Origin of the sequence: Nonomuraea sp. NPDC049152 (assembly GCF_040648355.1) — a bacterium.
Lineage (GTDB): Bacteria > Actinomycetota > Actinomycetes > Streptosporangiales > Streptosporangiaceae > Nonomuraea.
Genome location: NZ_JBEZDO010000048.1, coordinates 1 through 55,173, shown reverse-complemented (window position 1 = coordinate 55,173; position 55,173 = coordinate 1). Strand labels below are relative to the sequence as shown.

48 protein-coding genes and 6 pseudogenes are annotated in these 55,173 nt (G+C 68.3%); 30 read left to right on the top strand and 24 right to left on the bottom strand.

From position 1 onward, the window contains the following. From AB0B45_RS47905 to AB0B45_RS47895, 3 genes and pseudogenes are all read left to right on the top strand, one after another. A pseudogene (locus AB0B45_RS47905) lies at positions 1–603 on the top strand (hypothetical protein); the annotation flags it as partial. After that, positions 590–745, top strand: coding sequence for a hypothetical protein (locus AB0B45_RS47900; RefSeq protein ID WP_358145107.1), 156 nt, complete (start codon positions 590–592; stop codon positions 743–745). The pseudogene AB0B45_RS47905 and the gene AB0B45_RS47900, both read left to right, overlap by 14 nt. A gap of 60 nt (positions 746–805) precedes the next feature. Next, entirely contained in the window at positions 806–3,613 is a 2,808-nt protein-coding gene (locus tag AB0B45_RS47895; RefSeq protein ID WP_358145105.1) for a BTAD domain-containing putative transcriptional regulator, read from the top strand. A gap of 3 nt (positions 3,614–3,616) precedes the next feature. Here the strand turns inward: AB0B45_RS47895 and AB0B45_RS47890 are convergent, their stop codons facing one another. From AB0B45_RS47890 to AB0B45_RS47875, 4 genes are all read right to left on the bottom strand, one after another. Further along, positions 3,617–4,135: a hypothetical protein gene (locus AB0B45_RS47890; RefSeq protein ID WP_358145103.1), complete on the bottom strand. Its 519-nt coding sequence runs from the start codon at positions 4,133–4,135 to the stop codon at positions 3,617–3,619. Between the two features lie 427 nt (positions 4,136–4,562). After that, positions 4,563–4,973, bottom strand: coding sequence for a glycosyl hydrolase family 28-related protein (locus tag AB0B45_RS47885; RefSeq protein WP_358145101.1), 411 nt, complete (start codon positions 4,971–4,973; stop codon positions 4,563–4,565). Positions 4,974–4,999: 26 nt separating this feature from the next. Then, positions 5,000–6,352 carry an endo-1,4-beta-xylanase gene (locus tag AB0B45_RS47880; protein WP_358145099.1) on the bottom strand — a complete coding sequence of 451 codons (1,353 nt, stop codon included), beginning with the start codon at positions 6,350–6,352 and terminating at the stop codon, positions 5,000–5,002. 701 nt (positions 6,353–7,053) lie between these two features. After that, entirely contained in the window at positions 7,054–8,262 is a 1,209-nt protein-coding gene (locus AB0B45_RS47875) for a hypothetical protein (protein WP_358145097.1), read from the bottom strand. Between the two features lie 406 nt (positions 8,263–8,668). On the opposite strand from AB0B45_RS47875, the gene AB0B45_RS47870 reads away from it, so the two are divergent. The 4 genes from AB0B45_RS47870 (at position 8,669) to AB0B45_RS47855 (ending at position 11,697) form a co-directional block, all read left to right on the top strand. Beyond that, positions 8,669–9,097 (top strand): hypothetical protein, encoded by a 429-nt coding sequence (locus AB0B45_RS47870; RefSeq protein ID WP_358145094.1) that lies wholly within the window; start codon positions 8,669–8,671, stop codon positions 9,095–9,097. After that, positions 9,094–9,435 carry a hypothetical protein gene (locus tag AB0B45_RS47865; RefSeq protein WP_358145092.1) on the top strand — a complete coding sequence of 114 codons (342 nt, stop codon included), beginning with the start codon at positions 9,094–9,096 and terminating at the stop codon, positions 9,433–9,435. The genes AB0B45_RS47870 and AB0B45_RS47865 overlap by 4 nt, the downstream gene beginning before the upstream one ends. A 347-nt stretch (positions 9,436–9,782) precedes the next feature. Beyond that, on the top strand, positions 9,783–10,784 hold the full coding sequence (locus AB0B45_RS47860) for an alpha/beta hydrolase (RefSeq protein ID WP_358145114.1): 1,002 nt from the start codon (positions 9,783–9,785) through the stop codon (positions 10,782–10,784). Positions 10,785–11,049: 265 nt separating this feature from the next. Continuing rightward, complete coding sequence (locus AB0B45_RS47855; protein ID WP_192776956.1) at positions 11,050–11,697, top strand: nucleoside monophosphate kinase; 648 nt, start codon at positions 11,050–11,052, stop codon at positions 11,695–11,697. A gap of 340 nt (positions 11,698–12,037) precedes the next feature. Here AB0B45_RS47855 and AB0B45_RS47850 read toward each other — a convergent pair whose 3' ends face one another. Both AB0B45_RS47850 and AB0B45_RS47845 read right to left on the bottom strand, forming a co-directional pair. Next, on the bottom strand, positions 12,038–12,442 hold the full coding sequence (locus AB0B45_RS47850; protein WP_346143552.1) for a hypothetical protein: 405 nt from the start codon (positions 12,440–12,442) through the stop codon (positions 12,038–12,040). 21 nt (positions 12,443–12,463) lie between these two features. Further along, entirely contained in the window at positions 12,464–13,561 is a 1,098-nt protein-coding gene (locus tag AB0B45_RS47845; protein ID WP_358145090.1) for a DUF6745 domain-containing protein, read from the bottom strand. Positions 13,562–13,752: 191 nt separating this feature from the next. Between AB0B45_RS47845 and AB0B45_RS47840 the strand changes: the two genes are divergently transcribed. From AB0B45_RS47840 to AB0B45_RS47830, 3 genes are all read left to right on the top strand, one after another. Then, positions 13,753–14,670, top strand: coding sequence for a hypothetical protein (locus AB0B45_RS47840; RefSeq protein WP_358145088.1), 918 nt, complete (start codon positions 13,753–13,755; stop codon positions 14,668–14,670). After that, positions 14,667–16,565, top strand: coding sequence for a hypothetical protein (locus AB0B45_RS47835; RefSeq protein WP_358145086.1), 1,899 nt, complete (start codon positions 14,667–14,669; stop codon positions 16,563–16,565). Before AB0B45_RS47840 ends, AB0B45_RS47835 begins: the two co-directional genes overlap by 4 nt. Before the next feature lie 775 nt (positions 16,566–17,340). Further along, positions 17,341–17,571 (top strand): integrase core domain-containing protein, encoded by a 231-nt coding sequence (locus AB0B45_RS47830; protein WP_358145112.1) that lies wholly within the window; start codon positions 17,341–17,343, stop codon positions 17,569–17,571. A 101-nt stretch (positions 17,572–17,672) separates the two neighbouring features. Here AB0B45_RS47830 and AB0B45_RS47825 read toward each other — a convergent pair whose 3' ends face one another. Further along, positions 17,673–18,020 (bottom strand): GRAM domain-containing protein, encoded by a 348-nt coding sequence (locus tag AB0B45_RS47825; RefSeq protein ID WP_358145084.1) that lies wholly within the window; start codon positions 18,018–18,020, stop codon positions 17,673–17,675. A gap of 646 nt (positions 18,021–18,666) precedes the next feature. Then, positions 18,667–19,638 (bottom strand): GNAT family N-acetyltransferase, encoded by a 972-nt coding sequence (locus AB0B45_RS47820; protein ID WP_358145082.1) that lies wholly within the window; start codon positions 19,636–19,638, stop codon positions 18,667–18,669. A gap of 48 nt (positions 19,639–19,686) precedes the next feature. On the opposite strand from AB0B45_RS47820, the gene AB0B45_RS47815 reads away from it, so the two are divergent. After that, entirely contained in the window at positions 19,687–20,286 is a 600-nt protein-coding gene (locus tag AB0B45_RS47815; protein ID WP_358145080.1) for a TetR/AcrR family transcriptional regulator, read from the top strand. Between the two features lie 243 nt (positions 20,287–20,529). Here the strand turns inward: AB0B45_RS47815 and AB0B45_RS47810 are convergent, their stop codons facing one another. Beyond that, positions 20,530–21,090: a cysteine hydrolase gene (locus AB0B45_RS47810; RefSeq protein WP_358145078.1), complete on the bottom strand. Its 561-nt coding sequence runs from the start codon at positions 21,088–21,090 to the stop codon at positions 20,530–20,532. Between the two features lie 1,146 nt (positions 21,091–22,236). Beyond that, positions 22,237–22,473: pseudogene (locus AB0B45_RS47805) on the bottom strand (lipocalin-like domain-containing protein); the annotation flags it as partial. Here AB0B45_RS47805 and AB0B45_RS47800 point away from each other — a divergent pair. Further along, a complete protein-coding gene (locus tag AB0B45_RS47800; protein WP_358145110.1) occupies positions 22,405–22,785 on the top strand; it encodes a helix-turn-helix transcriptional regulator in 381 nt (126 codons plus the stop codon). The pseudogene AB0B45_RS47805 and the gene AB0B45_RS47800 sit on opposite strands and share 69 nt — an antisense overlap. Positions 22,786–23,328: 543 nt before the next feature. Here the strand turns inward: AB0B45_RS47800 and AB0B45_RS47795 are convergent. Continuing rightward, complete coding sequence (locus AB0B45_RS47795; RefSeq protein WP_358145076.1) at positions 23,329–23,970, bottom strand: histidine phosphatase family protein; 642 nt, start codon at positions 23,968–23,970, stop codon at positions 23,329–23,331. Positions 23,971–24,434: 464 nt separating this feature from the next. Between AB0B45_RS47795 and AB0B45_RS47790 the strand changes: the two genes are divergently transcribed. The 3 genes from AB0B45_RS47790 (at position 24,435) to AB0B45_RS47780 (ending at position 26,634) form a co-directional block, all read left to right on the top strand. After that, positions 24,435–25,082 carry a hypothetical protein gene (locus AB0B45_RS47790; RefSeq protein WP_358145075.1) on the top strand — a complete coding sequence of 216 codons (648 nt, stop codon included), beginning with the start codon at positions 24,435–24,437 and terminating at the stop codon, positions 25,080–25,082. A gap of 164 nt (positions 25,083–25,246) precedes the next feature. Beyond that, positions 25,247–25,426: a hypothetical protein gene (locus AB0B45_RS47785; protein ID WP_358145073.1), complete on the top strand. Its 180-nt coding sequence runs from the start codon at positions 25,247–25,249 to the stop codon at positions 25,424–25,426. A gap of 347 nt (positions 25,427–25,773) precedes the next feature. Beyond that, a complete protein-coding gene (locus AB0B45_RS47780) occupies positions 25,774–26,634 on the top strand; it encodes a PrsW family intramembrane metalloprotease (RefSeq protein WP_358145071.1) in 861 nt (286 codons plus the stop codon). On the opposite strand, the gene AB0B45_RS47775 is transcribed toward AB0B45_RS47780, so the two are convergent. The 4 genes and pseudogenes from AB0B45_RS47775 to AB0B45_RS47760 form a co-directional block, all read right to left on the bottom strand. After that, on the bottom strand, positions 26,631–26,939 hold the full coding sequence (locus tag AB0B45_RS47775) for a hypothetical protein (protein ID WP_358145069.1): 309 nt from the start codon (positions 26,937–26,939) through the stop codon (positions 26,631–26,633). The two genes, AB0B45_RS47780 and AB0B45_RS47775, sit on opposite strands and share 4 nt — an antisense overlap. 210 nt (positions 26,940–27,149) lie before the next feature. Next, positions 27,150–27,701: a hypothetical protein gene (locus AB0B45_RS47770; RefSeq protein ID WP_358145067.1), complete on the bottom strand. Its 552-nt coding sequence runs from the start codon at positions 27,699–27,701 to the stop codon at positions 27,150–27,152. 211 nt (positions 27,702–27,912) lie between these two features. After that, positions 27,913–28,164 (bottom strand): annotated as a pseudogene (locus AB0B45_RS47765) (transposase); the annotation flags it as partial. 395 nt (positions 28,165–28,559) lie between these two features. Continuing rightward, on the bottom strand, positions 28,560–31,202 hold the full coding sequence (locus AB0B45_RS47760; protein ID WP_358145065.1) for an alpha/beta fold hydrolase: 2,643 nt from the start codon (positions 31,200–31,202) through the stop codon (positions 28,560–28,562). 118 nt (positions 31,203–31,320) lie between these two features. Between AB0B45_RS47760 and AB0B45_RS47755 the strand changes: the two genes are divergently transcribed. The 6 genes and pseudogenes from AB0B45_RS47755 to AB0B45_RS47730 form a co-directional block, all read left to right on the top strand. Further along, on the top strand, positions 31,321–31,998 hold the full coding sequence (locus AB0B45_RS47755; protein WP_358145064.1) for a DUF998 domain-containing protein: 678 nt from the start codon (positions 31,321–31,323) through the stop codon (positions 31,996–31,998). A gap of 3 nt (positions 31,999–32,001) precedes the next feature. After that, complete coding sequence (locus tag AB0B45_RS47750) at positions 32,002–32,451, top strand: YdeI/OmpD-associated family protein (protein WP_358145062.1); 450 nt, start codon at positions 32,002–32,004, stop codon at positions 32,449–32,451. Positions 32,452–32,513: 62 nt separating this feature from the next. Next, a complete protein-coding gene (locus AB0B45_RS47745; protein WP_358145060.1) occupies positions 32,514–33,296 on the top strand; it encodes an alpha/beta hydrolase in 783 nt (260 codons plus the stop codon). Beyond that, positions 33,293–33,844 (top strand): dihydrofolate reductase family protein, encoded by a 552-nt coding sequence (locus AB0B45_RS47740; protein WP_358145058.1) that lies wholly within the window; start codon positions 33,293–33,295, stop codon positions 33,842–33,844. Before AB0B45_RS47745 ends, AB0B45_RS47740 begins: the two co-directional genes overlap by 4 nt. Positions 33,845–33,865: 21 nt before the next feature. Beyond that, positions 33,866–34,015 (top strand): annotated as a pseudogene (locus AB0B45_RS47735) (VOC family protein); the annotation flags it as partial. A 154-nt stretch (positions 34,016–34,169) separates the two neighbouring features. Continuing rightward, positions 34,170–34,398 (top strand): annotated as a pseudogene (locus AB0B45_RS47730) (FGGY-family carbohydrate kinase); the annotation flags it as partial. A 78-nt stretch (positions 34,399–34,476) separates the two neighbouring features. Here the strand turns inward: AB0B45_RS47730 and AB0B45_RS47725 are convergent. Together AB0B45_RS47725 and AB0B45_RS47720 are read right to left on the bottom strand one after the other, a co-directional pair. Next, positions 34,477–35,481, bottom strand: a complete 1,005-nt coding sequence (locus tag AB0B45_RS47725; protein WP_358145108.1) for an aldo/keto reductase — start codon at positions 35,479–35,481, stop codon at positions 34,477–34,479. Continuing rightward, positions 35,481–35,912, bottom strand: coding sequence for a PPOX class F420-dependent oxidoreductase (locus AB0B45_RS47720; protein ID WP_358145056.1), 432 nt, complete (start codon positions 35,910–35,912; stop codon positions 35,481–35,483). Before AB0B45_RS47720 ends, AB0B45_RS47725 begins: the two co-directional genes overlap by 1 nt. Before the next feature lie 101 nt (positions 35,913–36,013). Here AB0B45_RS47720 and AB0B45_RS47715 point away from each other — a divergent pair, with 101 nt between their 5' ends. Then, complete coding sequence (locus AB0B45_RS47715; RefSeq protein WP_358145054.1) at positions 36,014–36,862, top strand: helix-turn-helix transcriptional regulator; 849 nt, start codon at positions 36,014–36,016, stop codon at positions 36,860–36,862. A 330-nt stretch (positions 36,863–37,192) separates the two neighbouring features. On the opposite strand, the gene AB0B45_RS47710 is transcribed toward AB0B45_RS47715, so the two are convergent. From AB0B45_RS47710 to AB0B45_RS47700, 3 genes are all read right to left on the bottom strand, one after another. After that, on the bottom strand, positions 37,193–41,356 hold the full coding sequence (locus AB0B45_RS47710) for a TIR domain-containing protein (protein WP_358145052.1): 4,164 nt from the start codon (positions 41,354–41,356) through the stop codon (positions 37,193–37,195). Positions 41,357–41,681: 325 nt separating this feature from the next. After that, the gene (locus tag AB0B45_RS47705) at positions 41,682–42,182 is read right to left on the bottom strand and encodes a hypothetical protein (RefSeq protein ID WP_358145050.1); all 501 of its coding nucleotides are present in this window, start codon (positions 42,180–42,182) and stop codon (positions 41,682–41,684) included. 127 nt (positions 42,183–42,309) lie between these two features. Continuing rightward, positions 42,310–42,684 carry a hypothetical protein gene (locus AB0B45_RS47700; protein WP_358145048.1) on the bottom strand — a complete coding sequence of 125 codons (375 nt, stop codon included), beginning with the start codon at positions 42,682–42,684 and terminating at the stop codon, positions 42,310–42,312. A gap of 801 nt (positions 42,685–43,485) precedes the next feature. Between AB0B45_RS47700 and AB0B45_RS47695 the strand changes: the two genes are divergently transcribed. Continuing rightward, positions 43,486–44,907 carry a hypothetical protein gene (locus AB0B45_RS47695; RefSeq protein WP_358145046.1) on the top strand — a complete coding sequence of 474 codons (1,422 nt, stop codon included), beginning with the start codon at positions 43,486–43,488 and terminating at the stop codon, positions 44,905–44,907. A 169-nt stretch (positions 44,908–45,076) separates the two neighbouring features. Here the strand turns inward: AB0B45_RS47695 and AB0B45_RS47690 are convergent, their stop codons facing one another. Next, positions 45,077–46,621: a serine hydrolase domain-containing protein gene (locus AB0B45_RS47690; protein WP_358145044.1), complete on the bottom strand. Its 1,545-nt coding sequence runs from the start codon at positions 46,619–46,621 to the stop codon at positions 45,077–45,079. Positions 46,622–46,906: 285 nt separating this feature from the next. On the opposite strand from AB0B45_RS47690, the gene AB0B45_RS47685 reads away from it, so the two are divergent. The 6 genes and pseudogenes from AB0B45_RS47685 (at position 46,907) to AB0B45_RS47660 (ending at position 51,455) form a co-directional block, all read left to right on the top strand. Continuing rightward, a complete protein-coding gene (locus AB0B45_RS47685; RefSeq protein ID WP_358145042.1) occupies positions 46,907–47,311 on the top strand; it encodes a hypothetical protein in 405 nt (134 codons plus the stop codon). After that, positions 47,308–48,447 carry a winged helix DNA-binding domain-containing protein gene (locus tag AB0B45_RS47680; RefSeq protein WP_358145040.1) on the top strand — a complete coding sequence of 380 codons (1,140 nt, stop codon included), beginning with the start codon at positions 47,308–47,310 and terminating at the stop codon, positions 48,445–48,447. The genes AB0B45_RS47685 and AB0B45_RS47680 overlap by 4 nt, the downstream gene beginning before the upstream one ends. A gap of 333 nt (positions 48,448–48,780) precedes the next feature. After that, positions 48,781–49,572, top strand: a complete 792-nt coding sequence (locus AB0B45_RS47675; RefSeq protein WP_358145038.1) for a phosphotransferase — start codon at positions 48,781–48,783, stop codon at positions 49,570–49,572. A gap of 390 nt (positions 49,573–49,962) precedes the next feature. Then, positions 49,963–50,640 carry a sugar ABC transporter permease gene (locus AB0B45_RS47670; RefSeq protein ID WP_358145037.1) on the top strand — a complete coding sequence of 226 codons (678 nt, stop codon included), beginning with the start codon at positions 49,963–49,965 and terminating at the stop codon, positions 50,638–50,640. Continuing rightward, positions 50,630–51,142, top strand: a pseudogene (locus tag AB0B45_RS47665) (carbohydrate ABC transporter permease); the annotation flags it as partial. The gene AB0B45_RS47670 and the pseudogene AB0B45_RS47665, both read left to right, overlap by 11 nt. 70 nt (positions 51,143–51,212) lie before the next feature. Beyond that, the gene (locus AB0B45_RS47660; protein WP_358145117.1) at positions 51,213–51,455 is read left to right on the top strand and encodes a hypothetical protein; all 243 of its coding nucleotides are present in this window, start codon (positions 51,213–51,215) and stop codon (positions 51,453–51,455) included. Here the strand turns inward: AB0B45_RS47660 and AB0B45_RS47655 are convergent, their stop codons facing one another. Then, on the bottom strand, positions 51,456–51,653 hold the full coding sequence (locus AB0B45_RS47655) for a hypothetical protein (protein ID WP_358145116.1): 198 nt from the start codon (positions 51,651–51,653) through the stop codon (positions 51,456–51,458). Between AB0B45_RS47655 and AB0B45_RS47650 the strand changes: the two genes are divergently transcribed. After that, the gene (locus tag AB0B45_RS47650; protein WP_358145035.1) at positions 51,652–52,404 is read left to right on the top strand and encodes an alpha/beta fold hydrolase; all 753 of its coding nucleotides are present in this window, start codon (positions 51,652–51,654) and stop codon (positions 52,402–52,404) included. The genes AB0B45_RS47655 and AB0B45_RS47650 overlap by 2 nt on opposite strands. Positions 52,405–52,583: 179 nt before the next feature. On the opposite strand, the gene AB0B45_RS47645 is transcribed toward AB0B45_RS47650, so the two are convergent. After that, a complete protein-coding gene (locus AB0B45_RS47645; protein ID WP_358145033.1) occupies positions 52,584–54,587 on the bottom strand; it encodes an RNA polymerase sigma factor in 2,004 nt (667 codons plus the stop codon). After that, the gene (locus tag AB0B45_RS47640) at positions 54,584–54,901 is read right to left on the bottom strand and encodes a YciI family protein (protein WP_358145030.1); all 318 of its coding nucleotides are present in this window, start codon (positions 54,899–54,901) and stop codon (positions 54,584–54,586) included. Before AB0B45_RS47640 ends, AB0B45_RS47645 begins: the two co-directional genes overlap by 4 nt. Positions 54,902–55,173: the final 272 nt, after the last annotated feature.

The window sequence follows — 55,173 nt, the reverse complement described above, 5'->3', positions numbered from 1 at the left end:
GCCGTCCACGACGCGACCACCGGGGACCTGCGCGCGCTTCTCATGGACGGGCACCACCTCACCGACGTCCGCACCGCCGCGGCGGGAGCGGTGGCCAACCGCCTGCTGACCCGGCGGGACGCCGCCACCATGGCGGTCCTCGGCACGGGGACCCAGGCGCGGCTGCAGGTTCTGGCCGCGCGGGCGGTACGCCCGATCGAGCACGTGGTCGTCTGGGGGCGGCGCGCGGACGCGGCGCTGGCGCTGCGTGCGGCGCTCCTGGAGGTCGACCCGCCGCTCACGGTGTCGGTGGCGGACCACCCCCGCGACGCCGTACGGCAGGCCGACGTGATCGTCACCGCGACCGGCAGCCGCCGGCCCATCCTGGAGGGCTCCTGGCTACGGCCTGGACAGCACGTCACCGCCGTCGGCGCCGACGACGGCACCAAGGCCGAACTCGACCCGGCCTGCTTCCACCGCGCCGACGTGCTGGCCGTTGACAGTAAGGAGAGCACCCCGCTGCACGCCGCGGACGTGCTCCGCGCCGAGGCTGGGGAGCACGCCGACTTCCGCCTCGTCACCTGCCGTGAAGATCTATCGGTAGGTAACTGTGACCGCTCATAAGCTCACCGCCGACGAGGTGGCGCAGCTGAACTTCTCGCAGATCGTCGGATTCGTGAATGAGCCCAACATGTGTTCAGGGGGCGCGGCGACGCTCCGCCGCATCATGCGGGAGGTGCCGGGGCTGCACCCGGAAGATCTGTAGCCTTCTGGCAGCACATGGCAGATAGGTGGCAGAGCGAAATCAGCCCCAGATACCGGACAGGTGCGCGTCAAGGGGGAGTACGGGATGGAGATCCGGCTGCTGGGGCCGCTGGAGGTGCGCGACGCAGGTGGCACGCTCGTCCCCGTCACCTCCGTCAAGCAACGCGTGGTGCTCGCCGCGCTGGCCCTTCGGGTCCCGCACGTGGTGTCGGTGGAGGAGCTGGTCGACTGCCTGTGGGAGGACCGGCCCCCGGAGACCGCACGGGAGACCGTGCGCAGCCATGTCACGCGGTTGCGTAAGGCGCTGTCGGCGATCCGGCCCACTCCCTTGGTGACCCGTGCGCCGGGCTACGTCCTCGATGTCCCGACGGACGCCATCGACCTGCACCAGGCGCAGGCGCTGCGCGCGGAGGCGACGCGAGCGGCCGGTCTGGGGGACATGGCCGCAGCCGCCGCCCTGTTGACCGACGCGCTGGCCCGGTGGCGCGGTCCGTTGCTCGCGGACGTCGACTCCGCATTGCTGCGCTCGCTGCACGTCAGGGCGTGGGAGGACGTCTGGGTGCAGATGATGGAGGCGCGGATCGACGCCGATCTGGCGCTCGGGCGGCAGGACGCGCTGCTGGGGGAACTGCGCTCCCTGGTGGCCGCCCACCCTCTGCGGGAACGGTTCCGTGGTCAGCTGATGGTCGCCCTCGAGGCGTCAGGACAGCGCGCGGAGGCCCTGAGGGAGTACGGCGAAGCCTGGCGCACGCTGGTCGACGAGCTGGGCGTCGAGCCTGGGGCGTACCTGCGTGAGATCCACCAGCGGATCCTCGCCGCGGACGCCGCCCGGCCCGAGCCGCCCCAGGAGCCGGCGCCCGTGGCCGTTCCCGCACTGCTGCCCCTTGACCTGTACGGTTTCACCGGCAGGGCCGAGGAGCTGCACCGGCTGGACGCCCTCATGGACATGGCCGGCGAGCAGCCCACCACCGTCGTGGTCACCGCCGTGTCAGGCACCGCGGGAGTGGGCAAGACGGCTTTGGCGGTGCACTGGGCCCACCAAGTCCGCGATCGTTTCACCGACGGGCAGCTCTATGTGAACCTTCGCGGCTTCGACCCCAGCGGGTCGCCCATGGCGCCGACGGAGGCGTTGCGCGGCTTCCTCGACGCCCTGGGCATGCCCGCGGACCGTCTCCCGGCCGGGTTCCAGGAACAGGTCGGCCTGTACCGCAGCCTGCTCGCCGGGCGTAGGATGCTCGTCCTGCTGGACAACGCCCGTGACGCCGAGCAGGTCCGCCCGCTGCTGCCGGGCGCACCCGGTTGCCTGGTGGTGGTGACCAGCCGCAACCGGCTGCCTGGCCTGGTGGTCACCGAGGGCGCGCACTCGCTGCCACTGGACCTGCTGCCGGTCGCAGAGGCCCGCCGGCTGCTGGCCGGTCGGTTAGGCCTCGAGCGGGTCGAAGCCGAACCTGACGCGGTGGAGGAGATCATCGCCAGGTGCGCGGGGCTCCCGCTGGCGCTGGCCGTGGTGGCCGCCCGCGCCGCCACGCACCCGGACCTCCCGTTGGCTGCCCTCGCCGCCGAACTGCGCGAAGCCGACGGGGGGCTGGACGCGTTCGACGCCGGCGACCCGGCCACGCAGGTGCGGGCGGTGTTCTCGTGGTCCCACCACGCCCTCGGTGCCGAGGCGGCGCAGCTGTTCCGGTCGCTCGGCCTGCATCCAGGCCCCGACCTCGGCGTAGGCGCGGCGGCGAGCCTCGGAGGCGTCCCGGTCACACGGGTACGGCCGCTGCTGGCCGAACTGGTCCGCGCCCACCTGATCACCCAGCACACCCCGGGCCGCTACGCCCTGCACGACCTGCTGCGCACCCACGCCACCGAACTCGCGCACGCCCACGATCGCGACGAGGAACGTCTGGCCGCGCTGCACCGGATGCTCGATCACTACCTGCACACCGCCCACGCCGCCACCCGGCTGCTCAACCCGCACCGCGAGCCCATCTCCCTGGACACTGCCCCGCCGGCGGATGGCGGCGAGAACGTCGCCGACCCCGAGCAGGCGCTGGCCTGGTTCACCGCCGAGCACGCCGTCCTGCTCGCCGCGATCCCCTATGCCTTCGCCGCCGGGTTCGACGCGCATGCCTGGCAGATCGCCTGGTCCCTCACCGACTTCCTGGACCGCCAGGGCCGCTGGCAGGAGCAGGTCACCATCCAGGAGATCGCCCTGAAGGCGGCCTGCCGAGCCGGTGACACGGCCGGGCAGGCCCATACTCACCGCAACCTCGGCTGGGCCCACGCCCGGCTCGACCACCTCTATGACGCGCACGCCCACTTCCTGCTCGCCGTCAATCTGTACGGCGAGCTCGGCGACCACATCGGCCAGGCCCACACCCACGGCAACATCTCAGGTGTGCTCGAACGGCAGGGGCGCTACCAGGACGCGCTCGCCCACGCCCAACGCGCCCTCGAATTGTTCAAAGCCGTCGGCCACCGGACCGGCCAGGCCAGGGCGCTCAACGCGGTCGGCTGGCGCCATGCCCTGCTCGGCCACTACGACAAGGCCCTCGACCACTGCCATCAGGCACTCACCTTGCACCGGGAGAGCGGCGATCGCTACGGGCAGGCCAACACGTGGGACAGCACCGGGTACGCCCATCACCAGCTTGGCCAGCACGAGCGGGCCATCACCTGCTACCAGCACGCCCTCGACCTGTTCCGCGAGGTCGGCCACCGCTATCACGAAGCCGATACGCTCACCAGGCTCGGCACCGCCCAGCTCGAGGCTGGGCGGGCCGACGTCGCACGCCGTACCTGGCAGCGGGCTCTGGACATCTTCGACGAGCTCGGCCACCCGGACGCCGACCGGATCAGGGCCAAGCTCGCGAGGTGAGCCCTAGACCCACCACATCGTCAGCGCCTCCATCGGTAGCGACCGGCCGGTGGTCCCGATCATGTACATCTTGCTGTAGCCGGTGCGGTAGGTACCCGTGTCGTACTGGTCTGTCCACCCGATGTTTCTGGAGTGCGCCTTGCCCTTGATGTAGCTCCCATTACCGTTGCGGTAGTAGAACAGAATCGCCTCCATCGGGGCGTTCATCCCCGTGGTGCCGATCTGGACTGTCTTGCTCGGCTTGGCGCACTGGAAGGTGCTGTCCCATCCGTAGTGGGAGCGGTAGGCCTTGACGCACAACTCGCCTGCGTTGACCTTGAACCGGACCGACTCCAGGTTGAGCGACCTCCCAATCGTGCCGCCGACGGCCCCGTCGCACTGCCAGCCCATCCAGCCGACGTTCTGCACATGAGCCTCGTAGCAGACCTGGTCGGCTGCGGCCCGCGCCGGGCCGGTCGCGGCGAACGTGGCCGTGACCGCCGAGCCAACGGCGACGAGCGTGCGAATCGTGTTCTTCAGCATGTGCCCCTTCTTCTCTCGTCCGTGCGCCTGACGGGTAGGACCGGCAGCGACGCGCCCGCCAGCCTGCCGATCGCACGTGACAAACGGATGGCAGATCGCAGACAGGTCCCGGCAATGGTGGGGACTGCCCGGGCTGAGATGCAGAGGAGAGCGGAGTGCCTGTAGCGCGTCAAACACCTTTGCTACCGCATCGAGCTGCGGTCTGGCCCAGCCTTCCCGCGGCGACACGATCACGCCGTGTGCCTCTTCGCCTGCTCTATCCACTTACGGTCCGCGTGTTCGGCTGGCTGATGCTGCTGGGCCGTAGCCAGGCTCGGAAGGACATGCAGGAGCTGAACTGCGAGTCGGTGGTGTACAGGTCGAAACCGCTCGCTCGCTTCGGTCTTGGATCCGCAGCGGAACGTCGCCACATTGGTGAAGCGCACGTTCATCGGGAACGCGGTGCCGTGGCCAGCCGGATGCCGGGAATTTGCGCGGCGGTGAACGACGAGACGGCGTTGATCGTGGTCTGGTTCGAACCACCCGCCGAGTACCAGGAAGACCCGCTGCCCTGCAGCTCGACGCCGTCGGGGATCTCCAGCGGGGCTGATATCTGGTATTTCCCGTTCGGGAAGAAGACCACGTCGCCCGGCGCCGCAGCCTTCAGCGCGTTCTGAATGGCGGCGGTATCGTCGGTACGCCCGTCACCGGTCGCGCCATACTCCGGTGCGGTGACATCCAGCCAGCCCAGCGCCGTCCCTGATCCCGCGGCTGAAGCCGTACCGGTGCCGGCAACGGAGATGACGCCAAGGCCCGCACCGGCCGCAGCCGCTCTCAACAGATTTCGGCGAGTTCTCACCAGAATTCTCCTATTGACGATCAGAGTTACAGATGTCCGGGTGCGTCTGGCAGGCGCCAGGCCGGAGCGGCGGAGCATGACGCCTGCTCGATGGCGGCTCCCGCGGCGGTGCTGCCGTCCTTGACGGCGACGCACTTGTAGGTGCGGACGGACATCAGCTGGTGCCCCTGGTTCAGCGGGCGCAACTCGAAGCGCTGGTCGGCGCTGTCGGCCGCGCAGGCGCGCCGTACCAGCGTGTTGCCCGCGCCGATGGTGAGGCACTGGCCGCTGGGAGAGTCGGCGATCTGGTACACCTTGGGCGCCATGCGCCGGAACAGCAGCCGCTGGTCCGCGCCCCCGCTGCAGGCGGCCTGGGTGAGCTGTGTCGTCAGGCATTTGCCGGAGTGGCCGGCGGTGGAGGCCGAGGTGAAGTCGCGATCAACCAGTACGGCCTGCATCTGGGCGTAGGCGGGCTTCTTGGCCAGGTCGGTATCAAGCGGGTGGGCCGCACCCCAGCCGGGCACCACGGACGGCACCCAGGAGTAGCGGTCGGTGACGCTCCACACGGTCAGCGACACGCACCGGCTGACAGCCACGCACGCGGCGGTGGTCCGGCGGTAGATCTCGGCTTGGGCGGCGAGTTTGCGTTCGTCCACCGGCATCTTGATCCGCACGTCCAGCTCGGTGACGGCCACGTCGACGCCGAGTCCGGCGAACAGCTCCAGGGTGCTCTTGAGCTGCGTCGGCAGGATCGTCTCCGGCGTCGGGTCCTTGATCAGGGAGTGGGTCTGGAACCCGACACCGTCGATCGGCACGCCCTGCGCGCGCAGGTCGCGCACGAGGTTGTAGAGGCCGGCCCGCTTGGGGTTGCTCCACTCGGCGTTGTAGTCGTTGATGTACAGCTTGGCGGAGGGGTCGGCGGCCCTGGCCCAACGGAACGCGTCGGCGATGTAGCCCGGACCAAGACGCTTGAACCAGATGGTCTGCTTCAGGGAGCCGTCCTCGGCGAGAGCCTCGTTGACGACGTCCCAGACCGCCACGCGTCCGGCGTAGCGCGTGACCGTGGTCTCGACGTGCTGTCGAAGCGCGGCGCGCAGCTCCTCGTCGGTGAGCGAGCCGTTGCTGATCCAGGTGGGCAGGGCGCCGTGCCAGACCAGGGTGTGACCGCGGACCATCTGGTTGTTCTGCTGGGCGAAGGCGACGACGGCGTCGGCCTTCTCCCAGGTGTGCACGCCGGGTTCGGGTTCGAGATTGACCCACTTCATGGCGGTCTCGGGGGTGACGCTGTTGAACTCGTACCGAAGCTTGTCGCGATAGCCGTTGTCCATCGCGAGGCCGCGGTCGTGCACGGCCGCCCCGATACGCAGGTTACGCGCCGCGGCCAGGGTGCGCAGGGTCACCTCAGCCGCGGTAACGGGGGCGGCGCAAACGAGAGCCGTCGCCGCGGCGAGGGCCAGCGCGACGAGGCCGCACGTGGCCCTGGCAAGAACATTCACCCATCCGGCCTGGACCAGGCGCCTATGATCGTTGGGATCGAGTGGCACGGTGTCTATGTATCGCATTTCGTTGTGATCTCTCGGTGATGTCTGGATGTCCAAGGCGCGAGCCGAGGCCGCGCAATAGTTGACCGTGTCGAGGCCGGGCCAGTCGCGCGTCGCCGTAACGAAGTCCGGGGAAAACAAGCCACTCCGTGCCCGAGTCCTGGGTGGCGCTGCTGATGGTCCCAAGGGCGCGGACCGCCGAGTTGCCGTTCCCCAGATTGAACCGGGGCCGCCGCTGTCGCCGCCCAGCAGGCTGTACCCAGCTCGCTTCGCCGAGATCAGGTCGTTGTTGCATGCTATTGACCGTCTTCCGCTGGCCGTCCATGCACTTGACGTAGCCCCGGAGGAGCGCCTCCACACTGTTCCCGGCGCGCATCGCGACCTCCGGGACCAGGCGGCACGGCCTCCTCTCTCTTCGACGCGGCCCTGCCACAACCTCCCTCGACTCAGGCGACCCGCTCGCCATCGCACGGGAGGACGCCCGCGAACGCGAGCTGCTCCAGATGATCGCCCCCACACCAGGCTGGTACGGGGGTTCTCAGGGCTACTTGCGGAGATATTCACCTGATGACGTTGATCCCGAAATCGACAGCGGCGGTGTAGAAGTCCTGGAACAGCAGACGGTTGCTGTTGGCGCCGGAGATGATGCCCTTGGCGATTACCGACGAACCCGTCCCGTCGCCCCAGAAGACCGAGAAGACCGGGCCGCCGCTGTCACCTTGCTGCGATCCGGGGTACCCGTCGGCTTGCACGGCCTCGAACTGGTCGGTGTAGCACTCGCGGGTGCCGTAGACGTCGGTGGCGCAGTAGCTGTAACTGCCGCCGGAGAGCACCTTGTAGTTACAAACCGCGCCGCTGCGGGCACCGGAGTGGCATAGGTACTCGCCGGGATAGACCGCCTCCCATCCTCTGACTTGCTTGTCGAAGCCCGAGTTGGTGTTGATCGGGTTGGGTCCCATTCCACCGCCATCGTAGATGCGCCCCTGCTCGTTCCCCCGGACGTTGCCCCTGACGAGCAGCAGGTCGTGGGAGACGTGCTCGGCGTATCCGGTGCCGATCCAATCGCCCGCGCCGTCGTACCAGCTCTCGCCAGCCCGGCCGCAGTGCCCGGCGGTGAGGATGCCGTCCACCGAGTCGACGGTCACGGCGAATCCGGCGGTGCAGATCGCGCGACAGGACCAGGAGCCGGTGGAGCACCGGACGGTGTCGCCGCCCACGATCTGGGCGCCGCCCCACCAGGGTTCTGTGTCATTATCGCGGGAGGTGAAACGCGGGCTCTCGGACTGCTCGATAGTCACCGGGACGCTCACAGCGAACGTCTTCGGTGTTGCGCTCCTGGCCGCCGGGCTCACGCCCACGGTCAGCCCGGAGCCGTCCGTGCGAACCGTCACAAAGGTGATCTCGGTGTCGGCGCGCATCTGCTCGCGAATCGGCGCCGCTGCGGCCTTTAACTCGGCCTGGGAGTACGGCGCGGCGGCAACGCGTACCGCCGCCGCTCGCCTGGCTTCCGCAATGGCGGCCCTCGGTGCCCGCCCCTTCCACCACACCTGCACGAAGCCGTCCTCAAGCGAGAGCCCCGCGAAACCGGTGTCGCCCCGCCCCGCGCGGGCGACCGCCATCACCTTCTCCGCCGCCCGCTTGAGTGGCTCCTGCGCCCGCATCTTGGCCTGCAGTTCGGGCGGGATGGAACTGAACGGCGCCGGCTCGGCGACGGTTCCTCGCCGACTTGGCTCCGGCCCGGAGCCAGCGGCCGCGGATTGCACTGTCACGAACGGCAGGGCCAGTAAGACCGCAGCGACAATTGATCGTTTCCTCATCTATCTCCGATTCCTTTCGCTGGTGGCGGTCCGCGCAGTTTTCAGACCTGTATCGCGTCGTGCGGTCCGCCGGGCTGTAGCGTGCCGCCTGGGCATGGCAGATGGATGGCAGCCCGCTGGCAGCTGTTCGTACGGGGGAACAGGAATGGAGATTCGGCTGCTGGGTTCGCTGGAAGCGCGTGATCGACAGGGTGTGCATCCCGGTGACCTCCGCCGAGCAGCGCGTGGTCCTCGCCGCGCTGGCTGTTCCTCCGGATTGCGGGTGCCGAATATCCATCCGCGCAGGTCGTAGGCATGATGGGCGATCTCGGGCCGGCGGGTGTCCCGAGCGCTCCGGTGAGCGGCATGATGATCGGTTGTGGTGCTGCGCTTGGCCTACCTCATGGTGATGAATGCCTTCTCGCTCCTGCGCCTACTGTCCAGGAGCGATCACGACAAAGACATCGAGATTTTGGTTCTGCGGCACCAGCTGACGGTGCTGCAACAGCAGGTGACCAGGCCCGTGTTCACGCCGGATGACCGGTTCATGCTCGCTGGGCTGCTCCATCGCCTGCCGATGGACCAGCTGCGGCACCTCATGTTGCTGTTGCTGCCGGAAACTATCCTGCGGTGGCGTCGTGATCTGCTGCGGCGCCGTCACGCCGTGGCCGGCGCATCGCGGCGGCGTGGACGGCCGCGCACGGTCCGCTCCATCCGCGTCCTGGTGTTGCGCAGCGATCAACGAGTACCGCCGAGCCGCATAGTCGGCCGGAGAAACACCAGCTCAGTCCCTACGCGCGAGTTTTGACGCGGTACAGGGCCCGCCAGGTCGGCCAGGACCTGCAGAAGACTGCCTCCGACCTGGCCCGGATCGCCGCCCGGCCGCAGGACGCCTGTACTGTGCCGTGGGGCGTGTGCCCCGAGCACGGCAACACCCTGACCGCCAGCGGCGGCACCACCCGCTGCACCGCCGCGGGGTGCGGCCGCGCCTGGGGTTACAACCGCGACACCGCGCCGTGCGCCGAGCCCGCCACCCACCGCCTGGTCGACGCCGAAGGGACGGAGGCGCTGATCTGTGACGGGCACGCGATCGATGCCCGTAACCGGCTGGTCGGCGGCCGTATCGAACCTGTGCCAGATCGATGACGTCGAAGTGGCCGGTCCCGGTGAGCGTGACGCCGGCCTGGTTGTCCCGGTTGTTGGCCCAGATCAGTCTCGCGGGCTGAGGCACAGGCTCTCCAAGAGGTAGTCGAGAAGGCCGTGCGGCATGATGATCGTCCGTGCTCTTTCGCCTTGCCCGACCCCGCCTCTGGAGATGTGGCGGCTGGGCGTGTGCGTTCTCAACCGGATCACCTCGGCCGACGGCTCGCGCTGCGCACGTCCTCCTCCTCGTGGAGTACGTCAGCCAACGGCTCTTGGGATCCTGATCCCAGACCGAGTTCGATCGCCTGGACGAGGATTCATTGCGATCGCGTACCTACATTCATGACGTGATGGTTGAGGAAATCCACGGCGGCCGGGCGAAGCCCGGTCGAGGGCGACGATGGTGGCGGGTGCTGCGCAGGATCACCGGCTGGTGTACTGTCCTGATCGCGTTGATGGCTGGTGCGGGATTCGGCTATGAGTCAATCGCCGGGCAGCACGACGGGGAACGCTTCCGCGCGCCTGGGAGGTTGGTGCGCGTGGGCGCCCAGCAGCTCCACCTGAACTGCTCTGGAACCGGCAGTCCCACAGTCGTGCTGGAGGCGGGACTGGCCGAGTCCAGCGCGAGTTGGGAGGTGATCCAGCGCGAGCTTTCCGGCGGCCACCGTGTATGTGCCTATGACCGGGCGGGATACGCCTGGAGCCAGGACGGCCCACCGCCGCGTACGGCGGCGCAGGCGGCCGGGGAATTGCACGCCCTCCTCACCGCAGCAGGAGAAGCTGGGCCGTATGTCCTGGCCGGGCACTCCTACGGGGGCAGTATTGTACGGGTCTTCGCCGATCGCCAGCCGGATCTGACCGCCGGTCTCGTGCTGATCGACGTCACCGATGAGAACGCCGTCCAAGCCCTGCATATGTCCCGACCACTGCTCGCCGCGCAGTTCACCGTCAATGGGCTCCTGGCACGGGTGGGGCTGCTGCGACTGTTCAGCGATGCCCTGGTGCCCCCCGATGCCACCACCGCGGCTCGCGCCCAGGCACTTGTCGTCTACGGTTCCAGGAGCATGGAGGCCGCACGGGCCGAGGCTTGGGCTGCCTTGGACAGTGCCGCCCAGGTCCGAGGGACGGTCCGGCCGGGAGCGTGGGGCAACCTGCCGGTGGTGGTCATCATCCCTGCTTACCAGCCCGCGGCCGCCGTTGAGCAAGCCAGGCGCCTTGCCGCGCTGTCCAGTCGCGGCCAGTTCCTGATCGCCGCGACCAGCGAGCACTACGTGCAGCACGCCCAGCCCGACCTCGTCATCGATGCCGTCCGCGACGTCATCGCCGATGGCACGCGGTCCAGATCGCGGTAGGCACGCCCCCGACGCAATGGGATCGGTGCGGTGCTCGGGGTCGTGCAGGTAGCAGGCGCAGTCGGTCTCCTGCCCGTCGCACACCTCTCCGGTGGGGTCGATGACGCGGTGCGTGGGGGGGCTCGGCGCACGGGGCGATGTCGCGGCTATAGCCCCGCGTGCGGCCGCACCCCGGCGCACGGCAGCGGGTGGTGCCCCGGTCGCCAAGTGGCGGCAGGCCGGGTTGCCCCTCCGGTCAGTGCCCGGCCATGTGTCAGAGTGCAGCATGCGCAAGTACGTCATCATGGGCGTCCAGGGCAGCGGCAAGGGAACCCAGAGCACTCTGCTCGCCCGCGACCTCGATCTGGCACACATCAGCGTCGGCGACATCTTCCGATGGCACGTGCAAAGCCACACCAAGCTCGGGGCTCAGGCCCGGCGCGTGATGGCCGCCGGGGAGCTCGTCGGCGACGACCTGGTGGAGAAGGTCGTGCGTGACCGGCTGGAACAGCACGACTGGAACTACGGGTTCATCATCGACGGTTTCCCGCGCAACCGCCGCCAGGCCGAGTTCTTCCTGGAGAGCTACGACATCGACGGCGTCGTGCACCTCGACCTGCCCGAGGAGGAGGTACGGCGGCGCGTCCTGGCCCGCCGCCTGTGTGCCCGCTGCGGCATGGACTACAACCTCATCGCCCATCGCCCCAAGGAGAGCGACCGGTGCGACGTGTGCGGCGGCGAGCTCGTGCCCCGGGAGGACGACACACCCGAGGCACTCGCCAGCCGGCTGCGCGACTACCACGACAAGACGAACCCAGTCCTGGACCTGTTCCGCCGCAAGGAGTACGTCGTCACCGTCGACGCCAGGCCCGAGAAAGTCTCGGTGCAGCGCGAGATCCGCGCGCGTCTGGGGCTTCCGCCGTACGAGCCGTGATCACGCGCCCGCACACCTGGCCGGCCTGTTCGGCCACGGCGGCGCCGCCGGCTCCTTCGCCCATCCGCTCTCCCACACGATCGGCTGGGCCGACCCGCAGGCCGCCACCACAGGCTGGCCCGCATAACGGCCGACCGCATGCCTTGGACAGCGTCACCTGCAGGGCGTCTCCGCTCGAAGGAGCACCCAAGGGCGTGTAGGCGGTGTCGAGGTTGCCGTCGACGGTGGCCGCCACGTCGCCCGCGGGCGTACCGCTCGCGGTGAGCCTCGTCTCGTCCTCGTCGAGGGTGTCCACCGCGAACTCGCGGACGACCAGCCGCGGGTTGGCCCGCCCCCGGCCTCAATCGGCGACGAGCCGGACCTGGTCCGCCTGCTCGCGCTGGCGACGCAGCTCGTAGGTGCCGGGCGCGATACCGGTGAACGCGTGTTCGGGGTGCGCGAGGTAGGCGGTAGCGCCCTCCTCGACGGTCAGCACGCCAAGCACCAGCGCGCGGCCGGACTGGTCAGGGCTGAAGAACGCCGCGCCGGTCGCGACCAGGAGGTGGGTGTTGGCCTGGGCCTGGCCGCGGACGACCGGGACGCCGGAGGTGGGGATCGGGGTACGGGCCGGCTCCCTGGTGACCGGCACGACGGCGACATCGCCCTGGAACTGCAGGCCGGACAGGATGGGGATCTCGGCCTGCCGGTCGAGGTGCTCGTCGACGGTGACGCCGAAGGTGGCGATGGCCTGCTCGATGGTGGGCATCTTCTCGGGGCTCCTCAAAGGTCAGGATCGGCGCTGTGCCTGGGCGTACTGGGCGGGGGTGAGGCCGTAGGTCCAGGCGGCGGCCTCGATGGGGTCGGTGCAGTCGGCGGGGACGGTGAGGCCGAAGCGGCGGCGGGTGCCGTCCCGCTCGACGGTGCCGTTGGTGCACAGCAGGACGCGCACGCTCGTGGGGTAGACGCCCGGGGGGACGTCGTGCAGGGTGAGCGTCTGGCCGGGGTTGCCGGGGTCGGGCGCGGCGGGCCCGATCTGGGCGAGGCGGGCCTCGATGACGAAGCGGTCCCAGCCGCGGCGTTCGATGGCACAGCGGCGGATCTCGGCGTTCGGCTCGCGGATGATCTCGTCGGCGGTCAGGGTGTCGTCGATGACGGCCCGGGGGACGTGGGTGCCGTGCCAGAAGTACAGCCCGAACCCGTCGACCCAGGCGACGGCGGGTCCGTCGGGGCAGTGGAGCCGGCGCCTGGCCAGGTCGCCCTCGCCGACCTGCTCCCGGCGCAGCTCGTCCGGGGGCGGGCAGAGCAGGACGAAGTCGCGGAACGGCCACCACCACCAGGCGGCGGGCGCGGACCGGTGGCCCGCCAGGCAGGCCCGCCACAGCAGGCGGATCGCGCCGCGGATCGTGTCCTGCCGCACGCCGCCCACCGCCGCGTCCACCGCCGATCGCACGACCGCGTCCGCGGCCTCGGTGACCGCGGCCCGGGTGCCGGTGAGCGTGCCGCGCGGCGCGGGGTCCGCCGTCGCGGCGATCTCGGCGTGCTGGGCGGTCGCCGCCGCCCCGTGCACCGGATCGCCCGCCACGCCGTCCGCCGCGGCCTGGACGGCGTCGCGTACCACCCGCCCGATCGTCTCGCCGGCCGTGCCGTCCACGGCGCGGTGGACCGAGTCGAGGATGCGGCCGTTGCGGTGGCCGGTGGCCAGGCAGGCGGCGATCGGTGCGGCGAACGCGCCGACGAGCGGCGAGGGCACCCACACGACCCGCTCCGGGAACGGGACCCCGATCTGCCGGTAGCAGGCGCGGGCGGCCAGCTCGAACGCCTGCCTCCCCTCGGCGGGGACGTCCTGCTCGTCGGTCGCGGGACGGGCCGAAGCCGGTGCGCTCACAGTGGAGACCTCCCATGCCGGCGGCCTGGCTCCGCCTCAGGACGCCGCGATGTATACCGTGCCGCGCGGAGCTGTCCACGCCCGCGATCATGCGTCCGATGGGCCGAAACGCCTGCGGGCAAGGTCATTTCGGCGATAGTTTAACGGGGCTTTGTCTTGACATGTCAATGATGATCCGTACATTCGTTCGAATGGAAGTCATGGTCATCGAGGAAGCATTGCGGGCTCGTCCCGACGACTTCGCCGCGTGGCACGCGTACAGCGACCGGCTGCTGCGGCAGGGCGACGCCAGAGGCATGCTGATCCGCCTTGAGCAGCGCCTGGCACGCACTCGCCCCGCCGATCGGCCGGCCGTGGAGCGCGAGATCGCCGACCTCGTCGCGGAGCACGAGGACCGATGGGACGACGGGCTGCCGGGCAGGGCGCGGGTGCGGTCGCGCCGGTACGGCTTCGCCACGGAGGTGGCCGTCGAGTGGTCGGACGATGTCCGCGAGGTCGTCGAGCAGGTGCTGCGCGCCCCGTTCGTCACCACGCTGAGGATCACCTCGAACGCGGCGGCTGAAGAGGACTGGGACGACGAGGACGGGGACGACGACGAGGAGTGGTACCTGGCCGTGGACCGCGGCGAGCTGCGCCCGGGCCGCCTGGACCTGCGAGCCCTCGCCGGGCTGGACCTCGGGCGGCTCACCGAGCTCGACCTGTCCTACCTGAGCGTCGGCTTCGACGGCGCCGAACTCCTCGCCGCCCTGTTCGCGTCGGACCGGTTGCGGGCACTCGACCTGCGGTACTGCCGCATCGCCGACACCGGCCTGGCGGCGCTCGCGGCCTGCCCGCACCTGGGCGGGCTGCGCCGCCTGCACCTGCAGCGCAACAGGGTGACCGCCGAGGGCGTGCGGTCGCTGCACAGGTTCACAGAGCTGACTGAGCTCGACCTGCGCTACAACGACCTCGGAGAGGCGGGCGGGCAGGCGCTGCTCGCCGCCCCGTTCGCCGGATCCCTCACCCGGCTGTGGCTGTACGACTCTGATGTGGGCCAGGACGGCGTGCGGAAACTGGCGCAGGCCGCGAATCTTCCGCCGGGGCTGCGGAGCATGTGGAGGTGCGTGTGAGCATCGAACTTCGGGACCGGTTCTTCGCCCTGTCGGCCGGGGACGCCCCCGCCGAGGAGGTCGCCCGGTATCGGGCGGAGGTGGACGCGACCGACGCCGGACCGGCTGCGACGGTGGACGGGCTGGAGGTCTGCTGGCATCCATCGGCGCGGTTCAAGGCCGTGCGCTTCATCGACGCCGAGCTCATCGACGAGCAGGTTCGGGAGCTGTTCGCCCGGCCCAGCGCGGACGCGCCGTACCTGGCTGCCGTGTTCGCGGATCCGCACGAGCTGTCGTTTCGCACGTTCGAGAACATCGTCCCGCTGGACCGCCTCCTCGAGGCCGTGCCGCTGGAGATGGAGCTGACCGGGCGGACGGAGCACGCCGAAGGGGTGGTCTCGTTCTCACTGCGCCTGCCGGAGCAGGCCCGCGACCGGCTGGCGCGGCTGGACGGCATGAACCTGTACGTGCCGCCGCTGAACGCCGCCTCCCGGGGCGGCGAACGGTTCATCTTCCACTCGGCGCTGCTGGCCGAGGCGTTGACCGCGGCGGTGGCCGACGCGCTGCCGCCGTCCGTGGCGGAGGGGTTCTCGCACGTGAACCCGGTGTTCCGGTGCAACGGGTTCGAGCCCGGTGACGCAAATTTCCACCTGCATCGGGACACGCCGTACTACGACGCGACGCGCCGGCACATCTCCCGCTACACGCTGCTGCTGTACCTGACCGGCGGCACGGGCTCGCCGGCGCTGGACCTGGTCGGCGGCGCCGCGCTCGGCGAGATCGGCGCCTTCACGTGTGTGATCTTCGATCAGCGGTACGAGCACGAGGGCGCCCCCTACCGCGACGGCCGCAAGGTGTTCCTGCGTACCGAGCTGATCTTCACCGCCGGCGAGGTCACCGAGGCGCCGGAGATCGGCGCGCTGTTCAGCAAGGCGTGCTACCTGACCGGCGAGAGTGTGTTCGCGCCCGAGCTGGCCCGGCACGCCGACGCGTACTACAACCAGGTGGCCGCCGCCCACTGGGACGGCTGGGGCGAGAGCCTCGCCCGCGAGACCTTCGTGCACAAGGAGTTCCGCGGGGTGCACTTCGTGACCAACGGCTACGACTTCTGGTTCCCCAGGACCGACGCGCTGCAGCCAGCGGAGTGCGCGGCCATCACCCTGCTCGACTACTTCAACTGCAAGCTCGGCGACACCGCGTTCCGCGCGCTGTGCCGGACGGAGGTGATCGAGGCCGAGGATGCCGGCTGGATCCCGGAGTTCCTGCGGGACAAGCACGGCCACTCGGTCATGACGCGGGTGGACAAGTCCGCGTTCTTTCCCGAGCCGGAGCGGCCCCACGGCGCGATCTGCTGCCCGTTCCACACCTCCGGGCAGTTCGACCCCACGCGCTTCGACGAGGTCGTCAAGCTCTACACCGACGCCCAGTCCTTCGCCCAGGCGCACATCCTGCCCGCACCGATCCTCATGCTCGGCGAGGACGTGGCCCTCGACCCGGACCGGTTCGTCATCCAGGACGGCCTCATCCACGTGCTCGGCAAGAACGCCCTCACTCCGGTAAACTTCGCCGCCTGCTGGAACGACGAATCCATCCCCGAGGACTACGTGGTCGTCGCGGCCAAGGTCGGCGTGGAGCAGTTCCTCGTACCACCGATCATCTACAACGAGTCCGCCGGCTGCCGCCACCTCAGGTTCGACTTCTTCCGCAACTCCTGGATGGTCGGCCACCAGCGGGCCACCATCCCCGTTCCCAGGATCACCGAGCTGAGCTGGGCCGATCCCGAGGACAGCCAGGCCTGGCGGCGCGAGGTGGACGACTCCCTCATCGACGACGAGCACCCGCTGGAGCCCAGCGACCTGTGGGACGACGAGGAGGACGACTGGGACGACGAGGACGAGGACGAGGACCAGGAGTGAACGGCCGGGCTCCGGCGGCAAGGACGGTGACTTTCAGACGGACGACGTCAGAGCGATGGCCGAAATCTGTCGCGCCGTCTCAGCCGTGATCGTCCCGTTCTCGACCGCCGAGGTCGTGCACCTGGCGCGGCTACTGCCAACAGCCGGTCGCCTGCGGCTGTTCGTGACGCCGGGCACGTTGCTGCGCTGGCATGCCGATCTGGTGCGGCGCCGGTGGACGTTCAGACGCCATAAACAAGGCCGACCTGCCACACGTCCCTCCGTGCGATCGTTGGTCGTTCGGATTGCCCGGGAGAACCCGCTATGGGGGTATCGACGGATCGCCGGGGAACTCGCAGGGCTGGGACACCGGGTCGCTGCCTCCACCGTGTGGCTCATCCTGAGGAGCCGGCATCGACCCCGCGCCGCGCCGCACGGGGCCGACCTGGAGGGAGCTCCTGCGCGCACAAGCCTCCGGCATCCTGGCGTGCGACTTCTTCCACTGCGACACCGTGCTGCTCAAAACGCCTGTACTGCCTGGTCGTCATGGAGATGTCCACTCGGAGAGTGCATGTCCTCGGCGTCACCGATCATCCCACCGGGCAGTGGGTCGCTCAGCAGGCCAGGAACCTGATGATTGAACTCGAGGATCGGGTCGAGGGCTTCCGTTTCCTCATTCGCGATCGGGATGCGAAGTTCACCGCGGCGTTAGACGAGGCTTTCACCAGCACGGGCATTCGGGTCCTGAAGACACCGCCTCGGGCTCCGCGCGGGAACGCCTGCGTTCGAGCGGTGGATCGGCGGCCTGCGCCGGGAGGTCCTCGATCGGGTGCTGATGGTCAGCGCTCGACATCTGCGGTCGGTACTGGCCGCGTACGAGGCTCATTTCAACGAGCACCGCCCCCACCGATCCTTGGGCCAGGCCGCTCCGCTACGAGCCTTGCCCGACCCGGTTGAGGCCGATATCAAGGTCATCCGCCGTGATCGCCTCGGCGGGCTGATCCACGAGTATGCGCAGGTCGCTTAGGGTGGCCGAGTTTCCGGCACCCACACGATAGCCGACGGGCTTGCTTGCCGGCTACGCTTGCCCAGGCGTGCCTCCCAGGAGGCGCGCCTGCGGAAAGGACATCAGCCTTTCGCCTTCGCGATTGAATTCATCCATTCTCGACGCCTGTTCACGACGAATCGAATCCGTTCATCGCTTCGCAACACGACTTCCATGCCGTTCGGCACGATGGCGAGTGTGTTGACCGGTGTCATCGAGGCGATCTCCTCGAGCGGCCATGCCCAAACACCCGCTTGAATGTTCACGGAGTGCGAACGGAAGACCAGCCATTTACTGGTCAACCAGAGACGGCCACCCACAGCCTCTATGCCGCGCCACAGATTTGCGGCACCTTTGCGAAGTACGGCCTCGTCGGGCGTAGCGACAATATCCGTGTTCTGGAACACCTTGACTAGTTCTCGTTCATCCATACGGTGTCGCTCCCTCTATTTGTCTAATAGGTCGTCTACCGATGCCCGCTCGTCCTCCGCACATTTACCCCGATCTCGCAGCTCAGCCACCCAGCCATGCTCGCCTCTCAATAAGGGCGGCACCAGCAGACGGGGTCGATTGAAAGCATTCACGCACGCATGCAGGAGTGCCGCAGGCAGGGTGAGGGCGAATATGATCCACCCAGCTGCCTCCATCCATGTAATCTCGAAAGAGAGTCCCAAGACGAGAAAGAACGGACCCGCTGTCAAAAAATTGCACGACAACACGTGAGGGAGGAAGCTCCGTGGATGTACATCCATCCGAAGTATATTCAGCTCTGGCACCCACCAAGATCGAAGGATGCCGGTACGCCATAAATGAGGCAAGCGGAGAATGTCCCACGCCGCCATGAGCCACATTCCTAGCAGCGCAGAAAACAGCCACGCCTTGCCCCAGTCCAAGCTAGCTCCCAGAGTCACCCTGAGCGTTTCATGACATGTGAACGAAGGGTTGGCGAATCAAGTTCCAGAAGCCGCGTGGATCATGCTTGTTTCGGCCCTCTAGGTAGTAGTAGTGCTTTGTTAGGTCGGCAGGACGGCGAGGGCCGCTGGCAGCTGGCCCAACGACGCTCATAAGCGCGGCAGGTCATCGCACGTCATCCCAGGCCATCGAGCTCATCCTCCAGCCGGCGGGCGTCCGTACGAACTGGGTGGTCTTGCGGCCGGAGCCCTCGAACCACTCTCCGTTGAGGAAACCGGACTTGCGGTACTCGCTGAAGCGGTGCGCGATCGACCCGAAGATCTCGGTCCGCTCGGCCACCTCCCATTCGGTGAACTCGGTCAACGTCCCGTCGGTCAGGATCTTCTCCCGAGGCTCGATGAACGCCTCGAGGTCGTAGATCACGGGCTCGGCCCCGACGTTCTTGATGATCGTTCCTTCTGGAATGAACACCTCACGGATGACGTCGAGGTTCGGCCGACGCCGGCCGGTGTTGGTGAACGCGCCGAGGAAGGCGCGCGTCAGCTGGTCGAGCTCGGGCTTGACGTCGGCGCCCGTTCTATCCGGTTGGACGGATTGCGGCCATTCGGTGGCGAGCACGGACCAGACCTGCTTGTCGTGCCGGAGCCCGTCGGCGCCCGGGACGGATTGCCGCAACGTGCCGTCGAGGCTCATACCCAGTCTCTTGGCCACGTTGATGCTGCGCACGTTGCCGGACAGGGTGCGCCACTCGACGCGGCTCAACCCGCGCACCCGGAAAGCCCAGTCGATCATCGTACGGACCACCTGGGTGATCAGCCCATGTCCCTCCGCGGCGGGCTCGAGCCAGCAGCCGATCTCGCATACCCCGAGGGCGGGGTCGAAGTCGACGAACATGGTGCCGCCGACGAGGGCGCCGTCGAGCCAGATGCCGTACAGGCGCTGCCGGTCGGCGGCCTGGCCGTCGGCGTAGCGCTGGAGCACCACCCGCGCGGCGTCGAGATCGCCCGCGACGAAGCTCGTGCCCACCCAGGGGGCGATGTGCGTGCGGGCACGGTCCAGGTGGGCGAAGAACTCTTCGGCATGATGCGGCTCGAGCGCACGCAGCTCGGCATTGCCACGCAGCGGGGTGGCGAACATGGAACCCCCATTCACATAACGGATGTTTTGCGAACGTATCCTGTCGTCATGCCACGCCACAAGGGAGATCACGACGCCCGCCGCCGCGACGTGTCAGCGGCCGTGTGGCGTGTGCTGGCCACGTCCGGGTTCGGCGGCCTGACCCTGCGCGCGGTCGCCACCGAGATGGGCGCGACGACCGGACTGCTCACGCACTACTTTCCGAACAAGAAGGACTTGGTCGCACATGCGTTGACGTTGCTGGACGAGCACCGTGCGGCACGGCCGAGACGTACCGCGCCCGAAGGGCTCGCCGCCCTGCGCGCGGTGCTCATGGACACCCTGCCGACCACACCGCAGGCCATAGCGGACAACCGGATCTGGGTCAGCTCGTGGGACGCCGCGCTGGCGGACCCGGACCTCGCGGCCGGGCACGCGGCCCGCTACGCGCGATCACGCGAGCGAATCCGCCACCATGTGCAGGCGGCGCAGCGCCTGGGGGAGCTGCCACCGTCTGATCCAGACGAGATCGGGGCGGCGATCCAGTCCTTCGCGCTCGGCCTCATCGTGCAGGCGCTGTTCGACGCGGAGGAATTCCCGCCCCAGCGGCAGATCCGCCTCCTCGACGACTACCTGGCCACGCTCGCCACCACAGCCGGGGATCTGTAAGCCACATGTGTCGCGGACTACTTCGGCCTCATGTCACGGACAGACGGGCAACTTGCGTCTGGGGGGCGTCAGTACGTGACGTAGGAGAGAGGCGCAACGATGAGCACAGGGCACGGAACACACCGCGTTCTGATCCTGGGGGCGGGTTGCGCGGGGATGGCCGCGGCGATCCAGCTGATGTCCCGTGACATCGGACCTTGAGCTCTTGTCATCGAAGGCTGAGTGGTCAAGGGCGCCGGCTGGTCACAGGCGGGCGATCCACTCGTGGCCCGTGAGGACGTCAGCCCCCCTGGCCGGGAAGACGCGGTTGATCAGGAAGTCGTGCACGTCCGGTTCGCCATCGGCGCAGGCGTCGCTGAGCACGGTCACGCGGTAGTCGCGGTCAGCGGCGTCGTAGAGCGTAGCGGCGACCATCGCCCCGGTCGCAACACCGGTCAACACGATCGAGTCGATGCCCTGGGCGCGCAAGAGCCGATCGAGGTCGGTCGCCGCGAACGCGCTGGCGCGGCGTTTGAGGACGACGGCCTCGCCCGGCAACGGCTCGATGCGCGGGTGTACGAGCGTCTCGGGGGATTCTTCGTGGAACAGCGTCCCCGCCCCGAGCAGGCCGCTGATGAGCTGGTTTCCCCCTCCCACATCAAGTCCTGAGGACCGGAGCGCGAAACGTATGAAGATCACCGGAATTCCGGACGCCCTGGCCGCGGGCAGAACCCTTTCCATGACGGGAAGCACGCCGGCGGCGAAGGGGTAGTTGTCGACGATGCCCGCCTGCAGGTCGCCGACGATGAGCGCGGTGGTGGTCATACGGATTCCCGTCTGTACGGCGCGCCATCGGCCATCCTCCACGGTCGTAGCCTTGGCGTTGTTGTGGTTGATCTAGAACGACGATAGCGGGACAGATTCGCGTATGGACCATAGGCCGCGTCGCAGGCAGCTTGGGTCTTTGGTCGCACTATCAGGCTCTTTGTCCACCGCACCGGCCCTGACTCGCTCCAACCTCGATGGCACGAGCTCAAGGTTCGGTGTCACAGGACAGCTGAGTGCCGCGTCGCAAGTCAAACTGTGACGGTCCTCACTGTGGCTGGCGGAGAACACGGTCGTGATCCTCCGGTCGGCTGGTGGGTGCTTGTCCGAGGAGGCTGAGGGACAATGGGGGTAACCTGCTGCGGCTTTCTGGGCGGTTGCGGTCTGGGCTTGGGTCTTGGCCAGCCGGTAGGAGTGGGTGCCGGTCTCGACGATGTTGCCGCCGTAGGTCAGGCGATCGACGATGGCCGCGCAGAGTCGAGGTTCGGTGAAGGTCATCGAACATCAAGGCGCCCAGGATCAGTGGGCTGCCCGGAGGCCGGCGCGGCCCAGAGTGCGGTAGGAGTCGAGGTGCGCGGAACTCATGTCCCCCAGCTTCCTCCGGAAAGGCGGTACGGCGCTCGGGCTCACGGCGTTGCAGTGCCTGACCGGTCGGCCGAAACTCGGCCTGGCCCCGTTCCATATCCGCCCTCCCGGGCGCGGAGTGGCTCGGCGTCCAGTAGGACGAAGAGAATCGTGCAGGGCTTGTCGGAGCGGTTGTCCCAGGCGTGGCTGGTGCCTCGCTGGACCAGCACGTCGCCGGCACGCATGAGAGTCTCGCCACTGTCGAAGACGCTGTAGACCTGCCGTCGATGACGTAGGCGTAGTCGAGTGATTCGGTGCGATGGATGTACGCGGCCGCGCCTGATTCGCGCGGCGGGAACTCGACCACGCGTAGCACGCTGCCCCGGGCCGGGGGCGCCAGCGACACCCCGGGTCCGACCGGGTCAAGGTAGGGGTCCGCGTTGCTGGGGCGTCCCTCGTGCAGCCAGAGGTTGGTCACGGTGGCGTTGGCGGTGATCTCGACGTGCGGACATTCGCGGTCTTCGGCGACGGTGGATCGTTCGTCGCGGTCATGGCCGGTGACGATTCTTCGAAATGTCCGCATTATCGGACCTCCGTCCCTTTCCGCTGCCAGAGAATGTAACTTCCGAGCGATTCGCCGCCGATCTTCATCGGCGGAGTGTCGAGTTTCAGCGTGTCCTCGCCCTCGAAGACGCATGTTCTGGTGAGGTCGGTACCGACGAAATTCGGGAATGTCGCGATCTGTACGTGATGGACAACCGTCGCGGTTGGCTCGTCGACCTCGTAGGTACCGGCGTACGAGATGATCGAGCGGTACGCTTCGGCCCGTTCCTCTTGCGTGCCGCCGTCGAGCGACCCGTCGGCGAAGGACGCTCGCTCGGCGAGATCGCGGAGGCAGCCGGGTGCAGCGCGCGGACGATCAGCAGCGCGTTCCGGGAGAAACTCGGGACATCTCCGATGGGTTACGTCCGCAACCTCCGGCTAGACCGGATACGCCACGACATACTGTCGACCGATGACCGGATCGGAGAAATAGCGTATCGCTGGGGCATAACCCATCTTGGCCGATTCGCAGGCGAGTACCGTTCGCGGTTCGGCGAGCTTCCGTCGACCACCGCCGCCCGGAGGTAGTTCCCACAGTCCTGGGGCAGTCCGTGGGCGAATCGCGATCCGTCCTGACTGCCCGACGCATCCCTGTGGGCTCCGGCTGATGTCGAGCGCCATCCGGCAGTCCTTGAGACCGAAGGTTCGGGCGATGGCGTCGATCAGCTCGACGTGATCCTCCAACCAGCGAAGAGGCCATCAACGGGCACCGGGCCTTCATCGCCCGCCGCCGAGCCTTGCGGCCCAGCGAGGAATACCGCACCCCGACCGACGAGGAATGGGACGAGTCCCTCGGTCATTTTGAGCGCCGCAAGCTCGCACTCGGCGATTGCGGCAGGGCATACGGGTCGAGTCGCATCCATGAGCACAGCTGCTTAACCGAACTGATCTTGAAGGAGGGTTCAAGGTCATCGAGAACCTGTTAGGTGACTGAACGTGGCCGCAACAGTCTTTGATGGCCCGCCGCTCGGCGTGTCGCGGCTCTTGCGGATTTCGCGCAGCATCATGGGACGGAGTCTGCTCAGCGATGGCACGTCACCTCGTTAGCCGTCGAAGCGGGCAAGGTAGAGGTCAGCCAGCTTCGGCGGAGTCGAGATGGCGGGTGTCACCGAGGTTGACGACCGTGCGGTTGTGGAAGTAGTCGTCTTCGCGCAGCGTGGTGATGCTGCCGGATGGCACCCGGAAACTGGCATGACCGACCGCCTTGATCGGCATCTTGATCCAGGACGTCACGACGAATGTCAGGGAGCCACCGTGCGTCACGATGATCTGGTGTTTGCAGGGGCTCTGCAAGATCTCGTCCATGGCCGCGTAGATGCGCTGTGCCCACGCCGCCTTGGTCTCAGCACCCTCCACGCCCTCGTCGTGTTCCAGCCGCTCCCCGGCAGCCGGCGGCGGGATGAATCGCTGGTCCAGCCATTCCTGTGGCCTTCCCCCCGCTTCTCCGTAGGATTTCTCCCGCAGTCTGCGGTCCAGGATTGGTTTCACGCCGAACAGCTCGGTAACCTTCTCGGCCGTTTGCCGGGTGCGTTGCAGATCCGATGAGAACAGCTCCACATCGGCGCCGTCCGGGATCTGGGCCCGCAGCGCCTGGGCAATGGAGGCCGCCGCGCTGAGGCCGGCTGGCGTCAGCTGCGAATCATGCCAGCCGCCGACGACCCTCTCGACGTGGTGCGTCGCCTCCGGATGGGTGACGACGTAAATGGTGCGCATGAGTGAGCTCTTCCTGTAGGGGGCTGTTCTTGAGTGATCTTAAGAGTGCTCCCCGAGCTCTCTGAATTTCGGCGATCACGGCTCTGTCGCCGACCGTGGTCACGGGATGTCCGCGGCGATGGTGCAATCCGACAACGTGGGCGAAGTACGGCATCCCCAGGTGGATGGTGATGAGCCGCGGGCCGCGAGGTCGTCGAGCTGAGCGAGTTTCTGTCGTGTGACCGGCGAGGCTGATTTGCAGTCCCTCGACCTCGCCGAGCCAGCCTTCTCGATCGGTCTCGGCGGTGCGGGCGATCAGGTTGTCGCGAATCTCTTCCAGGCGTCCTGGCTGTTTTGGGTCCGGCCGTAGAAGTGAGCATCTATTACAAGGCCAACCGAACTGATCGTGGTTGTCCGATCCGTTTCCCGGTTGCAGGTTGGCAACTCTGCGTGGCGACAGTTCTTGGGCTGGTGTTCTTCTCGGCGTGTCACGTGCTGCTTCCGGTCGAGCGACCGACGGACCGGCGGATGTCGGGCATGCCGAGGCTGGCGGTCGTGCGAGCGGCTGCCTCTCGCATGGCCTGGAGCTTCTGGTCAGCGGTGGCGAGGGTGGTCTCGATGGCGGCGACTTCACCGAGCCAGCCTTGATCCTTGGCCTCGGCGAGACGGTCGATGAGGTTGGCGTGGATCTCTTCGAGTCGGGGCTTCTGAGCTGGGTCAACGCGAAGGAGGGGGCATCTGACGCAGGCGTTTTCATGCACGCAAGGGGTTCCGAAGTCGCGGCCGCATACTCCGAGCGCGACCTTTCTCAGCTCGAAAACGCGTTCAATGAGAAAACCCCCACGAAATGTCTCAAGGCTGACGAAGCTGAAGCGACCGAGTCCGAGACGAGCGTGCGGGTCCGGGTGGTGCTTCGCGACGTCTGCCCGAGACGTGAGCGCACGCTGCTGGAGAAGTGGCGGGAGGAGTTGTGGCCGCGTGCTTACATCGGTACCGGCGGGGTCGTTTTTGTGCCCGTCACGCTCGACCGGCCCTTGGGGCGCAGGAAGGTCGTCGACGAGGCGGGTCGCGAGATCCGGGTCTGCCTGATCATGGGCTCGCGATTGAAGACCATGCAACAGTGCCTGAAGTAGCGTGTGGGTGCCGAATACCTGTCATGTCATGTGACCTGCTGGTATTCGTGGATGAGTCCGCCGACTCGGTCGCGCCGGAGAATGCATAACTGGGTGTTCGGTGGTGATGGAGCCGCGCGGGCACTGGCTTCTGGCGATCGTTGTTGAAGCGTCCGGTGGGGTCGATGCCCGTTGTGGTGGTCGATGTATTCGGTGAGGACGGCATGGGCGTGGTGTTTGCCTCCTGGGGCAACTCGGATACCGCCGACATCACCGTCACCAACGTCTCCGGCCTGACCACCCTCCTGGAAACCGCCGCTGGTGAGGTGCCCAGCAGGTTCCGGACAGTCGGCTACATAAGCTGACAGAGAGTCTGGAAGAGGTAAGTACGTGACGAGGCGTCGTAGGCAGTTCTCGCCCGTCGTCCTCCTCCTGATGCGGCGCGTTTCAGGGCATGGGAAGGGGGTGATCGCGGCAAAATGATCGCTCGTAGGTCTATCGCCTGGCCTACCTGACCGTCTTAACCGTTTGCATCCGAACCTAGGCGCCCAGCAAGATCAAGTATGACGGTGACGCGCGATGTGCACGCCTGTTACGGGCAGGACAGCATTCGTAGCCGGCTGCGCGAAGGGCGTAGCCGGCTGGAGTTCTGGCGAACTCGGGGCCTGTGACGCCTTCCCGCCCCCGCTCAGTCAGGGGGCTCATCGTCGTCATGGGGATCTGTGGGCTCTGCGCTCTGCTCGCCCTGGGCTACCAGCTGAGTTGGCTGGTAGCCCAGAACGACAGAACCCCCGCCGGGTTCGCGCTGGGCCTGGCATTGGCGGTCGTCTTGGCCTATGCGCCGGTACTCGTCCTGTTTATCGCCGCCGTCGCTCTGGACCGGCGAAGGCTCAAACCGTGGCCGTATCTGGCCTTCGTGTTCGGGTGGGGTGCGGGGATCGCTGCCTTCTTCGCTGTCGCTTCGCAGAGTTGGGCTGCTGCCGATCTCCAGCTGTATTTCGGACTGGAGGCGACGACCGCAGAAATGGTGACCAGTGTGGTGCTGGCACCACCGACGGAGGAGGTCTTCAAGGCGACTGCGCTCCTCGCGCTGCTGTGGCAGGGCAGGCGTGTGATCGCTTCGCTGACCGACGGCATCGTCTACGCGGCCGTGGCGGGCCTGGGGTTCGGCGCCACGGAGAACGCCCTCTACTACCTCATACCGATCATCCGGGATGGAGCGGAGGAAGGGCTGGCCTTCGCCGCGGTGCGCGGCCCGGTGATGCTGTTGATGCATCCGCTCTGGAGCTCGGTGATCGGGCTGGGTGTCGCCTGCACGCTCGCCGCTCGTGGCAGGGCGAGGTACCTGGCCATGGCGGTGGGCTATGCGGGAGCCGCCCTCCTGCACTGGCACTGGAACTACACGGTCGACAGTGCGCCCGTATCGCCAGCCGGGGCTGAGGTATGGAGCAGGATGGCAACCTGGATGGTCGGGATGGGGAGGGTCTATCTCCTGGAGTTGCTGGTCTTCGGTGCACTGATCGCCGTGACCGTGCGGGAACGGCGGCGGCCGGCCGCCACGATCAGCCGCTAGAAGGGACCCGCAGCGCGGGCCGCGCCCTCACTTGAGGACTTGTCCTTCCCGCTTGTTCTGCTTCTGTGGCGTGTCAGGTGTCCGAGCAGCCATGCCTGCAACAGCCCGCCGCCCAGGAGGATCAGCCAGTACAGGAAGGGCACCATCCATCGGCTGTCGATGGGAAAACCCTCCAGCGGTACAAGCCCGAGCAGCCACCAGATCGCCGCGCTCAGGGGCAGTCCCACGAGGGCCGGCGGCCAGAGCGCGACGCTGTCCTTGCCACAGACAAGAGAGCTTAGGACGACGACAGACGAGATGATCACTACGCGGGCATACATCTATGCGATCCAGGATGCCCCCAGCATGCTGTTTCCAAGGTCGCGAACCGATCGTGACATCGCCCCTCCTTTCGTGTCTTGCTGAATCCGTCCACTCGCCCCGCCTCGAAGGAGACGCCGTGAGGTACCGCACTGATTTACGGTGCCACTGGCTATATGGGCGGGGTCTGGCCAGGCGGGCAGTGGCGCCAGCCGCTATGCAGCGAGTTGGTAGAGCGCCGCCGCGGCGATGAAGGCGAAGAGGAGAAGGCCGGCGCCCGCTGTGACCTGCACGCCACGCTGAGGCGAGTTCGGCCGGATACCTCGTGCAAAGAGCACGACCGCGCTCAGGAGGAAGGCTCCGGCTGTCACCGCGAACCACAGCTTCGCACTAGAGGGCAGTGGCGCGCTGATGGTGACCTGTAGAGCATCGACGAGCAGGAGCGAGAAGACCCAGGCGGCCGGGATCGCGCCTACCATCAGCCAGTTCGACCGGACTGCCGTACCCATAAGTGCCCTGACGGCGACGCAGGCGCCCACACCGAGCGCCAGCGATAGGGCCAGCGAACCGAGGTAGTCGGCCAGGTTGTCGGTGATCGGGACGATCCGCTGCCAGGAGACCAGGTCGTCGCTCACCCAGTTGGCGCTCACCCACCCGGCATACCAGGCAGGCAGCAAGGACAGAGCTCCCAGGATCACCCCGACGATGACGGCGGCAATGGTGCGAACGATTCTGCTGTCGGGTTCGGGCATATCGAAGTCCTTCACGTGATCGCCCCCCGAGGAGGCCGACACAGGGTACGGGCGGCGACCACCGCGCCGAGACCACATGCAGGTGGTGCGGCGCGGCGGTTGGCACGGGATGTTGGGATTGTCAGTTGACGTAACGGTATGTGCGGTAGGAGCGGGTGACCGGAAGCAGGCAGTGCAGGCCCTTCATCTGATGCGTGAAGACGCGAGTGAAGGGCTTGCTGCCCGAGCGGAACTCGCTCAGCACACTGGCATCAAAGCCGGGATCGTTCAGGCTCAGGCCGAGGGTGTACTTCCAGGTCAGGTCGGTGGCGACCGCCTCGGCCGCCTGCCGGTCGGTGAGGTCGCCCACCCGCTGCAACACCGTGATCAACGCCAGCCGGCCCGGCGACCAGCCCGGCCTGCCCTCCTTGCCGAAGGCGCCTGCGAACGGCTCATCGGCGAACACCTCGCCTAACTCATCGCGCACCCGGACCGGCAACGGCACCTGCCGCCTACCCCGGTAGATCGCCTGGATCGCGGCAGCGACCTCGGGTGTCGGCTCCGGCCACGGCCTGGGCCGCGTCGACATCACTGCCTCCATCTACCCCGCAGCCGGGACGGAGAGCGACGCCTGCTGCCACAGCGGGAATGATCTAGGACAAGCGCCATCACCGCACGAGTTAACCAGCAGGGTCGTACAGGCGTACTTCTTGCGCCACCGTAGGCCTTGGCCACGCACACGCCGGCTGTAGTACCGGCGCCGCCTCGAAGAGCCGGGCGGCAGCAGTTTCGAGCACGGCCGCCAGGCGCACCGCGTTGATCAGGGTGGCGTCGGCGTGTGCGGCGCGGTGGGCGTCATGGCCGGCGTGTCGGGCGTTCCGTCGTGGGCGGGTCTCAGAGGAGGAACTGCTCCAGCAGTGGCGCCAGGACGTCGGGTGCCATGTCGTGTGGTGCGTCCACGCTGTGGCGCCGTCCATGAGTCAGCAGGTCGGTGACCGTTTGTGCGGCGTCCCGTCGCCAGGCGGCGCTGTGCGTGCCGTCGATGACCAAGGTGGGGACGGTGATGGCGGCGGTCCAGTGCACGGGCAGGGAGAAGTCGCCCATCACGGCTATGTCATAGGCCAGGGTGTGGGCCATGGCTTCGAGGTTTCGCCACTGGGGAGCCGAGCGCATCGCGGCGATGACCTCGGCTGGCATCTCCACAGCGGTGGTCAGGAAGAGTTCGACCGCGTCGCCTCGGCGATCTGCCCGCACGAGCTTGTCGAGCTGTGCGCTGAAGTCCAGGGGTATGGCTGTGCGGGCGCCGTCGAGGATGAAGGGCGGCTCGATCAACACCAGCCCGGTGATCGGCACGCCGCGCGCAGCCGCGTCGGCGACAAGGACGGCGCCTGAGGAGACGCCGAGGGCGAACGCGGCCTCGCCGGCCTGGCCGAGGACGGCTGTCAGGTCCTCGATCTCCCGGACGACCGTGTACGGCCTGGCGTCCCCGCTCCCGCCGCGGCCGCGCCGATCATAGGTGATCACGGTGAACCGCGGAGCTAGCCGTACGGCCAGCGGGGTGAAGTCCGTCCGCTCGTTCAGTGCGCCGCCGACCAGGATGAGTGGTGGGCCTTGGCCCCATCGCTCGACGGCAATAATCGTGCCGTCGAGCGAGGTGACGGTGGCCTTCGATCCGCCATGCGGGGTGCTCGTCGCCGGGCGCGGCTCACGGTAGAGGTCGCTGGCCTGGATGAGCAGGCCGCCGTGCCCGTAAAGCCGTGGCTCGTTACGGTGTGTCAGTTCCTCGTAATAGGCGACGTACTGCCTGCGGGTCTCCTCGAACTCGCCCGAGTCGAGCAGGCGGTCCAGGCAGAAGGCCCGTACGGTTTCCAGGAGCCGGTACCGCGAGCCGGTCGTCCCGGTCAGCGGCGAGACCAGGGAACGGTCGACGAGGCGGGTGAGCAGGTCGGCGACGTCGCCGGGGCAGATCGCCTCCGCCGCCTGCAGGCTCCACGCGTCGGGGTGGATGGCCAGTCGGCGCAGCACGGTTCGTTCTGGCTCGGTGAGCAGGTCCCAGCTCCATTCGATCATGGCCTGCAACGTCCGCTGCCGGTCCGGCGCGCCGCGACGGCCGGTGGCAAGCACCCGGAAACGATCGTCGAGACGCGTGGCGAGATCGTGGATCTCCAGGGCGCGGACGCGGGTCGCCGCCAGTTCAAGCGCGAGGGGCAGGCCGTCGAGTCTCCGGCAGATCTCCACCACGGCCGGGGTGTTGGCGGGAGTGAGCTGGAAGTCGGGCTTGGCAGCGGTGGCCCTGGCCACGAACAGCTGGATGGCGCTGGATCGCGCCACGGCGCCGGAGTCAGTGGCCGAGGACGGCAGGCCGAGCGGCGGCACCGGCCACACCTGCTCGCCGAGAATGCCAAGGGGTTCGCGGCTGGTGGCCAGGATCCGCAGATGCGGAGCGGCCCGCAGCAGCTTGTCGGCCACTGCGGCCACCTGCTCTACCACGTGCTCGCAGTTGTCCAGGACCAGCATGCGCTTGCCGTCGGGCTGGGTGAGGTTCCGGATCGCCTGGAGGAGGTCCTGCTCACCGGCGGAGGCGTCGAGGGCGGCCAATTCCACCAGCCAGGCGTCGTTTAGATCCCGGGCGACCTCCAGGGCCAGGCTGGTCTTGCCCACGCCACCCGGCCCGGTGAGCGTCACGAGCCTGCCGCTGCGCAGGCGGGCCCGAACATGCTCCACTGCCGCGGCCCGGCCGATCAACTCGGTCATGGCGGCGGGCAGATTCGTCTGAGCCGACGCTTCGGCCGGTACTGCGGCCAGCGCGGGATCCTGGCTGAGAATCGCCTGGTGGAGGCTGACGAGGTCGGCGGCGGGGTCCAGGCCCAGCTCGTCGGCCAGGCGGGTGCGGAGGTCATGGTAGGTGTCCAGCGCCTGGCTGTGCCGTCCTGACCGATACAACACGCGCATGTAGACCGCGCGCAGGCGCTGCCGTAGCGGATGTCCGGCCACGACCTCGGCGAGCTCGGCCGACAGCAGGTGGTGCTCACCCAGCTCCAGGCGGGCCTCGGCGTGCTCCTCGATGACGACCATCCGTTCCTCTTCGAGCCTGTCGATGGCCGCGCGGGCGAAGGGCGCCTCGGATACGTCGGCGAAGGCCGGGCCCCGCCACAGCGCCAGCGCGTCGGCGAGAAGCGACCCGCGGGTACGCGGCTCGGCGACTGTCCGCGCACGCTGGGCCAGCCCCCGGAACCGGCCCACGTCCACCGCGTCGGCGGCTACTCCCAGCACGTAGCCCGGCGGCTGGGTCACCACCAGGTCCCGGCCTCCCGGCTCCGCCTCCTCCAGCGCCCGCCGTAACTGGGAGACGCGGGTCTGCAGGGTGCTGGTGGGATTGACCGGAAGGTCATCGCCCCACAGATCGTCGATCAGGGCGCTGATCGACACCGGGCGGCCCTCTCCCAGGAGCAGACCGGCCAGCAGGGCACGGACCTTCGTGTCGGGAACCCGAACCAGGACACCGTCATCTGTCCAGACGGCAAGCGGACCAAGCACGCCGAATCGCATGCCTCAGGCTAGTGGTTCAAGGTCACCGGAAGTAGTTCTGAAGCCGTTCTGAAGCCTCCGCCGACAAGCTGTGGACATCAGCAAGAGAGACGGAAGGAACCCCGAGATGACCGCCATCACCGCAACCGCCCGCCGCACCGACTGTTCGCCTCAGGCCCGGATCACCAAGTCCCTGCTGGGCTGGGGGGTGCTCGCAGGTCCGCTGTATGTGGTCGTGACCGGCGTGCAGTCACTGACCCGCGACGGGTTCGACCTCACCCGGCACCCGGCCAGCCTGCTGGCCAACGGCGGCTTCGGCTGGGTCCAGATCGCCAACCTCATCCTGGCCGGTCTGATGACCGTCGCCGCCGCGGTCGGAATGCGGCGGGCAGTGCGGGCAGGCAGGGGCCGCGTCTGGGGGCCGCGGCTGGTCGCCCTGTACGGCGCGGGCCTGATCTTCGGCGGGATCTTCCGTGCCGACCCGGCTTTCGGATTCCCGGTCGGAACGCCCGACGGGCCCGGGCCGGTCAGCTGGCACAGTCTGCTGCACTTCGTCTGCGGCGGGATCGGATTCCTCGGATTGATCGGCGCCTGCCTGGTGTTCGCCCGCGCCTACGCCGCCCTCGGTCGCCGTGGATGGGCGATCTACAGCGGGGCTACCGGGATCGTCTTCTTCGCCGCCTTCGCCGGGATCGCCTCCGGCCCCGGGAACGCCGTCATCAACCTCGCCTTCACCGCGGCTGTGGTGCTCGGCTGGGCCTGGATCTGCGCCACCTCCGCCCACCTGATGCGACAGGCGGCCTAGGTCATGCGATTCCACACCATCGTCCTGAGCAACGGCAAGACCGCCACCGGGATCGAAGTGCCGGCCGAGATCATCGAAGCCCTCGGCTCCGGCCGGCGGCCGAAAGTCCGCGTCACCATCGCCGGCCACACCTTCCGCAGCTCGGTGGCACCGATGAACGGCACCCATATGCTCGGCCTGAGCGCCGACGTCCGGCAGCAGACCGGCGTGGCGGCCGGCGACACCATCGAGATCGACCTGCAGGTCGACACCGAACCGCGCGAGGTCACCGTTCCGGCTGACTTCGCAGCGGCCCTCGACCGCGAACCGGAAGCCAGGAACAACTTCGACCGGCTGTCCTACAGCAACCGCCGCGCCCACGTCTTTTCGATCGAGGGCGCCAAGACCGACGCCACCCGCCAGCGGCGCATCGACAAATCCGTCTCCACGCTGGCCGCCGGGAACATCCGCTAACCAGCCCAATCCCACCCGCATGGCCCCGTCCAGCACTGCCAAACGAATCGGAAGAGATCATCATGAGCTTCGTCACCTCCCAGGACGGCACTCGCATCGCCTACGACAGCATCGGTTCAGGCCCGGCGGTCATCGTGATCGGCGGCGGGCCAGTCGACCGGACAGCCGAGTCGCCGCTGGCCACACTGCTGTCCGAACACTTCACCGTCTACAGCTACGACCGGCGCGGCCGCGGTGAGACCGTAGACACCGCTCCGTACTCGGTCGACCGCGAGTTCGACGACCTCCAGGCCCTGATCACCCAGGCCGGCGGGTCCGCGATGGTCTACGGCACCTCCGGCGGCGGAATGATCGCGATCCAGGCCGCCGCCCGCGGCCTGCCCATCACCAAGCTGGCCCTATGGGAGGTCCCTTACATCCTGCCCGGTACACGCGAGCCCGTCCCCGCCGACTACCGCGACCAGCAATACGCCCTACGCGCAGAAGGCCGCTTCGGCGACATGATGGAACTATTCATGGTCAAGGCCGTGCTCATGCCCGCCGAGTTCGTCGAAGGCATGAAGGCCGCTCCGTTCTGGGAGGCGATGGCGGCCGGGGCGAGCTGCCTGGCCTACGACGCCGACGTCGCCGCAGACTTCGCCCTGCCCTGCGAGGTGCTGAAGTCAATCACCATCCCCACCGTCGTCATAGACGGCGCGACGACCCCCTGGATCACCGCCGCGGCCGAGGCGATCGCCGATGCCCTGCCCGACGCCCACCGCACCACGCTGCACGGCCAACCCCACAACGTCGACGCGGCGGCCATCGCCCCCGCCGTCGCCAAGTTCTTCGGAGCGAACCGATGAGGAAGATCGTCGCGCAGCTCTTCGTGTCCGTCGACGGTGTCATGCAGGCGCCTGAGAACTGGCACCTTCCCTACTACGATGAGCGGATGGCCGAAGTGGTCGCCGAGCAGTTCCACCAGTCCGACATCCTGCTTCTGGGCAGGACCACCTACCAGGTGTTCGCCGGCTCCTGGCCAGAACACGGCAGCGAAGTGCCGCTCGCGGACCGGATCAACACGATGCCCAAACTGGTCGCCTCCACCACCCTGAACACCGTGGCGTGGCAGAACAGCACCCTGATCAGCGGCACCGTCGCCGACGAGCTCACCAAGCTCAAGCAGCAACCCGGCCGCAACATCACCATCGCCGGCAGCCCCACCTTGGTTCGCTCACTGCTGCATGACGACGTCCTGGACGAACTCCAACTGCTGGTTCACCCGGTGGTTCTCGGCCACGGCCGGCGCCTTTTCGAGGAGGACGACTTGAACAAGTCACTACGCCTGGCCGGCTCTGAGGTCTTCAAGACCGGTGTCGTCCACCTGACCTATCAGCCGGCGGTTCCCCAGTAGAGAACATCCCTCGTAGCCGGTATCCCGCAACGGGATACCGGCTACGACAGCGTCATCATGTTGTTCGACGCCAAGCCAGGCTGGCCGTCTACCCCCGCTCACCTCCGAGTTTATGTCGATGACGTTGCTGCGGCCGTCGAGCGAGCCGTCACCGCTGGCGCGCGTGTGGTGACCCGCCCGACCATGCTGGCGTTCGGCGAGCGTGTCGCCCGTTTGAGGCGGCGGACCGTGGCCGCACCGATGCCCGAGCAGCCGCCGGTCACCAGAGCGACCCGCCTGGCTAGCGGTCTGCAGGCGGGCATCCGGCGCAGCTTGGCCCGGCGCGCCCCGGTTCCTGCCGCCGGGCGACATACCCGCCAGGATCGCCGCCGAATGCCGCCGCACCGGCCAGGAGCCGCCCGCCGATCGCGCCGCCGTCGTTCGCTGCGTGCTGGAGAGCCTGGCGCCGGCCCATCGGGCCGCGCTGCGCCGGGCCGCCGAGCTGTCCGGCCACCGGGTCGAGGTGGTTACTGGTGGGCGGCGGCTCCAAGAACGCGCTGCTGTGCCAGTTCACCGCCGTCGGCCATGACGCCTGGGCTGAGGCTTCCGCTCTGCCGAACTCCCATAGGTCTTGAGCGGAGAGCAGCGCCCTCCTAGATCGCGAGCCGATCCCTGCCTTCCAGCCTTTCTCCCCCGTCGCCGAACAACCAGACGCGCGATCCGGTGTTGATGTCGGTCGGGTAGCCCGGGTCGAACTCCACCGCCGCATCCAACCGAGCGACGGCGTCCGCAGGCAGGGTGACGTCGAGGGCGCCCAGGTTGTCCTGGAGTTGCTCCACGTTGCGCGCGCCGATGATCGGGTGCACCGCGCGGGATCGGGTGCGCGTCCAGGCGATCGCGACCTGCGACGCGGTCACGCCCAGCTCCGCGGCGACCTCCCGTACGGCACGCGCGGCCTGATGGTCGCGCGGGGTGAGAGACGCGGAGTTGATCCTGGTGCCGGTCGGGATGCTCCCCGAGTCGGTGTACTTGCCCGAGAGCACGCCGCCCGCGAGGGCCCCATAGGTGGCCACGCTCATTCCGTAGGCTTCGGCCATGGGCAGCAACTCCCGCTCGATGTCGCGCTTGAGCAGGCTGTACGGCACCTGCAAGCCGGCGAACGACGTCCAGTCGCGCCACTCGGCCAGGGTGTTCGCCCGGGAGACGATCCACGCGGGCAGGTTGGACGCACCCACGTAGAGGATCTTCCCGGCGCGGACGGCGTCGTCCAGCGCCCGCATGGTCTCCCCGATGGGCGTGTCCTGGTCCCAGGTGTGCACCCAGAACAGATCGATGTAGTCGGTGCGCAGCCGTCGCAGGCTGGCTTCGAGGGACAGCGTGAGGTTCTTGCGGTGGCTGCCGCCCGCGTTCGGGTCCTTGGCGTCCCGGGACAGCGTGTACTTGGTGGCCAGCACGAACTGATCCCTGCGGTGCTGGAGGAGCTCGCCGAGGACCTCCTCGCTGTCGCGGTACGCCGAGGCGGTGTCGATGACGTTGCCGCCGGCGCCGCCGTACAGGTCGATCATCTTGCGGGCCTCGTCGAGCCCGTCGAAGGTCATCGCGCCCAGGAACAGCTCCGAGACGCGCAGCCCGGTCGGGCCGAGCAGCCGGTACCGCATCACGCCACGTCCCTGGCGGACAGCTCGAAGGCGTCGGTGTCGATCCCGCGCGACAGGATCCGCCGCGGGTGGATGCGGATCCACGCCGAGTCGAACGGCATGTTCGCGCCGATGCGCTTGCCGATCTCCTCGCCTCCGGTGGAGTGTGTTTCCGCACGCCCGCGGATCTCGATGCCGCGCGGTGTCCACGGGTCGACAGAGGCCAGGTCGTCCACGGCGAACGCCACGTCAGGGTGGCGCTCGGCGTCGCGGAACTTCTTGCTGCCGGCCATGTTGGTGCCAGCGTGGCCGCCGATCACGATGGTCTGGGTTTCCTGGTCGAGGAAGACCCCCACCGGGACGATGTGCGGCCGGCCGCCGGGGCCGACCGTGGCCAGCCTGCCGAGCAGCTGGCTGTTCAGATATTCGATCTCTTTGGCGGAAAAGGTCATGGATTCAGTCTGTGCAGCCGTGCTTCCGCAGGGAAGGCCGGGGCAAGGCTAGCCCTGCCAGGGCCACGATCCGCCTGCGACGCCGCCCGTACACTCGGCATGTGAGCGACATCGAGCTGGGGGCCTTCCTCCGCAACCGCCGGGAGGCCGTCACCCCGAGCCAGGTGGGGCTGCCCACCAGCCCGCGTCGCCGCACGCCCGGCCTACGGCGAGCCGAGCTGGCCACCATCTCCGGGATCAGCGTCGACTACCTGACGCGGCTGGAGCAGGGGCGCGACCGGCACCCGTCACCGCAGGTTCTGGCCGCGCTCGCCGACGCCCTGCGACTGTCCGTCCCCGAGCGGCTCCAGCTTCGCAACGTGGCCAAGATGGCCTCCGGCGCCGACATCCTGTGCCCCGGCGGGCTGCCGCCCGAGCGGGAGGTGCGCTCCACCATGCGGACGCTGCTGGACCGGCTCGAACCCACTCCCGCTGTGCTGCTCAACCGGCTCGGCGAGACGCTCGTCCACACTGCCGCCTACGAGCGCCTCGCCGGACCCGTCGGCCTCCTGGACGGCCAGCCGCCGAACCGGGTCCGGTTCGTGTTCACCGACGAGCGGGCGCGGACCGCGTACCCCGACTGGGACCGCATCGCCGACGAGCAGCTCGCCGCGCTCAAGGCCGAGTCATCACGCAACGACCCGCACCTCGTTCACCTGGTCGACGAGCTGACTGTCATGGCCGGCGCTCCCTTCGCCGAGCGACTGCGAACCATCCAGCGCCTGCCCCACCGCACCGGCGTCGAACGCCTCGTCCATCCCGAGGTGGGCGAGCTGCGGCTGGCCTACGAGAGCCTCGACGCCGAGGGTCAGCGCCTCATCATCTATCTCCCCGCCGAGGAAGCCACCTCCGCCGCGCTGGACCGCCTCAACCGCCGCCGGCCCGGCGCCCTGCAGGCGGTGCGAGGCTAAGGCTTGTCCGATAAATGATCATGCTGGGTGCGGATGGATGATCGCTCATGGTGCGTCGTGGCGAGCTGACCGATAAGGATGGGGAGCGGATCGAACCGCTCCTTCCTGCTACCGATGGCCGCGGCCGTCCGTGGGTCATCTGACGTAACCATCTCGGCGGGCTGATCCACGAATACGCGCAGGTCGCATAGGGCGGCCGAGTTCTTGGCGCCCATAGGCCCGCGGCGGCATCGTCGGGCTCAGCATCGCCACCAGTGTCCTGGACATCGATCGCACACTGGTCGCGCCCTTTCAGGGGCTTCTCATTTGTCCTTTGGCCTGCGTCCCCAGCTACTGGGCGGGGGCGCAGGTGTCCTGGTACGGCAGGTCGCGGAGATAGCGGAGCCACTGGTCGCGGTCCAGGGGGCCGGCTATGGTGCAGGCGCGTTGTGCCGCGTGGCTTCGGAGCTGGTTGAGGCCGGTCAGGTTCCACAGGATGACGTCGTTGCCGCTGCTGCTGCCGGTGGCCAGGGTCGTGCCGTCCGGAGAGAACGTCACGTGATCCACGAATAGGTCGTGGCCGTTCAAGGGCTGGCCGAGGCGGCGGGGCTGGGTTCGGTCGGTGAGATCCCACAGGATGATGGTGTTGCCGACGTCGGCGCTGGCCAGGGTGTGCCCGTCGGAGGAGAAGGCCACCGCCATCACCTCTCCGGTGTGACCGGTGAGGGGCTGGCCGAGGCGGCGCGGGTGGGCCAAATCTGCGACGTCCCAGAGGGTCACGGTGTTGTCGAAGGCGTTCCCGGTGGCGAGGAGGTGCCCGTCGCGGGAGAAGGCGACCGTTCTGTTGCCCCTCAGGGCGCTGCCGAGGCGGCGGGGCCGATCGGGGTGGGTCACGTCCCACAGGATGACGGTGTTGTTGGACTGGTCGGCCGGGGTGATGGAGCCGCCGGTGGCCAAGGTGTGCCCGTCGGGGGAGAACGCGATGGAGGAGAACTCGACCCCATAAGGAAGGGCGGACTCCGGCGTGGCGGAGGCGGAAGGAGCCGTGAGGGGGCGTCCGATCCGGTGCGGCCGGGCTGGGTCGGTGACGTCCCAGAGGATCAGGCCGTCACCGCTGATGCCGGCGAGGACGCGTCCGCTGGGGGAGAAGGCGGTGCCCTTCAGCGAGCCGGTATGGCCGGTCAACGAAGACCCGAGGCGACGGGGGGTGTCAGGGGCGGTGACGTCCCAGAGCAAGACCGTCTTGTCCAACGTGCTGGTGGAGGCGAGGGTGCGCCCGTCGGGGGAGAACGTCAGCGAGTTGACCGAGCCCTCGCGGTCGGTGCGCAACTCGCCCAACGGGGCCGGCCGTGCGGGGTCGGCGAGATCCCACAGAACCACCTTGTGCTCATCCCCCGCGCTGCCGTACATGGAGGCGCTGGTGGCCAGGACGCGCCCGTTCGGGGAGAACGCCGCCACGCCGCCCCCTGTCAGCGCTTCGCCCTGCGGGCGAGGCCGGGCTGGGTCGAGGAGATCCCACACGATCGCGGTGGTGTCCCGGCTCCCGGTGAGCAGGGTGTTCCCGTCCGGGGCGAAGGCGGCGGCGTGCACGGCGCCACCATGGCCGGCGAGCGTCCCGACGCGGCTGGGCTTGGCACGGTCGGAGAGGTCCCACAAGATCACCGCCGCGTCCTCGCTGCCGGTGGCCAGGGTGCGTCCGTCCCGGGCGAACGCCACGGAACGCACCAGGTCGCTGTGGCCGGTCAGCGGTTCGCCGAGGGTACGAGGTCGCGCCGGATCGGCGAGGTCCCACAGGTGGACGGCGCCTTTCGAGTCTCCCGCCGCCAGGACATCGTGAGCGGGTGAGAACGCCATCGCATACACACCGGTCGTGTCGGGCGGCGTCGTGAGCGGCCCGCCGACCCGGTCGGGTGCCGCCGGCTTGCTCACGTCCCATAGAAGGATCCTTTTGTCTATGTAACTGCCGGCGGCCAGGGTGCGCCCGTTGGGGGAGAACGACAGGTCGCTGACCGGCTTGTCCAGGGCGGAGTTTGGGCGTCGGAGGAATCGGGGCTTCGCCGGCTCGGTGACGTCCCAGAGGGCGATCGTGCCGTCTCTGCCGCCGACGGCCAGGGTGCGCCCGTCCGGCGAGACGGCGAGCGCGTACACCGGCTGATCCTGTTCGGTCAGGGGCGCGCCGAGGCGGTGCGGCTCACCGGGCCGCGTCACGTCCCAGAGCAGCACTTCTCTACTGACAGAGCTGGCGGTCACCAGAGTGCGCCCGTCAGGCATGAACACCAGTTCGCCCACCGCGGCGCCGTTGTGGATGCTCCGAAGCCGCCCGAGAGGGCGGGGCCGAGCCGGATCGGTGAAGTCCCAGAGGATCACTTCGCCGAGGCTGCCGGTGGCGGCGATCCGCCCGTTGGGGGAGAAGGCCGCCGACAGCACTGTGCCGGGGTGGCCGGTGAGGGTGCCGGCGTACCGGGTGGTGGTGAGGATGTCGACCAGGCTCGCCTTGGTGTCCGGCCCGGGGTGGATGCGGTCGGCCGCGACGGCAAGCCGCAAGGCCGTGCGCGGATCGGTGTCCCGTGCCGCCGCGGCCAGGGCCGTCAACTGGCCGGCGGTCGCGGTCATCTGTTGCCGCACGGCGGCGCGTTGTTGGATGACGGCCACGCCCGCGGCGGTCAGGGCCACGATGAGCAGCACCGACAGCACTGTCACGGCCCGTCCCCGCCGATAGCGGTCGCGTCGAATGCTTTCGGTCAGGAACTCGCGGGCGGTTCCGCTCAGCTCGACCCGTTCGGTGACCAGGACCCTGTGTCGCCCGCGCACGTCCGGGGATCGGAAGCGCGCCCCGGTCGCCGACACGGAGGCGGCGAGGGTGCCGCGCTCCCACAAGCGGCGGGGATCACGTCCGGCGCCGCTCCACTCCGCGGCGGCGTTCTCGACGGCGCGGCGTGCTCGCAGTGCCGATGCCGCGGCTGCGATTGCCTGACGCAGGGGCGGCCATGCGGTGAGGAAGGCCTCGTGCGCCACCCCGATGACGACCCGGTCGTTCTCGGTGTCGGTGGTCAGGAGCCGTCGCGTCACGAAGGCGTCCATCTCGGTGGGGAGCGGATCGGGCAGCTCGTCGCGGATCACCCTCGACCGCGTCGGCCGGCCTTCCTCGTCGACGGTGACGAGCCGCAGCAGCCCGGCGAGCACCTCCTCGTCTCTTCGCCGGCCGGTGGCGACCGCCTCGGCCAGCGCGAGATCCGCCTGGCGAGCCAGTGCCCCTCGCACCCCGCCCAGCTGGTCGTACCGCGAGGTGAGCAGTCGGCCGCCGCGGCCGACGCCGTCTGCCAGCTCGGCCAGGGTGTAGGCCAGCAGCGGGAGTGCCTCACCTGTCGCGGTGTCGGCCATGAGCCGGTCGATCAGGTGGTGGTCCACCTCGATGCCGGCCAGCCGGGCAGGCCCTTCGACGACCGCCCTCAGCGACTCCCTGGCCAGTGGCCGTATGGGGTAGGGATGGGTCGGCACCCCGCTGAGGTGAGGGTCGACGAGCATCCGGTCGAGGAACTCAGGCCGCAGGGTCACCACGGTCCGTACCGGCCCGGATGACGAGGCGGTGAGCAGCTTGGCGAACCGGGCCAGGTCGGCGGGCGGGGTCCTGGTGAGCAGCTCCTCGAACTGGTCGACCACGACCAGAAGCCGCCGCCAGCGTCCGGCGCCGGCGAGGAGGAGTTCGTCGGCTGTCGCGGTCAGGCCCGCGCTGCCGAGCCGCTCTCGGCCCTGCGCCACCGTCCAGTCAAGCCCGGCTTTCCGCGCCGCGACCGCCAACTCCCGGCCGAGAGCTCCCACTGGGTCGGTCCCCGGCAGCATCGGCGACAGCGTCAGCCAGCCGGGCTCCGCGGCCATGACCGGAATCAGCCCCGCTCGGACGAGGGAGGACTTGCCGCAGCCCGACGGGCCGATGACCACCAGCATCTTGTCGGCGGTGCTCTCCGCGGGAGATCGCAGGAGGCTCGCGAGTTCCTCGGCCTCGGTGCGCCGGCCGAAGAAGACCCGGTGCCAGTCGATGTCGAAGGGGCGCAGCCCAGGAAAGGGGGGACGGTCGTCCGGCCAGCCCAGCCCTCCCGCAGCGTCGATACGGCGGAGCGCCTCGGCCAGGGCGGCGCGGGCGGTGCCTGGATCCCGCAGATCGGTGTACTGGTACTGGCCGGCCGGCAGCAGAGGGTGGGTCTGGCCAGGCTCAGCAAGGACGGGGAGCAGGCGGTTGCCCTGGGAACGGGCGATCCCGATCTCGGCCGCGCACCACACCGAGGACCGGTAGGCGGCGGTGACCACGCACAGCACGGCGTCGGCCCAGCGCAGCCGTTCGTACAGCCGCCGCTCCCAGACCTCTCCCACAGCGATGCCATCATGGAGGTCACGGTCCAGGAACACCTCGTTGCCGCCGGCCACCAGCCAGTCATGCATCTGAGCGGCAAGCTCATGGTCTTCACTGGCGAAGCTCACAAAGACCCGTGCCACAGCGCCTCCTCGGCGCACCGCCATGATTCAGACAGCGCACACGATCCCGTTCGCGGAGCCACAGGTCAAGTGTTCGCATCCCGATGTTCGCGAACTCCTCGCTCGGGAGGGAGCAGGCTCACGCGACGGCGACTGAATGTGATGGTGGTCGACCGCCGCAGGTCGCTGGCGACGGGCATCCGCACGACCGGGATCTTCGTGCGTCGCACCCTGCGATGACTTCGACCTGCCCGACCATACACGGGTTGGCGTGCCCCGCCGGGCTGCTCGTCGGAGACCCGCGACCTCCAAACAAGAATCGCCAATCACCCGTGCGACCTGCACGGATGAATTCTCGGCACCCGCACCGTCAGCGAACTTCCTTCGCTGCTATCTCACGCCAGGAGTCAGCACGCTTCTTGTGCAGATTCGCCTGCCAGAGAAAGGCAGGTCCGGTGCACAGGGCGGCGAAGCCCGCGAAGAAGCTGATGCCGAACCATGGGTCGACCGGGGCGTCCTCTTCCACCGTCTGACCGGCGTGGCCGAAGAAGTAGAAGACCGCGACGGCGAAGACGATCACAAGGACCAGGCCCGCGACCAGGAAGACGCCCGCCCGCCGTACCTCGCGTCTGGCGCGTGCTTCCGGCGGCAGGTCGGCGAGGCCGCTGCGGTGTTCCCGCTCGGCCCCAATGATCGCCTTCGCCTCCACGTTGGTGAGCCCTAGCTCGTTCAGCAAGCGCCGTTGCGGGATGAGCAAGAGCAACCCGATGCCCATTCCGACGCCCACGCCGAGCCCGGAGAACGGCACATCGGAGAGCACCATGAGGACGAACACTGCGATGATCACGGTGAGTGTGACCAGCAGTGACATCTTCAGACGACGGTGAGAACGGATCAGGCGTTCGAGCTCATCCGGACTGAGATTGCGCATGTTAGGCCGCCTTCCGCTGACGCGCTTGTCGATCGATCTTGAAATATGGTGATGCCGACCGCAACTGTTACGTCGGTGCCGCCCACGCCGGCTCGCTGACCGTCCGGGCGGGGCTGGCCGGTCCGACGATCGCAAGGAGGACGAGCAGGCCGGCCATGCGGCGGCCGACGATGGCCCCGTTTCCGGTGGCAGCCGACATGAGGAACCCAGTGAGGACGAGGATCGAGGGCACGCCCCACCGGACGGCCACATCCGCGATGTCGTAGGCGTCCCCCAGGGGAGCCGACGCGAGTCTTGCGAGGTCGAAGCCGCCACCGTCAAAGAACCCCACGCAGCCGAGGACGGCATAGGAGGACCCGTACTCGACCTGCCAGGCGTCCCAGGTCGGATACGCGGCAGCGGCCAGGGCGGCCGCCCAAGCGAGCCGGGCTGATCGCGACAAGATGATCTCCGTTTTTCGCGACACCCTAGCGGCATGGGACGCCCGCCATATCGCCCCGGTGCTGCAGTGGATGAGGCGCGCCTGAGCGGGCGGGGTTGGGAGACCGCGCCGCGCATGGACGGCGGTACGGCCTTGCAGCGGAACCCGGAACCTGCCGATTAAAAGCCGACAGATTTAATGTCAGGCGATGCCGCAGCATATCTCAATGTATCATTCCGGCCGACAGCGTCGATTGCAAAATGTCCGAGAATGCCGTCCGGTGCTATGTCGTATCAGGTATCCACCGAGCAACCATGGGATGGGTGGCCGTCCCTTGGCCATTCTGGTTTTATGTTCGATTGGCGAGCTGACGTCCTGGACGGTCGTGGTACAGGAAGGGGATCTGGCATGCGCATCCTCAAGACACCACCGCAGGCTCCGCGAGCCAATGCACACGCCTGTATCGCTCGAAAGTGCGATCTCGCTGGTCAGGGCGCTGCCGGGGAGGCATTTCCACTAGCAAGGGCCTACGTTGAATAATTCTTTCACCCATTTATTTTGTCGTGCGTCCGTCGTTGTCTGTGCCAGTGGTGTGAGGTTTTCAAGGACGTCGAGTTGCTGGTTCCCCAGGCGCGAGAATGCGGTGCTGAGGCGGCATGTTTTTGCGCCGGTCACGCATGAGGTGGCCCGGTTTTCGGCGCCCACGCGCGCGAATTGCATGGATGAAGTTTTCTCAAGCGCGGGCCGCTGTTCGGGATGAAGCCGTGGACGAAAGCATGTGATCGTATTGTCGGGGAACGCTCCCGATGTGAAGATCGGAGGATGCTCCGTCCAAGATCCCTCCCGTCCGTGCTCGCCCTCGCCACGTCCGCGCTGCTGATCAGTGGAAACGCAGATGCGTCGGCGGATCCGCCGTTACCCTCGGCGATCTTCCGCGCCACGCACAACAGCTATTCAGGCAACGTCGACGGCGCCAGGAACTCGATCGCCTACCAACTCGACCACGGCATTCGCTTCATCGAACTCGACATACACGACAACGGTTACGCGACCTCGCACGACTACTCCATCGGCCACGACTCTCCCGGAAACCTGGTCGACCACACGGGAAACCCCGCGTCGAACCTCCTGCGCGACTGGCTCGACGTGATCAACGCCTGGTCCGCGCAGCATCCCGCCGCCGCGCCGATCGTCGTCGCGCTCGACATCAAAGACGACCTGACCGACAACCCCTCGTACGCCGAGGGCAACCTGGCCGCACTCAACCAGGAGCTCATTTCCGTCTTCGGCCCGCGGCTGTTCTGGGCCAAGGACTACCCGACGAGCCCGCCGACGGTGAACGCGCTGCGCGGCCGGGTGCTTCCCCTGATCTCCGGCGACGGCAAGACCCGAACCTCGTACAAACGCGACGTCGGCTACCACCCGGCCGTCGCGATCAACGGCCGCGGTCAGGTCGTGGAGGTGCACGACTCGGGCACGGGCGCACTCTGGTACTGGACCGGCCAGTACGGTGCCGACGGCCGCGTGACCTGGCTACGCCACGGCAAGTACGACACCGGCGTCACGCCGGCCGTCGCGCTGAACGACAACGGCGATCTGGTCGAGGTCCACCAGTCCCAGAACGCGACCACGCTGTGGTACCGCGTCGGTCACCTCGGTGCCGATGGAGAGATCACCTGGTCGCCTAGCCGCCAGTATGACAACGGCGTCCTGCCGACGATCAGATTCACCGACGCGGCAGGCACCCGGCTGCGCGAGATCCATCGCAGCCAAAGCAACAGCCAGAACTGGGAGTGGGACGGCGTGCTCAACGCCGGCGCGATGACGGTCTCGTGGAGCGGCAACGCCAAGACCTCCGACGCCCGCTACGACAAGTCCACCTCGACCAGCGGCACGTCGCGCGTACACGTGTGGACCGGCGCCGACGGCCCGACCCCGTCCCAGACCCTGCGGATGGACACCGACAGATACACCGGCGACCGCATCCGCTACCAGCAAACCGCCTTCAACGAGTTCCAGCGGGGCAACAGCGCGGAGCTCCAGCAGGGCGCACTGTTCTACGCGGCGCCCGCCACCGAGTCCTCGTTCATCACCGAGGCACGCCAGGCGGGACGGCTCGTGCGCGGCTGGGATTTCGACTCAGTGAGCAACGCCACCAACCCGCTGGCCAGCTATCCGGCGGCCAACCACCCGTACAGCACCTGGTATCAGGACCTCCTCACCCAATCCGGCGCCATCGAGTGATCCGGTAGGCGCGGATCATGCACTTCGCGTCTGGAGGTCGCGCGGGCGCACCGGAACCGGCCTGATGATCTCGTGGTGCTGGAGCGCCTCAGCGTGGCGCCCCGTGTGGAGGTATGCCCACCGATACCAGCCACCCGATCACGATGAGCGGACCGCTGTGCCGGGGTGTTCACAAGCAGGCCTGGCCGCGAGCGGAATGTCCGTTCTGAAGATCGCTTCCCGCGCGAGAAATGATCGTTTCCTCATCCGCTCTGCGGGCAGAGCGGATGACCCGGATGGTGTGGATGGACCGGGCGACGATGACCGCGCCCGCGGCCAGAGCAGCTGTGGCAGCCCAGACGTACAGCGCGAGCCAGACATACGTGATCTGGCTCAACGTGCCGACCCTGTTCATCAGGATGCCGATCAGATGGGCGAGGCCGGCGAAGAACACGATCGGCACCGAATAGGGAACCAGCCGCAGGAGCCGCCGCCACAAGGGGCGGTTCGCGTGGCGACGGGCCCAGGTCTGGGCGCGGTAGAGGCCCAGGGCTCCGAGCGCGAGGTTGAGCAGGCTCAGACCGCCCAGCCACGGGTCCGCGACGTCAGTGAAGGGCGTGGCGGCAGCGTCGGGGCGGCCATCGAGGATGTCGATCAGGTCGTCGCTGATGAGGAGTGCGTCGTCGCCGGAGATCATCCCGGTGTTGGTGACGACTGCGATGCCGTACCCGCTGGCCGGCAGGAGGGTTTGCGCGGAGTTGTGGGTGAGCAACCAGCCGGTGTGCCGGAGTCGGGGCGACCCTGCCACCGTCCGCCCGACGTCCCACCCCATGCCGTAGGTGCTGCCGCCCACGCCGGACGGAGTCTGGGCGATCTTCACTGTCGCCTTGGGAAGGACGCGGCCGGACCCGTTCTGGGTGATCAGCCACTTGGCCATGTTGTCGGCGGTGCTCACGACGCCGTACGAACCGTTGATGAACCACTTCGGGTGGACCCGTCGGATGAGCTGTCCGTACGCGCGGATGTATCCCGCGCCTTCGCCGGGGAGGTTCAACGTGGTGTCCACCGTGCTGGTGGATGTCATGCCGAGCGGACGGAACACCTTGGCGGCCATATGGTCGGCGAACGACGTTCCGGTCACCGCCTCGACGAGCCTGGCCGCGACGACGTAGTTGGGGTTGTGGTAGGCCATCTTGGTGCCCGGCTCGGTGGTGAGCGGGGCGGTGCGCAGCATGGCGACGGCGTCCTTGAGGGTGCCGGGCGCGGGGAGGGTCAGCTCCGGAAAGGTCCGGTCGCTCATCCCCGAGGTCTGCTGCAGGAGCTGCCTCACCGTGATCCTCGCGGCGCGGGGATCGGCCATGGTGAATTCGGGGAGGTATGTCCGGACGGGAGCGTCCAGGTTGATCTTGCGTTGGTCGACAAGGCGCAGCACGGCCAAGGCCGTGAACGACTTGGAGATCGAGGCCAGCGGCATCAGCGTGTCTTTGGTGATCGGCTCGCCGTCGGCGGTGTGGCCGTAGCCCGCGACATGGACCACCGTGTCCCCCTTCGTGACGGCAATCATGGCGCCGGGTAGTCCGGTCCGTTCGGCATAGTCATGCATGTAGTCGTCGATCACGGTCGCGCTCAGCTCGCCGGGCTGCGTCACTCCCGCCGAGGCACCGCCCGCCACTCCCAACACTGGCAACAGGGTGCCGGTGAGGGCGGCGATCGCGACAATCCTGCTTGTCTTCATCACGTTCTCCTAAGCCGTCTGCCCGTCGGGAAGGAACGCTAGAAGTCGGGGGAGGTGTCACACAGTGGACGATGGGGCAGCCCTCCCCCTGACTTTCGTCAGCCCTCGCCGCCACCCCGCCAGCCGCCGAGGGAGTCGAGAGGCGCCTCACAGGGTGGCCGAGACCGCTTGGAGCGCGGGTTGGGGCTGCGGTTGTGAAGCGTCGTCCGCAGCCAGTGGACGTGCGTCGTCCAGGGAGGCAAGGAGCGCGAGCTTCGCTACATTTGGATCAATGAGTGACCAAAGGTGGTGAAGGCGGTCAGAAGGCGAAGAAGTCCGCAGGAGAAGAAGCGGCTGAGCTATACGAAGGATCGTCGGAACGACTACGGCGAGAACGACAAGAGTTCCCGCAAGGCCATTCGCCGGAACAAGAGTGCCCCTCATCGGGCCAACAGGCGGCAAGTGAGCCAGACCCTCGATGCGATCACAGGCGTCGTCGACGAGGGAGCGGAAGAGTCCACGGTGCGGCGCCTGGAAAGCAGGCGCCCGAAGACGTGGAAGAAGTGGCGCGACGCGACACTCGGGGCGATCGTCACCGAGCGCCTTCAGCGAAGGGCCCGCCTGGGCATTGATGATCAAGCCAGGAACGCCGAACGGATCCAGCGGGTCCGTCAGCGGCTACGGCTGCCGACCGGCTCCAGCGCATCATGAGGATCACCGCCCGGCGGCTCAATCGCGCCACGCTCGCCCGGCAGTTGCTTCTGCGGCGTCATCAGCTGGGCGTCGTCGACGCGGCCAGGCGCGTGGTCGCCTTGCAGGCGCAGCAGCCCGCCTCGCCGTATCTCGCGTTGTGGAACCGGCTCACCGCCTTCGACCCGGTCGACCTCGACGTCGCCTTCGCCGACCACACGCTGGTCAAGGCGACGCTGATGCGGATCACGTTGCACGTGGTGCACGTAGACGACCATCCGGCCATGCACGCCGCCATGCAGCCGACGCTGCGAGCGGCCAGGCTTGGCGACTCGCGCTTCACGGCGAGCGGGCTTCGCGCCGCTGACGCCGACGCCCTGCTCCCGGACCTGCTGGAGTTCGCGGGCAAGCCCCGTACCGCGGCCGAGGTCGAGGCATGGCTCTCCGCGCGGCTCGGAGTTCCTCCGAAGGGCGTGTGGTGGGCGTTGCGGTCGTTCGCGCCGCTGCTGCACGCCCCCACCGGCGGGCCGTGGTCGTTCGGTTCGCGGCCGTCGTACGTCGCAGCGAGGACGCCGCCGACGTCCGGGGGAAGAGAGATCTCCGACGAGTACCTGCGGACCTTGGCGCAGCGCTACCTGGAGGGGTTCGGCCCCGCGTCGGTGGCAGACGTGGCGCAGTTCGCCCTGGTCCAGCGTTCCAGGGCCCGGGACGCCCTGGGCGCTCTCTCCGGCGTGCTGGAGCGGTTGGAAGGGCCGGACGGCACGGAGCTGTTCGACGTCCCCTGTGCGCCGCTCCCCGCCGAGGACACCCCGGCCCCGCCCAGGCTGATGGCCATGTGGGACAGCACCCTGTTGGCCTACGCCGACCGGAGCCGCGTCATCCCGCCGGACTACCGCAAGCTTGTGGCCAGGTCGAACGGCGACGTGCTGCCGACGCTCCTGGTCGACGGGTACGTCGCCGGCGTGTGGCGCCCGGTCGACGGGGGGATCGAAGCGACCGCCTTCCACCGTCTACCGGCCGGGGCATGGGAAGGACTCGCCGCGGAGGCCGGGTCGCTGATGACGCTCCTCACAGGCCGCGATCCCCGGACCTACCGCCGCTATGACCGCTGGTGGACCACACTGCCCAGCGCCGAGGTTCGGATACTCCCCGGCTGACGGGGCGGCGCGTCACGGTCTCTTCCCGCAAGGGATGGCCCGGCGCGTGACCGCGATCGGCGACGGCGTCACGGGATTCCGTGTGGGGACCGTGTCTTCGGCCTCTGGAGCCGGCCGCTGCGGTTCGGGACCTTCGCGGAAGTCTGTGTCGTGCCCCTGGGCGTCTTACCCCGGTCCTCAGCCCTTGCCGAAGAGTGCCGCGGGGAAGGCGCGCGGCCCGATGCCGCCGCGACCGTGCGTCTAGCTGATAAACCAGCTCAGAGGCCCTTGGCGGCTGGTAGCACGTTCGTTGACGGCGCCCAATTCGGTTGACGCGGCTGCGAACATAGGGTCGTGACGGAGATCGAATTGACGACTGGGGTCGGGCGAAGCGCTGTTCACCGTCGTGGCGACGTCGTGGTGCGTGATTCGGGGCCATGGACGCCCGCCGTACACGCGCTGCTCAGCCACCTCGAGGACGTGGGCTTCTCCGCCGCCCCGCGCGTGGTCGGGACTGGATACGACGCCGACGGCAGGGAAACCCTGACCTATATCGAGGGGGACTTCGCCCATCCTGGCGGCTGGTCCCTCGAAGGGGCAGCGGCCGTGGGCCGCCTGATCAGGGATCTGCACGATGCGGCTGGCGCATTCGAGCCGCCGAAAGACGCCGCCTGGTTTCCGTGGCACGGTCGCGAGGTCGGCGACGGACGCAGGATCATCAGCCACTGCGACACCGCACCGTGGAACATCGTCGCTCGCGACGGCCTTCCGGTTGCCCTGATCGACTGGGAGTTCGCTGGTCCGACCGACCCGTTGGTTGAGTTGGCGCAGGCGTGTTGGCTCAACGCCAAGCTGCACGACGACATCGTGGCAGAGCTGGAAGGCCTGCCCCCGCTCGACGAGAGAGCCAAGCAGGTGCGGGCGATGGTCGACGCCTACGGTCTGGCTCGGGTGGACCGGGCCAGGATGTTCGAGCTGATGGTGGAGTTTGTCATATCGGAGATCGCTTGGGAGGCTGACGACGCGGGCGTCACCCCAGGCATGACCACCCACCACGTGGGGCTATGGGCGATGGCCTGGCGGGCGCGCTCAGCCCGCTGGCTGTTGCGCAACCGCAGGACACTGGTCAATGCGCTCACTGCGTGATGAGTCTCGGCACGTGGCGGGGCTCGTGGCGAACGAGGTGAACTTAAGCGCTCCGAGGTGCACGGAAGCGATTGATGACCAGAGATCCTCGCCTCGACCTCAACGCCGTGGAGTGCTGCCCCTTTTGGGGTGTCGGTAAGACTCGTGTCAGTGCGCCATGGAAAGCGCTGCCTGTCCGAACGGAGGTGAAAAACCACCGTCGCTCTGCCGTCGTAGCGGTGGAGTGAAGCAGGAGGCAGCCTGATCCGGGGATCACCGGGGAGGGTGGGAGCAGCCTCGACAAAGTCGAGTCGGCCCAGCACTACCGGATGGGCCGGGCCCGGTGAGCGAGACGGGAAGGTATACGCGAGGAACCGGTGTCTTACGCCTCTTGACCCCAACGTGCCGTCGGTGCTGACGGCCACGGGGCTCTTCTCGGTGGGGCTGGTCGTCTTCAACCTGTCGCTGGCGCTGCTGCTGGCCGTCCTGCTGAACCAGCGGCTGCGCGGCACCACGGTGTTCAGGACGTTGTTCTTCTCCCCGGTGGTCGTCTCGCTCGTGGCATGGACGATCGTGTGGGGGTTCCTCCTCCAGAACAACGGCGGGATCAACGCGATCCTGCAGGTCGTCGGCATCGAGGGGCCCAACTGGTTGCGCACAGGCTCGTGGGCGATGGTCTCGGTGATCGTGGTCCAGGTCTTCAAGAACGTGGGGCTCAACATGGTGCTCTTCCTGGCGGCGCTGCAGGGCGTGCCGAAGGAACTGTTCGAGGCGGCCCGGCTGGACGGCGCTTCGGCGTGGACCCGGTTCCGGCGGATCACGCTGCCGATGATCAGCCCGACCGTGCTGCTCACCTCGATCATCACGGTCGCCGGATCGTTGCAGGTGTTCGCCCAGATCGCGGTGCTCACCCAAGGCGGTCCCGGCGCCTCGACCACCGTGCTCGTCTACTACCTGTACCAGCAGGCCTTCCAGTTCCACCACTTCGGCTACGGGGCCACGCTGTCGGTGCTGCTGTTCGTGATCGTGCTCGCCCTCACCCTGCTGCAGTGGCGCATGCGCAGGAGGTGGGTGTTCCATGAGGCGTAAGACGCTGCTGTACGGCCTGCTGTGCGTGCTCTGCGTGCCGTTCGTCTTCCCGACCTGGTGGATGGCCACCTCCTCGCTGAAGCCGGTGAGCGAGATCTTCGCCTTCCCGCCCTCGCTGTGGCCCGAGCGGCCGTCCCTGGAGGCCTACCGACAGGTCTTCGCGTTGCAGCCGTTCGCGCAGCAGTACTGGAACAGCCTCTACATCGCCGTCGTCGTCACCGTCGGCACGCTGGCGGTCTCCGCGCTGGCCGGCTACGCCTTCGCGCGGATCCGCTTCCGCGGCTCGAACGTGCTGTTCGTGATCGTGCTGACCGGTCTGCTGATCCCGAGCGAGGTCACGATAGTGCCGCTGTTCCAGCTCTTCCACGGCTGGGGGCTGACCGACACGCACTGGCCGCTCATCCTGGTGCCGGTGCTGGGCGCGCCGAGCGTGCTCGCCACCTTCATCATGCGGCAGTTCTTCCTGGTGCTGCCCCGCGAGCTCGAAGAGGCCGCGGCCGTCGACGGCCTGGGGCGGTTCGCCACGTTCCGGCGCATCGGCCTCCCGCTGGCCCGCCCCGCCCTCGGGGGCCGTGGCCATCTTCACCTTCCTGCACAGCTGGAACCTCTACCTGGAACCGATCGTGTTCCTCTCCAGTCCGGAGAAGTTCACCTTGCCCCAGGCGCTGACGCAGTTCGTCGACGCCTACGGCGGTCCCATGTGGAACGTCCAGCTCGCGGCGGCCTCCATGACGGCGCTGCCGGTGCTGGTGGTCTTCGTCCTGGCCCAGAAGCAGTTCGTCGAGGGCCTGGCCCACACCGGTCTGAAAGGGTGACTACACGATGGGCAGCCGCGACGGTAGGCATACGATCGCCATCAGCGTGAACGGCGACTGGAACAACGCGATCGGCAACGTCATCGGCGTCGTCGAGGTCAAGTTCTGCCCGCCTGCCAAGTAGACCGCATCTGCCCGCCGCGCGCCCAGCCGGGTGCGCGGGGTGCAGACAGCCATCGACAGAACGAGGAAGAACATGAGGGACGCGGTAGCCGGGCCTGACGGTGCGAGGATCCGCTGGGTGGAGATCGCGGGCGACGAACCCACCCGGGTGTGCGTTCACGGCGCCGGAGCCCAGGCGGCGGCGTACTTCACCCATGCCATGACCCTGCCGTCCGTGGCCCGGCGGCGCACGCTGATGATGGACCTGCTGGGTTTCGGGCTCAGCGACCGGCCGGCCGATTTCGGTTACCGGCTGGAGGATCACGCCGACGCGCTGGCCAGGGCGCTCGACAGCGCGGGAGTCAGCGGCGCCGAGGTCATCGGGCACAGCATGGGCGGCGCCGTGGCGATCACGCTGGCCGGGCGACGGCCCGACCTGGTGTCGCGGCTGGTCCTGGCCGAGGCCACCCTCGATCCGGTGCCGCCACCCGCGCCTGGCGCGCTCGGCGTCACCAGCTTCACCGAGGCCGAGTTCGCCGAGGGTGGGATGGCGCAGATCCTGGACCTGGTCGGGCCGCTGTGGGCCGCGACCATGCGCCTGGCCGATCCCATCGCGTTGCACCGCAGCGCGTACGGCCTGCGCGCCGGAACCACCCCATCAGCCAGGAAGCTGCTCATGGAGCTGACGATTCCGCGGACGTTCCTGGTCGGGGCGAAGTCCCAGCCACTGGAGGGCAGGCAGGAACTGGAGGCCGCGGGTGTCCGGGTCGTCACCGTCCCCGACGCCGGTCACAACATCATGCTCGACAACCCGCAGGCGTTCGCCGAGTACGCCGCCGGACACTGAGGCGGAGACGTCAGAGACGTGTCGTCGTCCTGGGAGCCACGGCCACCGACAAGATCACCTGGGTGCAGCTGGACAACTTCTCCTCCGTCCTCTTCTGACGGCCGCTGCCCGCAGGAGCCAGGCCCGGCGGCTCACTGAATACACCATTCGGCACGTGTGTCTGGTCCCGAATGACCTACTCAGTCGCGGTTTTCCGTCTGCCGTTCGCCCGGTGCGCTCAGGATGGAATGCTTCATCCCGAAAGCCAGCTGGTGGAGGGTGTAGCCCGCGGCCTTCTTGAAGAGGTACTCGGCGCGTTCGTACGAAAGCCGCCCCCGTCCCGTGTCCGGGCACAGGTCGGCGGGCTTGGGCGGGCGAGCCGGGGCGGGTCTCCGGTCGGCCAGGAACAGGGGGCCCCGAGTCCGGCCAGCCACCAGCTCGGACAGCAGGGCGGCCGTGCCGTACCCCCAGGAGATCCAGACCGGCCCTGTCCTGGTGGTGACCCGGCCGCGGTGAGCGGTCAGGTCCAGGTCCTCGATGTCGAGTGACAGGGCCGCCCTCGCGGACGCTCCCGACTCGTGCAGGAGCCGCCACAGCGTCCGCTCGCGCAGGGACGGGTGCCGCCACAAGGCGTCCAGGTCCGGCCCGTGTACGGCGGGGCGTCGTTCGCGGCTTTCCGGCTTCCTGCCCAGCTCGGCCGACAGGTCCTCGATGGCGGCCCATGACGAGAATGAGCGTACGGCGGCGCGGTGCCGGTTCCAGGTCTTGGGCGCCGCCGTCCCCCAGGCGACGGCGAAGACCCTGGCCACCTTCCCGGTGGTCACGTCGGCCAGCGGGGTGCCGGGGCCGAGGTCCAGGCGCAGGCGGCGCAGGGTCTGGCCGTAGGAGCGGATCGTCTCGGCGTTCAGGTCGCCGCGGGCCAGAAAGCCATCCGCGGCCTCACCCAGCGTGATGCCCGTCTGCTTCGAGGGCGCCTGAGGCGAGCCGGTGGCGGCGCGTTTGAGGAGGAACGCGCGTTCCGCGGCGTTGCGGGTGAGCGTGGCGGCGCGTTCGAAGTCCTTGCCGGCCTCGTCGTGCCGGCCGAGCCTGGCCAGCAGGTCGCCGCGCACCACCGACAGCAAGTGGTAGTCCTTGAGAGCCGGATCGGCGGCCACCGTCTCGACGAGGTCCAGACCTGCCTGAGGGCCGTGGGCCATGCCGAGGGCCACGGCCCGGTTGAGCTGGATCACCGGGGACGGCGTCAGCCGTACCAGCGCCTCGTAGAGCGTCGCGATCTGCGCCCAGTTCGTATCCTCCGCGGTCCCCGCCTGCGCGTGGGAGACGGCGATCGCCGCCTGCAGCACGTAGGGACCGAGCGGGCCACCTGCCTCCCTCGCCCGCAACATCGCCGCGAAGCCGCGGGTGATCAGGAGCCGGTCCCAGAGCCCGCGGTCCTGCTCGTGCAACTGGATGGGCTCACCCGAAGGCCCGGTGCGCGCGGTCGCGCGTGACGCCTGGATCTCCATCAAAGCGACCAGGCCGTGCACCTCGGCTTCGCGGGGTGCCAGCTCGGCCAGCAGCCTGCCCAGGCGCAGCGCCTCCAGGGCGAGCGACGGGCGCATCAGGTCGTCGCCGGAGGTCGCCGAGTAGCCCTCGTTGAAGATCAGGTAGATGACGTCGAGTACGGACGTCAGCCGGCCGGCGAGCTGCGGCCCCGGCGGCAGTTCGAACGGGACCCGCTCCTCGGCGAGGGTGCGCTTGGCCTTGGCGATGCGCTGGGAGACGGTCTGCTCCGGCACCAGGAACGCCCGCGCGATCTCCAGGGCGCCCAGGCCGCCGAGCAGCCGGAGTGTCAGCGCGACCCGCTCCTCGGCGGGCAGCACGGGGTGGCAGGAGATGAACATCAGGCGCAGCACGTCGTCGTCGGGTTCGGGATCCTGCCGCTCCAGCGTGCGGGCAATCTCCTCGTGTTTGCGTCCCATCCGCTCGTTGCGGCGGATGTGGTCGATCGCGCGACGCTTGGCCGCGGTCATGAGCCATGCGCCGGGGTTGTCCGGGACGCCCTGCTCGGGCCACTGCACCAGCGCGGCCACCAGCGCGTCCTGGGCGAGCTCCTCGGCCAGGCCGACGTCGCGGACCATCCTGGTCAGGCCGGCGATGATCCGCGCGGACTCGAGCTTCCAGACTGCGTTGACCGCCCCGTGGGCGTCCCGTGCGGCACTCATCGGTAGATCTGCTGGATCCGGCCTTCACCATCGCCGATGATCTTGAAGAATCGGCGGGACAGCTCCAGCGCCTCCTCCTTGGACCCCACCTCGATCAGCGCGAACCCGCCCGCCATCTCCTTGGCCTCGGCGAAGGGTCCGTCGGTCACCGTGAGCTCGCCGCCGACGGACTTGAGCACGCTACCTCCCAGCTCCATCCCGCCGGTGGCCAGCAGCACCCCGGCCTGGGTCAACTCCTGGATGAACTTGCCCATCTCGATCTGGAGCGTCTCGTCCGCCTTCTGTTCGCCCACGCTCGTCAAGAGAAATCGCATCCCGTACTCCTTTTTGAGCAACCTTAGCTTCCTGCGTTCCCTGTCACATCGCCTGGACGACGCGTAGGCAAAACCACGAAGGGAACCGGGAACATGACCACCACCATCACCCGCAGCTCCGCCTCCACCCGCACGCTGCTGGCCGCCGCGGCGGCCGCCATGCCCGTCTGGACCGTCGTCGCCCTGACGCAGGCGTTCACCCGCGAGGGCTTCGACCTGGTCCGCCACCCCTTCAGCCAACTCGCCACAGGCTCGCTCGGGTGGATCCAGAT

Bases quoted from the DNA above. Each gene is read 5' to 3' on its own strand.
- AB0B45_RS47850 (WP_346143552.1), bottom strand. From the start codon at position 12,442: ATGCCCACCATCGAGCAGGCCATCGCCACCTTCGGCGTCACCGTCGAC.
- AB0B45_RS47650 (WP_358145035.1), top strand. From the start codon at position 51,652: ATGAGGGACGCGGTAGCCGGGCCTGACGGTGCGAGGATCCGCTGGGTG.
- AB0B45_RS47810 (WP_358145078.1), bottom strand. From the start codon at position 21,090: ATGACCACCACCGCGCTCATCGTCGGCGACCTGCAGGCGGGCATCGTC.
- AB0B45_RS47750 (WP_358145062.1), top strand. From the start codon at position 32,002: ATGCGATTCCACACCATCGTCCTGAGCAACGGCAAGACCGCCACCGGG.
- AB0B45_RS47740 (WP_358145058.1), top strand. From the start codon at position 33,293: ATGAGGAAGATCGTCGCGCAGCTCTTCGTGTCCGTCGACGGTGTCATG.
- AB0B45_RS47690 (WP_358145044.1), bottom strand. From the start codon at position 46,621: ATGAAGACAAGCAGGATTGTCGCGATCGCCGCCCTCACCGGCACCCTG.
- AB0B45_RS47695 (WP_358145046.1), top strand. From the start codon at position 43,486: ATGCTCCGTCCAAGATCCCTCCCGTCCGTGCTCGCCCTCGCCACGTCC.
- AB0B45_RS47745 (WP_358145060.1), top strand. From the start codon at position 32,514: ATGAGCTTCGTCACCTCCCAGGACGGCACTCGCATCGCCTACGACAGC.
- AB0B45_RS47855 (WP_192776956.1), top strand. From the start codon at position 11,050: ATGCGCAAGTACGTCATCATGGGCGTCCAGGGCAGCGGCAAGGGAACC.
- AB0B45_RS47680 (WP_358145040.1), top strand. From the start codon at position 47,308: ATGAGGATCACCGCCCGGCGGCTCAATCGCGCCACGCTCGCCCGGCAG.
- AB0B45_RS47840 (WP_358145088.1), top strand. From the start codon at position 13,753: ATGGAAGTCATGGTCATCGAGGAAGCATTGCGGGCTCGTCCCGACGAC.
- AB0B45_RS47785 (WP_358145073.1), top strand. From the start codon at position 25,247: ATGCCCGTTGTGGTGGTCGATGTATTCGGTGAGGACGGCATGGGCGTG.
- AB0B45_RS47725 (WP_358145108.1), bottom strand. From the start codon at position 35,481: ATGCGGTACCGGCTGCTCGGCCCGACCGGGCTGCGCGTCTCGGAGCTG.
- AB0B45_RS47720 (WP_358145056.1), bottom strand. From the start codon at position 35,912: ATGACCTTTTCCGCCAAAGAGATCGAATATCTGAACAGCCAGCTGCTC.
- AB0B45_RS47820 (WP_358145082.1), bottom strand. From the start codon at position 19,638: ATGTTCGCCACCCCGCTGCGTGGCAATGCCGAGCTGCGTGCGCTCGAG.
- AB0B45_RS47755 (WP_358145064.1), top strand. From the start codon at position 31,321: ATGACCGCCATCACCGCAACCGCCCGCCGCACCGACTGTTCGCCTCAG.
- AB0B45_RS47655 (WP_358145116.1), bottom strand. From the start codon at position 51,653: ATGTTCTTCCTCGTTCTGTCGATGGCTGTCTGCACCCCGCGCACCCGG.
- AB0B45_RS47825 (WP_358145084.1), bottom strand. From the start codon at position 18,020: ATGGATGAACGAGAACTAGTCAAGGTGTTCCAGAACACGGATATTGTC.
- AB0B45_RS47645 (WP_358145033.1), bottom strand. From the start codon at position 54,587: ATGAGTGCCGCACGGGACGCCCACGGGGCGGTCAACGCAGTCTGGAAG.
- AB0B45_RS47890 (WP_358145103.1), bottom strand. From the start codon at position 4,135: ATGCTGAAGAACACGATTCGCACGCTCGTCGCCGTTGGCTCGGCGGTC.
- AB0B45_RS47640 (WP_358145030.1), bottom strand. From the start codon at position 54,901: ATGCGATTTCTCTTGACGAGCGTGGGCGAACAGAAGGCGGACGAGACG.
- AB0B45_RS47800 (WP_358145110.1), top strand. From the start codon at position 22,405: ATGGACAACCGTCGCGGTTGGCTCGTCGACCTCGTAGGTACCGGCGTA.
- AB0B45_RS47710 (WP_358145052.1), bottom strand. From the start codon at position 41,356: ATGGCGGTGCGCCGAGGAGGCGCTGTGGCACGGGTCTTTGTGAGCTTC.
- AB0B45_RS47860 (WP_358145114.1), top strand. From the start codon at position 9,783: ATGGTTGAGGAAATCCACGGCGGCCGGGCGAAGCCCGGTCGAGGGCGA.
- AB0B45_RS47795 (WP_358145076.1), bottom strand. From the start codon at position 23,970: ATGCGCACCATTTACGTCGTCACCCATCCGGAGGCGACGCACCACGTC.
- AB0B45_RS47705 (WP_358145050.1), bottom strand. From the start codon at position 42,182: ATGTCACTGCTGGTCACACTCACCGTGATCATCGCAGTGTTCGTCCTC.
- AB0B45_RS47815 (WP_358145080.1), top strand. From the start codon at position 19,687: ATGCCACGCCACAAGGGAGATCACGACGCCCGCCGCCGCGACGTGTCA.
- AB0B45_RS47780 (WP_358145071.1), top strand. From the start codon at position 25,774: ATGGGGATCTGTGGGCTCTGCGCTCTGCTCGCCCTGGGCTACCAGCTG.